The organism is Micromonospora sp. NPDC049900, assembly GCF_044461025.1.
In the GTDB taxonomy this organism is placed as follows: domain Bacteria; phylum Actinomycetota; class Actinomycetes; order Mycobacteriales; family Micromonosporaceae; genus Micromonospora.
Window position 1 is genome coordinate 291,808 of the sequence record NZ_JBITKM010000001.1, and the last position, 55,874, is coordinate 347,681.

A 55,874-nucleotide genomic window follows, 5' to 3' on the forward strand; every position below is an offset into this window, starting at 1 on the left:
CAGCCGCCGGAGGCGGTGCGGTTGTCGACCCGCCAGCCGGCCGGGGTGCCGGTGCCGTCGAAGCTCTGGGTCAGCAGCGGGGTCCCGAACCGTCCGGTGTAGCCGGCGGCGGTGCATCCGGCCTCGACCGGGACGGTCACGTCGGCCGTGGTGTCCGTGGTGCCGACCGGCACCTCTCGGGTCACGGTCCGGTAGCCCGGGTACCGGGCGGTCACGGTGAGCCGGTACCCGGTGCCGCCCGGCGCGGTGAACGAGTAGCGACCGGTGACCGGGTCGGTGAAGACCGGCCCACCGGGCCGTCCGGCCACCTCAACCTTCGCGTACAGCGGCCAGCCGTGTCCGGAACCGTCGGTGACCTTTCCGCTGATCGTGACCGTCGGGTTCGCCGTCAGCGCGAAGTTGCGGGTGACGGCCTCGCCCTCGGCCACCGTGACGGTCGCGGACCGATCGGCGTAGCCGTACGCGCTGACCGTCAGCCGGGTCTCGCCGGCCGGCACGTTGAGCGCGTACCGGCCGTCGGTGCCGGTGGTGGCGCTGCGGGTGCCGTCGGTCACCGTGGCTCCGGCCACCGGGTCGTCGTCGGCCGCGTCGGTGACCATGCCGCTGACCCGGCCCACCGGGCCGCGCGGGGCGTCCCGCACCGCCGCGTACGCGTCCAGGCGTCCCTCGCCGAAGACGTTGTTGTCGGCCGGGGTGCCGCCGCAGGTGGTGGCGTCGACGTCCCGGGCGGTGCGGTCGAGCAGTCCCTCGGTGCCGGCCACGTCCCCGCGCAGGCTCGGTGCCGCCGCCCAGACCAGGGCGACCGTGCCGGCCACGTGCGGGGCGGCCATCGAGGTACCGCTGAACGAGGCGTACCCGCCGTTGCGGACGCTGGACCGCACGTTGCTGCCGGGGGCGGCGATGTTCGGCTTGATCCGGTCGGTGCCGAACCCCCGGCCGGAGAAGTCGGCGATGGCGTTGTTCACGTCGTACGCGCCGACCGCGTACGAGTCGGCGTAGTCGCCGGGCGAGCCCGCGCTGCCGCAGGCCGGTCCGTCGTTGCCGGAGGAGAAGACCGGGAACATGCCGGCGGCCCGCCAGGCCGCCACGGTCTGCTGGTACCACGGGTCGCCCCCGTCGCCGCCCCAGGAGTTGTTGACGATGTCGGGGCGCAGGTCCGGTCGGGGGTTCTGCCCGGCGGCGTCGGTCGGCGCGAGCACCCACTGGCCGGCGGCGAGCAACGAGGCGTCCGCGCAACTGTTCGAGCCGCAGCCCTTGGCGGCGATCCACCGGGCGCCCGGTGCCACGCCGATCTGGTTGCCGGCGCCGTCGTCGCCGACCATGGTGCCCATGGTGTGTGTGCCGTGGTCGTTGTTGTCGCACGGCGCGGTGCCGGAGCAGACGCCGGTCGGGTCGAACCAGTTGTACGCGTGGTCGAAACCGTCGCCGAGGTTGCCCCGGTAGGAGCCGACCAGCGCGGGGTGGTCGTACCGCACGCCACTGTCGATGTTGGCGACCACGATGCCCTCACCACGGTCGCCGAACTCGTCCCACACCCGGGGCGCGCCGATGTTGGTCAGGCCCCACTCGACGGCCGTGGTGCGGGCCCGGGTGTCGGTGGCGGTCGGCCGGACCAGCGGGTAGCTGCGGCTGGGGGAGATCCGGGCCACCTCGGGCCGCCGGGCGAGTTCGTCCAGCAGCGCCTTGTCGCCCTCGACCCGGATCGCGTTGGCGATCCAGTACGCGGTGTGCGGCACCTTGCGCTCGTCGAGCATCGTCCGCAGGTCCCGCTGGGTACGGCCGGCGGTGTCGGTCAGCAGCCGGTGCACCTCGTCCGCCCGGCGGTCGGCGTCGCGCAGCCGGGCGGTGTCGGCCAGCGGGGCGGTCTCGCGCAGGTACACCAGGAACGTCGCGGTCGACGCGGTGCCGAACCGGTCGAGCAGCCCCTGGTCGACGGCGGCCCGGTGTGCCGTCGGCTGCGAGGCCGGCGCGGCCACGGCGGGCTGGGCGGTGACCGCGAGTACGGCGGCGGCCAGCAGCGTCACCGCCCGCCACCGTGGTGACCGTGCGGATGGTCGTGTGAACAAGGTTCCTCCCCCACGTCGTCGGACCCGATCCGTTCGGGGCCGGAGACCCGCGCGCCGGAATGCGACGTCGCGGAGCGGACGAGGCGATGTGGGTGGCTGATGGTGAGCGCCCGCCCGCTGAGAGTCATGCTCTTGCCCCGACAGTCAGTGATCAATGGACGGCGTCGGTCAGTACTCGGTCAGTGACGGGGCGGGATCCTGACCGTTAGTCTTCAGGCGGGGGCTCCATCGGTGACTGTCGTTGGCGACTGGTGGAAAGTCGCAGGTCAGCACGGTGCTCTCGGGGGAGGCAACGTGTCCGTTGAGGAGATACCGATCCTGGTCTGCGTCAGCTCCGACGCGTCCGTACGGCACCGGGTGGTGCAGCGGTTGGACGGCGTCGGGCCGGTGGTGATCTGTAGTGACCTCGCGCAGTTGCGCGCGATGTTCCCGGCTCCGCTGGCCGAGCCCGCCGGGTCGACCGACGAGCCGACCGGCCGACCGACGAGCTGGGGCGATCTCGTGGTGGACCGGGCCGGGCACCTGGTCACCTGGCGGGGTGCGCCGGTGGGCCTGACGCGTACCGAACGGGAGCTGCTGGCCCGGCTGATGAGCCCGCCGCTCGCGCTCTGGAGCTACGAGCGGCTGTTCGCCTCCGTCTGGGGCGGCGCGTACCTCGGCGACACCGCGATCCTGCACTCGGCGGTGAAACGGCTGCGGCGCAAGCTGCGGGCGCTGCCCGACGGCCCGCAGGTGCAGACGGTCCGTGGGGTGGGCTACCGGTTGAGCCCTCCGCCGGAGGCCGCCGACGGGCGTCCCGGCGAGGCGGTACACCGCGCGTGACACCATGACCCGGTGAGCGGCGCTGTCCAGACGGGGTTTCCCCCGCCCGCAGGTCCCCGGCCCCCGGCCCCCGAACCCCGGTGGCCGCGCTGGCTGATCGTGGCGACCGTGGCATGGGCGGTGCTGCTCGCCGGTCTGACCTGGCGCTCCGCCCGAAACGATCCGCCGACCGTCCGCGAGCAGCGCACCCTCGCGGAGGCCGGCCCGGTGGTGGACGCCGCCGTCGGCGAGCTGGTGGCGGCGAGCTGGGGTGCGGTGCCCGCGCTGGTCGCCCCCGAGGTGGACCGGGGCTGCCGGATCACCCCCTTCGCCGAGGGCGCCGAGCTGGTCCGCGCCGTCGACCTGGCGGTGCCGGTGGGTGAGGAACGGGCCGCGCTCGAGGAGATCTCCGACCGGCTGCCCACGGTGTGGCGGGCCGGGGTCCGGGTCACCTCCGAGGGGCCCCGGCTGCGCGCCGACGCGGGCGAGTTCGTCACCGTGCTGGGGCGACCCGTCGCCGACGGCCGGATCCGGTTGACCGCCGACACCGGGTGCCGGATGGTCGGCGACGGCTACTCCGCGCCGGGCGCGGACGCCACCGGCGCCGAGGTCGGTGCCCTGACCGAGGCGCTGCGGACGCTCGGCAGCACGGCGACCGGGCCCGACGAGGTGGTGGCCGCGCCGTGTCCGGGCGGCGGGTCGGCGCGTACCGTCCGGTCCGCTGTCGGTGCGCTGCCCGCGTCGCCGCAGGCCACGCTCGCACCGCTGGCGGGCGGCACGCCGGTGGTCGACACCGATGAGGTGTACGCCTTCCGGCGCGACGGCGTCGCGGTCCTCGCCGACCTGGGCGCGGACGAGGTGGTGCTCGCCGCCACCACCGGCTGCGCCGGCTGACCCCTACACCGGCTGACCGTTCCCGTCGTCCCGCCTGCGGCTGCGGCCCAGCGCGTCCGCACGGCCCCAGCGGCCGGGGATGTCCAGCAACTCGACGCGCCCGATGCCCTGCGGCACGTGTGGGTCGATGATCAGGTGCTCGCCCTGCGGTTCGAGCCCGAGCATCACCCGCAGCAGCATCAGCGGTGTCCCCGCCGACCACGCCTGTGGGCTGCACGCGGTCGGATACTGCACCGGATACTCGGTGAGGTCACGCTCGTACCCGGCGAACGCCTCCGGCAGCCGACCGTCGAAGTAGCGCGCCGCCGCCAGGATCGACTCGCAGATCTGCCCGGCCTGCTCGCGGAAGCCGTACTTCCACAGGCCCCAGGCGATGATCGAGTTGTCGAACGGCCAGACCGTGCCGACGTGGTAGCCGATCGGGTTGTACCGCCCCTGGTCGTCGGCGAGGGTACGGACGCCCCAGCCGGAGAAGAGGCGCGGCCCGACCAGGTGGTCGGCGATCCGCCGGGCCCTCGACTCCTCGACGATGCCGCTCCAGAGCAGGTGCCCGATGTTGGAGCTGAGCGCGTCCACCGGCGTGCCGTCGGCGTCCAGGGCCAGCGCGTAGTACTCCTTCTCGGGCAGCCAGAAGTCCCGGTTGAACCGTTCCTTCAGCTCGGCGGCCTCCCGTTCCAGCCGGTCGGCGTACTCCGGGTCGTTCCAGAACAGCCGTGCCATCCGGGCGCCGCGCAGCTTGGCGTCGTACGCGTAGCCCTGCTGTTCGCAGGTGGCCCGGGGGAAGCTCGGCAACCGACCGTCGGAGTAGGAGATCGCGTCCCACGAGTCCTTCCAGCACTGGTTCTCCAGGCCGGTCTTCGGGTTGCGGGTCTGGTACCAGAGGTAGCCGGTGCCGAGCAGGTCGCCGTACGTGTCGATCCAGGCCAGCGCGGCCCGCACGGCCAGTTCCAGACGCTTGACCAACGCCACGTCGCCGGTCCACCGCTCGTACTCGTCGAGCAGGATCACGAACAGCGGAGTCGAGTCGGCGGCGCCGTAGTAGGGCGAGTGCGGCTGTTCCTCGAAACCGGCGCTCTCGCCGTAGCGCAGCTCGTGCAGGATCTTGCCGGGATCCTCGTCGCGGAAGTCGTCCAGCCGGTGGCCCTGGAGACCGGCCAGCATTGTCAGCGTCGGCGGGATCAGCTCCGGTTGGAACGGCAGGACCTGGAGCGAGGTGATGATGCTGTCCCGGCCGAACAGGGTCATGAACCAGGGCAGTCCGGTGGCCAGCAGCCGGACGCCGAGCGCGATCGACTCGTACCGGAGCGCGGCCAGGTCGTCGAGACTGCGCCGGTACGCCTCGGTCAGCGGTTGGTAGTCGCAGCTCAGCTTCGGTGCCTTGGCGATGAACTCGGCGTGCTCGGCCTGGATGAGGGCGGTCGTCCGGCTGCCGGAGAAGGGAAGCTGGTTGCGGACGTCCTCGCCACGAGCGCCGTAGATCGTGGTCGCGACCGTCAGCCGGGTGGTCCACTCGCCGTGTGGCCCGATCTCGATCGGGAAGGTCATCCCGGTCGGGTCGACCTCGGCCGGTGCGCTGCTGCTGATCACGGTCTCCCGGTGGAACGCCTCCCGGCGGTAGTCCAGACGCAGCGCGTTCTCACCGGGGCTGGCGGTGTGCTGCCCGCGTTTGCGCTGGGTGTCCTTGATCTCGAAGAGGTCCGCGAAGTCGGCGCCCATCTCCATCCGGACGGTGAACCTCATCGGCTGCCCGGAATGGTTGAGCACGGTCAGCTCCTCCTCGAAGCTGCCGCTGATGGCCCGGCTGCGGATCACCGAGACCTTGGCGTCCAGGAAGTGGGTGGGCTCGCCCGGCACCAGGAAGTACCGGGTCTGGTGCGACTCCGAGTCGTCCATCGACAGCGCGTGCAGCCGCTCGCCGTCGAGCAGCAGCAGCCAGGTGGAGAGGAAGCGGGTGTCGAAGGAGAACAGGCCGGTGGGGAAGTCGATCGCCGGCTCGATGTCGCCGCGTCTGTCGCTGACCAGGAAGGTGTTGCCGTCCAGGATGCTGACGAGTTCCTTCACCGGGTCCGCCTGACGTGCTCGCGGGCCACCTCGCGCGGGTCCCGGGTGCCCGGTGGCGGTGGGAAGAAGCGCCGGAAGGCGAGGAACAGGACCACGTCCCCGGTGTACGTGCTCTCGTTGCGGAACACCGCGGAGATGCTCTGCGCCTGGCCGGTGACCAGTCGGTCGAACAGGTGCACGCCGCAGTACCAGACGGCGTCGGCGGAATCCGGGCCCTGACTCACCTCGGCCGCGCCCGGCCGCATCCGGACCAGCCAGTGTTCGGTGCGCCCGTCCAGGCTGAGGTCGATCCGGAGCGTGCCCGCCACGGGGGACCGGAGTACCTCCGGGGCGCGGGCGGGCAAAGCCGCGAAGAACTGCTCGGTCGCCTCGGTCACACCCGAATCGTAGGCATTAGTCCGAGTTGTCGGGCTGGTTCCGGCGCGCTGCCCTCAGTACACGAGCGCCTGTGCGCCCTCGGCCATCGTCTCCTCCACGAAGACGGCGGCACCGGCGATCCGTACCCCGGGGATCACGTCGTCCGTGCCGATGTCCCGGCGGGCGGCGCACTGGGTGCAGGCGGTCACCGTGCCGGTGGCCAGGATCACGTGCAACAGCTCGGCCAGCGGCGCGGAGTGCGGCAGCTCGAAGTTCTGCGCGCGACCGGGCAACGCGAACCAGGTCGACTCACCGGTGAGCCAGAGCGAGACGTGCACGCCGGCCGCCGCAGCGGTGGCGGCGACGGTGAACGCCTGGGCGCAACGCTCCGGCGCGTCGGCGCCGGCGGTGGCCTTGACGACGAGAGAGCGGGCCATGCCGTCCAGCATAAGATGACCCGGATGGTCACCGAGATCGGGTTCGTCAGCCTGCTGGTCGCCGGCCTTGGCGCACTCGCCGGTGGTCTGGTGTACGTGGCGGTCCTCATAGCGAGAGGGAAACAGTGAGCGCGAGCGCGTCGGACGACAATCCGCTGGCACCGCCGCCGTGGCTGAACGCGCCGCCGGTCGAGCCGTACCCCTTCGAGGAGAGTCACGACCTGCGGGTCGGACCGAAGCTGCACCCGAGCCTGGACGGGCTGCTGCCGTACGTCGGCGTCTGGCGGGGACGCGGCCGGGGCGGTTTCCCCACCATCGAGGACTTCGACTTCGCCCAGGAGATCCGGATCAGTCACGACGGCCGGCCCTTCCTGCACTACGAGTCGCGGGCGTGGATCCTCGACGAGCAGAGCCAGCCGGTGCGTCCGGCCGGTCGGGAGGTCGGCTGGTGGCGTCCGGTGCTCGACGGTGACCGGGTCACCGACGAGTTGGAGGCGTTGCTGACCGTCCCCACCGGTGTGATGGAGCTGCACGTCGGGCGGCGCAAGGGCACGCAGATCGAGTTCGTCACCGACGCGGTGGTGCGCAGCGCCACCGCCAAGGAGGTGACGGCCGGGCACCGGCTCTTCGGCATCGTCGAGGGGGCGCTGCTGTACGCGCAGGACATGGCCGCGGTCGGTCAGCCGCTCTCGCCGCACCTGTCGGCACGCCTGATCCGGGTGGCCGGCTGAGCCGTCCGGCCCCGTCGGCCGGGTCGGCCCGGTGCGGGTCGGCCGTCAGGGCAGCGGGAAACCGAGCAGTTCCTGCACCGCCCCGGTACGCGTACCGGGCGGCAGCGGAATCCCGTCCAGACTGCGCACCGCCACCGCGCCGCGTACCGACGAGGTGAGCCAGACGCCGTCGGCGGTCCGCAGCCCGGCCGGGGTGACCATCCGCTCGTCGGCCGTGCAGCCCAGCTCGGCGGCGTGCGCCAGCAGCCACGCGACGGTGGTGCCGGGCAGGATGCCGGTGTGCCGGGCGGGCACGGTGCACAGGGTGTCCCCGTCCAGCCAGACCACGTTGGCGGTCGGCCCCTCCAGCACGTACCCGTCGGAGGAGACCCAGAGCACGTCGTCCACGCCCGTCCGGGCGGCCCAGCGGCGGGCGGCGGTGCTCGCCCGGTACGAGGTCGACTTGAGGCCGGCGGGGAGCCAGTGGAGTTCCGGCCGGGCCTGTGCGGGTACGCCGAGCGGAAGCGTGGCCACCCGAACCCCGTCCCGGCGGGCCTGCCGAGCCGCCGCCGGCACCTCGGCGAGGGTCGCGTACACGGTGGGTCCTCCGCCGCCCTCGGGGCCGCGGGTGCAGACCAGCCGGAGCGCGCCCTCGACCTCGGTCGGCCAGTCGGCGGCGACGTCGTCGAGCAGCGCGATCAGGTCGGCGTCGGGAGGCAGGGGGAGCTCGACGGCGGCTGCGCCGGCCCGCATCCGCGCCAGGTGCTCCTGCCGTAGCCACGGCCGACCGCCGCGCAGGTGCATGGTCTCGAACAGTCCGTCGCCGTGCAGGACGCCGAGGTCGTCGCCGCGCAGCAGCGGCTCGCCGGGCGGTCGCAGGCCCTGGCCCAGTACGCCGATCCGCGACGCCACCATGCGGCCGAGCCTAGTGCCGACGCCCGTGACCGGAGGTACGCGCATCTCCGAACTATGATCGGAGGGTGTCCGAATCCTCCCTGGCGGAACTGCTCCGCGCCCGTGGGCTGCGGCTGACGGCGCAGCGGCAGCTGATCCTGCAAGCGGTGCTGGACCTGGGGCACGCCACCCCGGAGCAGGTGCACACGGCGGTCCGCGAGGTCGCCGCCGGTGTCAACATCACCACCATCTATCGCACGCTGGAGCTGCTGGAGCGGCTCGGCCTGGTCACCCACACCCATCTGTCGCACGGGTCGCCGACCTACCACGCCGCCGGTGAGGACCAGCACGTCCACCTGGTCTGCCGGGAGTGCGGCGCGATCGACGAGATGGAACCCGAGCTGCTGCGCCCGCTGGCCGACCAGTTGGCGGCCGAGCGTGGCTTCCGGGTCGACATCGGCCACGTCTCCTTCTTCGGCGTGTGTGAACGGTGCGGAGACGGAGACGGGGACCAGAAATGATCGACATCGCGGGCGCAGTGGCCGTGGAGAGCATCGACGAGGCCAGCCGGGACCAGCCGGAACCGGCGCACGTGGCGGCCGGCGTACGGTCGGTGGCCGCGCACTACGGCGACCCGATGCGTGAGCAGCGGCTGCTGGACACCGAGGTCGGCCTGGTGGACCGCTCGCACCGGGGCGTCGTCGCGGTGCCGGGCGCGGAGCGGATCTCCTGGCTGCACACGCTCACCACCCAACACCTGGCCGACCTGGGGCCCTGGCAGGGCACCGAGTTGCTGGTGCTCTCGCCGCACGGGCACGTCGAGCAGCACGCCATGGTGACCGAGGACGGCGACACCACCTGGCTGGACACCGAGCCCGGCGCCACCGGGAGCCTGCTGGGCTACCTGGAGAAGATGCGCTTCTTCAGCCGGGTCGAGCCCCGCGACGCCACCGCCGAGTACGCGCTGCTGTCCCTGGTCGGACCGAAGGCACCCGACGCGCTGGCCCTGCTGGACGTGCCGCCGCTCGCCGAGCCCGAGGTGCTCGGCGTACCGGGGGCCAAGTTCCGCTCCGGTGAGCTGCCCGCCCGCCCGACCGCCCGGTACGACGTCAAGCCGCTGCCCGGTGGCGGATGGGCTCGCCGGGTGCCGCTCGGGGTGGACCTGCTGGTGCCCCGGGCCGCCATGGACCAGGTGGTGCACCGGCTGCGCGACGGCGGTGTGCGGCCCGCCGGGCTGTGGGCGTACGAGGCGGTGCGGGTCGCCGCCCATCGGGCCCGGGTCGGCGTCGACACCGATCACCGCACGATCCCGGCCGAGGTGGACCTGATCGCCCCCGCCGTGCACCTCGACAAGGGCTGCTACCGGGGGCAGGAGACGGTCGCCCGGGTGCACAACATGGGCCGTCCGCCGCGTCGGCTGGTCCTGCTGCACCTGGACGGGGTGATGACCGACCAGCTTCCGGCCGCCGGTACCCCGATCACGCTCGACGACCGGACGGTCGGCTTCGTCGGCACCGCCGTGCACCACCACGAGCAGGGCCAGATCGCGCTGGCCGTGGTGAAGCGCTCGGTCGCCGACGACGCCACGCTGCGGGTCGGCGAGAGCACCGCCGCCATCGACGTGATGTAAGGAAGGGCACCTTGTTAACGCCTGCTGCATAGCAGGGGTCCCCTGCTCACACCGGCTCCCCGCTCGCGCTGAGGGCACCTGCTCACGCCGACGCTCCCCGCTCGCGCTGACGGCACCTGCCTGCGCCGAAGGCCGGGCTCGGGGTTCTAGGATCGCCGGCATGACGACAGCGACGTTGATCACGGTTGCCCCCACCGGCGCGGAGTCGGCCAAGACGGAGGTGCCGGCGCTGCCGGTGACCCTGGACGAGCTGCTGCTCACCGCCAAGGAGTGCGAGGCGCTGGGTGCCTCCGTGATCCACGTCCACATCCGTGACGGCCAGGCGCGCCCGACGCTGGACCAGGGACGACTGCGGGAGACGGTGGCGGCGCTGCGGGAGAGCACCGACCTGATCGTGCAGCTCTCCACCGGCGGGGCGGTCACCGACCCGGAGACCGACCGGCTGGCCGTGCTGGAGGCGGGACCGGACATGGCCTCGTGCACCATGGGCACGGTCAACTTCGGCGACGACGTCTTCCTCAACCGGTGGGAGTTCATCGTCGACCTGCACACCCGGATGCAGGAGCGGGGCGTCGTGCCCGAGTACGAGATCTTCGACCTCGGCCACCTGACCGCGTTGCAGCGGCTGCTCGGTCGGTACGGGCTGCCGCACGGCGGGCACGTGCACGTCGACTTCGTGATGGGGGTGCCGGGCGGGATGCCGGGCACCACGGCGACCCTGGTGGCGGCTCAGCAGATGCTGCGGGATCTGCCGGAGGGGACGACGTTCTCGGCGACCGGTGTCGGCCGCACCAGCATCCCGGTGCTGCTCGCCTCGCTTTCGGCCGGTGGTCACCTGCGGGTCGGCATGGAGGACACGATCACGTACGCCAAGGGGCGGCCGGTGGAGTCCAACATGCAGCTCGTCGCCCGCGCGGTCGGCTTCGCCCAGCTTGCGCAGCGTCCGCCGATGACCACGGCCGAGGCGCGCGAGATGCTCGGAATGTAAGGGGAGAACTCCCCACCGTTGCTGTACACCCGGAGGTGGCGTCCCTGCTCACCCCGGTGCCGGCCCACCCCACCTCGTCGGTACCGTCCACGTTGTGGGAGAGACGTACGAGGGCGGCGTGGCCCTCGCCGAGGTGGTCCGGTCCGGGTTCGTGGAGGGCGTACACCGGGGATCGGTGGTGGTGCTCGACGCCGACGGCGCGGTGGTCGCCGCGGCGGGTGACGTGACCGCGCCGGTCTTCCCGCGTTCGGCGAACAAGCCGATGCAGACGGTCGGGATGATCGACTCCGGGCTGCCGCTGACCGGCTCGGCCGACCTGGCCCTGGTGTCGGCCAGCCACGCGGGGGAGGAGTTCCACCTGGCCCGGGTCGCCGCGCTGCTCGCCACCGCGGGCCTGGGCGAGGACGCGCTGCACTGCCCGCCGGAGTTGCCGGTCGGCGAGCAGGCCCGCGAGGCGGTGCTGCGTGCCGGCGGCGGTCCCACCCGGATCCAGATGAACTGTTCCGGCAAGCACGCCGGGATGCTGCTGACCTGCCGTGCCGCCGGTTGGCCGCTGGAGGGGTACTGGCGGCCGGAGCACCCGCTCCAGCGGCGGCTACGGGACGCGGTCGAGGAGTCGACCGGTGAGCCGGCCGTGGCGGTCGGTGTGGACGGCTGTGGCGCGCCGGTGCTGTCGGCCTCGTTGACCGGGCTGGCCGGGGCGTACCTGCGGCTGGTGACGGCGGAGGAGGGCACGGCGGCGCGTACGGTGGCCGACGCCATGCGCGGGCATCCGGAGATCGTCGGTGGCACGGAGGCCGACGACACCCGGCTGATGCGTGGCGTACCGGGGCTGCTGGCGAAGGTGGGCGCGGAGGGCGTGATCGCCGCCGCGCTGCCCGGTGTCGGCGCGGTGGCCCTGAAGATCGACGACGGCGCCGGTCGTCCCCGGATGCCGGTGCTGGTCTCCGCGCTGCGTCGACTCCGTGTCGACGCGCCGGTGCTGGCGGAGTTCGCCGAGGTGCCGCTCTTCGGCGGCGGCCTGCCGGTCGGCGCCGTCCGTCCGCTCTGGTGACACGTCGGCGGCCGTCGTCGTTCGCCGCCGGCTGAGTGGTGAGGAAGGGACCCCTGCTCTACCGCAGGCGTTAGCAGGGGGCCCTTCCTTTCATCCCTACACCGCGGGCAGGAAGTCGAGCAGGGCGGCGTTCACCGGCGCCGGGCGCTCCAGGGGGAGCAGGTGAGCGGCGTACGGCACGTCGGGCAGGCGTACCGCCTGCGGGGCCTCGGCCGCGATGCGGTCGGCCAGGTGCCGGATGTCGGGTACGTCCGCCGCGCCGGCCATGACCAGCACGGGCATGGTCAGCTCGTCGAGCCGCCCGGTGGCCGGCGGATCCAGTTCGGCGATGTCGACCGCGCTGAGCGCCAGTTCGGCGGCGAGGGCGCGTTCGTCCATCGCGGTGGCGAAGGCCACCAGGTGCGGGTCGACGTCCGCCGGGTCCCGTTCCGGGCCGACCACCCAGAACCGCACCTCACCGGCGGCGGTGGCGGCGAAGTCCTCCGGGTCCACCTCGCCGACGAGGCTCTCCCAGAGGTCGTTCGTCTGCTCGGACCACTCGTGGCCGGAGACGGCGGTGCCGAGCAGGCCGAGTGCGCTGACCCGCGTCGGGTAAGCCAGGGCGGTGTCGATCGCCACCGCGCCGCCGAACGAGCAGCCGACCAGGGCGGCCCGGGGCAGGTTGAGTGCGTCGAGCAGCCCGGCCACGTCGTCATGGTGGGCGAAGGCGGTGTCCGGCAACTCGGACTCGCCGTAACCCCGCAGGTCGACGGCGATCACCCGGTGCCGGACGGCGAGCGCGTCGAGCTGCGCGTGCCACATCCGGCGGTCCGCGATGCCGGCGTGCAGCAGGACGACCGGCGATCCGGAGCCCGTCTCGTCGTACGCCAGCCGTGCGCCATTCACTTCGATCTTGGTCACGGCGAGACGGTACGACCGCCCGCGCGCGGGCGCAAACCCGCACCCTGAGACCTTGCTAACTGGGGCTAGCGTTTTGCTTGCAGTAGCTAGCAGGGCCGGTTAGCGTGGAGTCATGGCCACTTCCAAGGACCTTCCCGACGTCGGCGGGTTCATTCGTGACCTGCGGCGGAACGCGAAGATCTCACTGCGGCAGCTCGCCGAGCAGGCCGGGGTGAGCAACCCCTACCTGAGCCAGATCGAGCGGGGCCTGCGCCGCCCCAGCGCCGAGGTGCTCCAGCAGCTCGCCAGCGCGTTGCGGGTCTCCACCCCGGCGATGTACCTGCGCGCCGGGCTCCTCGACGACAAGGAGGGTCAGGGCGTACTGGCGGCCATCGCGGTCGACCCCGACCTGACCATGGCCCAGAAGCAGTCCCTGACCCAGATCTACGAGACGTTCCGTCGGGAGAACGCCCGGCTCGCCGACGCCACCGCCGCGGCGGACGCCGCCCGGGAGAGCAGCGCCGACACCGAGGCGGCCGGCGGGACGAACGCCGCGAACGACGTACCCGACCTCACCTCGCCCGACGTGGCGAACCTGGCCGCCACCGGTCCCACCACCGCCGAGGGATCGCCGACCGAGGCCGTCCTCGAATCGGTCGCCGTGACGGAGGCCGGTCCGGCCCCCGCGCCGACCCGCACCCCAGCCAAGAAGGCCGCCCGCACGGTGGTCCGCAAGGCCGCTGCCGCGGCCCAGGAGGAGAAGTCATGACCCAGCCGAAGACCGACCGGATCCCCGCCCCGCTCTATGCCGCCGCCGGTGCCGGCGACCTCGCCCTGAAGCAGTTGCGGCGACTGCCGACCGTGGTCGGCGAGCTGCGTGACCGGGTCACCGCCGACGGTGGCCGAGTCGTGAGCGACCTCGGTGGCAAGGCCGTCGTCGCCGGGTTCGAGCTGCGGCAGAAGGCCAACGACGCGCTGCGCAACGCCAACCAGACCGCCGAGTCGCTGCGGCAGAAGGCCACGCCGGCCGACCTCAACCGGCTGCGCGAGGCGGCCGACTTGAACCGGCTGCGCGAGGTCGCCGACCCGGCGAAGCTGCGCGAGGCCGCCGACGTGCAGAAGCTGCGCGAGGCCGCCGACCTGGACCGGCTGCGCGAGCTGGCCACCCGCAACGCCGCCGTGGTCGTCGCCGGTGCGCACGCCGCCCAGGAGCGGGCGCTGGCCGCGTACGGCGCGTTGGTCGCGCACGGTGAGCGGGTCGTCGGGGCGGGCGTGATGGAGGCCGCCGAGACGGTCAACGCCGACATCGAGGCCACCGACGCCACGGTGGAGCCCGCCGCGATCACGCCGGACGCCGAGCCGGTGTCGCCGCGCAAGCCGGCCGAGGTGCCCAGCCCGGCCGAGGTCGCCGAGATCGTGGAGGCCAAGCCGGCTGCCGGGAAGGCCGTGGCCAAGAAGACCACCCCGGCCAAGGCGGGCACCCGGCAGACGGCCGCCGCCAAGAAGACCACGCCGTCGGCGAAGCTGCCCCGCGCCACGAAGCGGACCCGCCCCGCGGGCGAGTGACCACGGCAGACACATCGACCACGGCGACCCCGGTCATCGTCCTGTCGGACGGGACCGGGGTCGCCAGCATAAGCTTGCCGTCATGGCCAACGCCGCGCCGATCTTCGTCTTCGACGTCCGCTACGTGATCGAACTGATCCTGTTCGTGTTCGCGCTGGTCGTGCAGGGGGTCGCACTCGTGCACGCCGTCACCCAGCGCTCCGACGCCTTCCCCGCCATCGGCACCCTGCCGAAGGGTGGGTGGATCGCGATCCTGGCGGTCACCACCCTGCTGACCCTGCTGACCCGCAGCACGCTGAGCATCTTCGGGCTGATCGGTGTCGCCGCCGCCCTCATCTACCTGCTCGACGTGCGCGTCGGCCTGCGTGAACTGGGCGACGGTAGAGGATCCTGGTGAGGGCCTTCCGCTGGCCACCTCCACCGGACGGCGGACCTCGCACCTGCGGGCCGGGGCCGGGCGCACCGCGCACCGGCCGCCCGCCGCTGCCCGACCCGGACACCGAGCTGGTCGACACCCCGCACGGCGTACGCCTGGAGCGGCTGGTCACCGGCGTCGGTGACCCGGTCACCGTGTTCGCGCACGGGTTCGGCAACGGCATCGCCACCACCCGCCCGTTCGGCAGTGGAGTCACCGGGCGCAAGGTCTTCTTCCAGTTCCGTGGCCACGGCCGCTCGGACGCGCCGGACGGTCCGTGGAGTTACCTCGACCTCGCCCGGGACCTGCGCGCCGTCGCCGATCTCAGCGGTGCCACCCGCGCCTTCGGGGTCAGCCTCGGCGCGGGCGCACTGTGTCGCCTGCTCGTGGAGAGCCCGGACCGCTTCGACCGGCTGGTCTTCTTCCTGCCCGCCGCACTGGACCGGCCCCGGGGACCGCTGGCCCACGCCCGGCTGACCGAGCTGCTCGCGGCGGTGGCGGACGGGGACGCCTCGGCGGTGGCCGAGGTGGTCTCGGTCGAGATGCCGCCGGCCGTACGCAACACTCCGGCCGGCTGGGCGTACCTGCGGCAGCGGCTCGATCACCTGCTCCGCGACGGACTCGCCGACGGACTGGCCGACCTGCCGGGGCAGGTGCCGCTGCCGGACGCCCGGGCGTTGGCGGCGGTGACCGCACCGGCCCTGGTGATCGCCGCCGAGGGCGACGACCTGCACCCGGTGGAGGTGGCCGAGGAGCTGGCCGCCGTGCTGCCGGGCGCCATCCTGCACCGGTACGAACGCCCCGGCGTGCTGTGGACGGAACGCGCCGATCTCCGCGCACGGATCTCCGAGTTCCTGAACGGGTAGCCTGCGCTGTCATGGGCGTCACACACCATGGCCGCACCCACCGCCTCGACCTGGCCGACCCGACCCTGCGCGAGTGGCAGTGCACCGTCCTGCACAGCGACCCCGAGCAGGGCATCGTGGTGGACCGTTCGGCCTTCTACCCGGGCGGTGGCGGCCAGCCGCCGGACCACGGCGTTCTGCTGTGGCAGGGGGTGCAGACCCGGATCGTGGGCACCCGCAAGGGCGACGATCTCTGGCTGATCCCCGCCGAGGGTGACCCGTTCCCGCCGGTCGGCGGCACGGTCACCGGCGCGGTGGAGGACGAGCGGCGCAGTCGGTTGATGCGTACCCACTCGGGGTTGCACGTGCTCTGCGGGGTGGTCTTCCGCGACTTCGGTGCGTTGGTCACCGGCGGCAACATGGAACCCGGCGAGGCCCGGATGGACTTCAACCTGCCCGAGGTGCCGCCGGACTTCAAGGCCCGCATCGAGGAGCTGGTCAACGCCGAGGTGGCGGCCGACCGTTCGGTGGCGACCCGGGTGCTGCCGCGTGCCGAGGCGTTGGCGTTGCCGGACATCATCCGCACCCAGTCGAACCTGATCCCGCCGGACGAGGCCGAGGTGCGCATCGTCGACATCGTCGGGTTGGACGTGCAGGCCGACGGGGGCACCCACGTCGCCTCGACGGCGCAGATCGGCCAGGTCCGAGTGGTGAAGGTCGAGAGCAAGGGCCGGGCCAACCGCCGGGTACGCATCCGCCTGTCCGACTAGCGCCTGCCGCCCGGCCTCGGCATCCTTTACCCGATCGACATGACAGATTACAAGATCATCTCATCTTCGGTGGCGATTTCTGCTGTACGGTCTGTGGGTGAGAACCGAGCGTCACTGGTGGAACGGCGACCGCACCGTGCGAGGCCGTCGCGACGTGTACATCCGCACCGACGGCGAGTCGTGGGAGGTCGAGGCCCGGGCCGGCGGCGGCGCCGGCGGGTCGAAGATCATCCCGTGTCCTGGTCTGCGGTCGGCGGAGATCCTGGCCGGAGCATGGATGGACGGCCAGCGCAAGTGGCAGGACGTCGCCACCTGAGCGGATCGTGCTCCCACACGTCGGCGGGCGGCAGGGGGTAGACTGACCTTGCGGCCCTGTCCTGGCGGGCCGGCTCGATGTTCCCAGGCCACGCGCCGCGACCGGTAAGCGGTCAGCGCCGGGCGGGATCTCTCTTCGACGTTCGGAGCATTCATGGCGGCACGCCGCCCACAGCAGCAGAACACCTCCTCGACCACTTCCACCTTCGCCGACCTCGGCGTGCCCGAGGCGCTCACCAGCGTCCTCGCCGCGGCCGGGGTGGACCGGCCGTTCCCGATCCAGGCGGCGACGCTGCCCGACGCGATCGCCGGACGCGACGTGCTCGGCCGTGGCCGCACCGGTTCGGGCAAGACGTACGCCTTCGTGCTTGCGGTGCTGACCCGCCTGGCGGCCACCCCCGCGCCCCGACGGGCCGGGCGTCCCCGGGCGCTGATCCTCGCGCCCACCCGTGAGCTGGCCTCCCAGATCGACGCCGTGATGGCACCGCTGGCGCAGGCACTGTCGCTGCGCACGATGACCGTTTTCGGCGGTGTCGCCGCCAACCCGCAGATCAAGGGCCTTCGTGCCGGGGTCGACGTGGTGGTGGCCTGTCCGGGCCGCCTCGCCGACCACGTCGACGCGGGCCACGCGCACCTGGACGCGGTCGAGATCACCGTGCTCGACGAGGCCGACCACATGGCCGACCTGGGCTTCCTGCCCACCGTACGGCGGTTGATGGACCAGACCCCGCGCGGCGGTCAGCGTCTGCTCTTCTCCGCCACCCTGGACGCCGGTGTCGACGTGCTCGTCCGCCGGTTCCTCACCGACCCGGTCACGCACAGTGTCGACTCGGCGCGGTCCCCGGTCACCGCGATGACGCACCACGTGTTGCACGTGCTCGCCGACGAGCGGTTCGCCGTGCTGGTCGACCTGGTCGCCACGCCGGGTCGCAGCGTGGTGTTCACCCGCACCAAGCGGGGGGCCAAGACGCTCACCCGTCGCCTGGTCGCCGCCGGGGTGAAGTCCGTGGAACTGCACGGCAACCTGGCCCAGGGGGCGCGGGCCCGCAACCTCCAGGCGTTCTCCGACGGCGAGGTGCAGACACTCGTCGCCACCGACATCGCCGCCCGGGGCATCCACATCGACGACGTGGCCCTGGTGGTGCACGCCGACCCGCCCGCCGAGCACAAGGCGTACCTGCACCGGTCGGGTCGTACCGCCCGGGCGGGGGCGGCCGGCACGGTCGTCACTCTGATGACCGACCAGCAGGCGTCCGAGGTGCGGGAACTGACCCGCAAGGCGGGCATCCGGGCGACCACCACCCGGCTGCGTCCAGGTGACGCGTTGCTGCGCGAGATCGCCCCGGGGGAGCGGACGCTGGTCGCCCAGCCGGTGGAGTCCGCCGAGCCGGTACGCGAGCCACGGTCGAACCGGGGCGGCCGTCGCGGTGGCACGTCGGCACCGGCCAAGAGCGGTGCGGCCCGATCCCAGACGGCACAGCCCGGCACCGGCCGGTCCCACGGCGGCCAGGCGGGTGCCGGGCGGTCACGTGGGGCGCAGAGCAGCCCGGGCCGCTCCCCGGAGACCCAGACCGGTGCGGGCCGGGCCCAGGGGACGCAGGCCGGTTCCGGTCGCTCCCAGGGCGGACGGTCGCAGTCGGCCCGAGCCGGTGCGGTCCCTGCCGGCGGGGCGCGCTCCGGAGCGGCGGCCTTCTCCGCCCGTGCCCGGCCCGGCGGACGCCGCCGGCAGGGCTGACGGCAGCACGGTGTCGACGGCGGCGGGACTGACGGCGGTGGGCTGACGCCGCCCCCGTGCGGTCCGGCTCGTCGTCGAGAGCCGGCGGGATGTCGTCGCCAAAGCTGACGTCGGTTGTCAGGTATTGCTGGCAACGTGACCGTCATGACGACATCGTTGACGGGGAAGGTGGCGCTGGTCGCCGGGGCCACCCGGGGCGCCGGCCGGCAGATCGCGGTGCAACTCGGCGCGGCCGGTGCCACCGTGTACGCCACCGGCCGCAGCAGCCGGGCGGCACGTTCCGAGCTGAACCGGCCGGAGACCATCGAGGAGACCGCCGAGCTGGTGACCGCCGCCGGAGGCGCCGGGATCGCGGTCCGGACCGACCATCTGGTGCCGGACGAGGTGCGGGCCCTGGTCGAGCGGATCGACGCCGAGCAGGGCCGCCTCGACGTGCTGGTGAACGACGTGTGGGGTGCCGACCCGCTGATCACCTGGGAGAAGCCGGTCTGGGAGCAGCCCCTCGACGCCGGTTTCCGGACGCTGCGGCTGGCGGTCGAGACCCACGTGATCACCAGCCACTTCGCGCTGCCGCTGCTGATCCGCCGTCCGGGTGGACTGGTCGTGGAGATCGGCGACGGCACGAAGGCGTACAATGACGAGAACTATCGGTTGTCGGTCTTCTACGACCTGGCCAAGACCTCGGTCAACCGGCTCGCCTTCATCTGGGCGCACGAGCTGAAGGAGCACGGCGGCACGGCCGTCGCGCTCAGCCCGGGATGGCTGCGGTCCGAGGCGATGCTGGAGCACTTCGGCGTCACCGAGGAGACCTGGCGCGACGGCGTCGCGACCGACCCGCACTTCCTCATCTCCGAGACGCCGGCCTTCGTCGGCCGGGCGGTCGCCGCACTCGCCACCGACTCCGACCGGCACCGCTGGAACGGCCGGTCCGTCTCCGCCGGGGAACTGTCCCGGGTGTACGGCTTCACCGACGTCGACGGCAGCCAGCCGGACGCCTTCCGCTACATCAGCGAGGTGGTCGACGCCGGTCGCCCCGCCGACGTCACCGGCTACCGCTGACCCCTCGCCCGCCGACCGGCGGTGCACCCGGTCGGCGGCTACGGTCGGCTGTCCCCGGCGGTTCCGGGGCGGGAGTCCTCGCCGGTCGGCGGCGCAGGATCGGTGGCGTAGAGCGCGACCGTCCGGGCCGCCGCCTCGGCCAGCCGGGCGCGCAGCTCGGGCGGGTCGCAGACCTCCACCTCCGGCCCGAGCCCGAGCAGTTGGGCGTACGCCACGTCGACGGACTCGACGGGCAGCCGGATCGTCGACCAGCCCTGGTCGTCGGGTCCGTCGGCGGCGGCGACCGCCTCGTCGTACCCGAACGGGGCGTCGACCAGGTGCCGGAGCACGCGCAGGCCGACCGGGCTCAGCCGGAGCGTCACCTCGGCCCGCAGCATGCTCCGCAGGAACGACGCGGCCTGCCGCTGCCAGTGCGCCGCCAGGTCGAAGTCCGGTTCCCGGTCGAAGGTCTCCCCGTGTGGCTCGACGGCGGTGACCCGGTCCACCCGGTAGGTGCGGACGTCCTCGCCGACCCGGGCGACGAGATACCAGGTCCCGCTCTTGAGCACGAGACCGTACGGGCGGACCCGGCGGGTCACCTCGTGCTCCCCGCGCCGGTAGCGCAGCGTCACCACCCGGTCCCGCCAGACCGCGCCCGCCAGCTCGGTCAGCCACTCCGGCGGGGCGGTCCGGTGGTGGTACCAGCCCGGCACGTCCAGGTGGAACCGCTGCCCGGTGCGGGCCGGGGCGTCGCGCAGACTCGGCGGCAGCGCGGCCAGCACCTTGAGTTCGGCGGCGGCCACCGCGTCGGCGAGTCCCATCTCCCCGGCCGGGCCGGGCAGCCCGGCCAGGAAGAGGGCCTCCGCCTCGTCCCGGGTCATCCCGGTCAACCGGGTCCGGTAGCCGCCGAGCAGCCGGTAACCGCCCGTCGGCCCCCGGTCGGCGTAGACCGGCACCCCGGCGGCGGAGAGCGCCACCACGTCCCGGTAGACGGTGCGTTCGGAGACCTCCAACTCGCGGGCCAGCTCCGCCGCCGTCATCACCTGCCGGGACTGCAACAACAGCAGCAACGAGATCAGTCGGGCGGCGCGCACCGGTCACCGCCCGCCGGGAGTGAGCAGGCCCCGGTCGTACGCGGTGGCCACCGCCGCCGCCCGGTCGTTGACGCCGAGCTTGGCGTAGACGTGCAGCAGGTGCGTCTTGACGGTGGCCTCGCTGATGAACAGGCGGGCCGCGGCCTCGCGGTTCGACGAACCTCGGGCGACCAGCGTGAGCACTTCGAGTTCCCGCTGACTCAACGGCTCCTCGGCGGGCGTCCGCGGCGTCCGCAGCCGCCCCATCAACCGTCCGGCGACGCTGGGGGAGAGCACCGACTCGCCCCGGGCGGCGGCGCGTACCGCCCGGACCAACTCCTCGCGGGGCGCGTCCTTGAGCAGGTAGCCGGTGGCACCCGCCTCGATCGCCGGCAACACGTCCGCGTCGGTGTCGTAGGTGGTCAGCACCAGCACCTTCGCCGGGCTGCCGGAGGCGGCCAGCCGCCCGATCGCGGTCACCCCGTCCATGCCCGGCATCCGCAGGTCCATCAGCACCACGTCCGGTCGCAACGCCTCGGCCAGCGCCAGCGCCTCGGCACCGTCGGCCGCCTCGCCGAGCACCTCGAACCCGGGGTCGCCGGTGAACATGCCGCGCAGCCCGTCCCGGACCACCGGATGGTCGTCGACGATGAGCAGGCGTACCGGGGCGGTCATGCGGCGGCTCCGGGCAGGGCGGGTACGGACGCCGAGACGGCGGTGCCGGTACCCGGTTCGGACTCGACGGCCAGCCGACCACCGACCCGGGTCACCCGCTGGCGCATCGCGGTCAGACCGTAGCCGCCGTCCCGGTCCGGTGCGACGCCACCGTCGACGTCGAACCCCGACCCGTCGTCGCGGACGTCCAACGTCACCACATCCGACATGTACGACAGAGTCAGTCCGACCCGGGACGCGGCGGCGTGCCGGGCCACGTTGGCCAGGGCCTCCTGGGCGGCCCGCAGCAGCGTCACCTCGATCTCCGGGTGCAGCGGTCGGGGCGTGCCGGTGGTGCTGACGCTGGCCGCCACCCCGTGCCGGGACGACCAGCGCCCGCCCAGTTCGGCGAGCGCGTCGGGCAGCCGAGCGGTCTCCAGCGGCTCCGGGCGCACGGCCCGGACCGAGCGGCGGGCCTCGGTGAGGCTCTCCCGCGCCAGGTCCAGCGCGTTGTCCACGTGCCGCCGCCAGTCGGCCGAACGGTCCCGGGACTGCTCGGCCGCCTCCAACTGGGTGATGATGCCGGTCAGCCCCTGGGCCAGGGTGTCGTGGATCTCCCGGGCCATCCGCTGGCGCTCGTCGCGCACACCGGCCTCCCGGGCCTGCGTGATGAGCTGTGCGTGCAACCCCTCGTTCTCCCGTACGGTCTCGGCGAGCCGTTCGTTGGCCGAGGTCAGCTCCGCCACCAGCCGCTTGCGCTTCTCACCCTCCCGGTCGGCGACGAAGGCGAACCAGCTCACGCCCCCGGCGACCACCAGGTTGAACAGCACCATCACCAGCCAGACCAGCCAGTGTGCGGAGACCGACGGCAGCCCGCCGCTCTGCGAGGTGCCGAGCAACACGGCGGTGACGACCACTCCGGCCATCGGCCACCGGCCCGGCAGGAAGAACGCGTAGACGAAGCCGATCCAGGCGAAGAAGCCGTACCACGGGCTGGCGATCACCAGCGTGGCGGCGAACCCCAGCAGCCCCACGTAGAAGAACGCCATCGGACCCCGCCGGTCGTGCCAGTCCGGATGCAGGGTGACGAACCAGGCGACCCAGCAGGCGGCGGCTGCGACGACGGGCAGGATGACCGTCAGCGGGAGACTGCGCGGGGTCGGCGCGAGAGCGGCCAACAGAGTGCCCACGGCCAGCCCGCCGAAGGGCAGCACCCGGTAGAGCCGCTCCTGCCAGATCTGTGGCCGGTCGCCGGTCTCGCCGCTGCTGGTCATCCGGCCCCCGTTCACTGCCAGCGGAACAGTCTCGCCGCGACGGTGCCGGCCGTCAGGGCGATCGCCGCCATTATCCCCAGGTGCAGCGGGTCCGGTGCGGTGCCGGTCCAGGCGTCCAACAGCGCCTGCACCCCGGGCGGGAGATACGCACCGAGGTCGGCCAGCACGTCGGGCAGCAGGAACCGGGGCAGGTAGACCCCGCCGAAGAACATCACCACCATGAACAGCGGTACCGACATCGCCTGCGCCGACCGGCCGGAGCCGGCCACCGCCGCGATCACCAGACCCAGCGCCAGCAACGCCGCCGTACCCAGGACCAGGGCGGCGGCGAACCCCCAGGGACGCTGCGGCAACGGCGAGCCGAACGCGAACCGGGCGACCAGGGCGAGCAGCACCGCGCTGGTCAGGATCCCGGCGAGCGCCAGGACGAGCTGGGCGACCAGCAGCGCCGCCGGGCTCGCCGGAGTGGTCGCCAACCGCCGCAGGATGCCGCGCTCGCGGTAGGTGGCCAGCACCGACGGGAGTACGTTCACCCCGACCATCGCCACCGAGGCGACCAGCAGCGACGGGGTGAAGTACGTGAGGAAGGACCGCCCACCGAAGTTCGGGTCCGGTACGCGGAACGACGGGACCAGCCCGAGCACCAGCAGGATCCCGGTGGGCAGCAGGATGGTGAGCAGCAGCGTCGGGAGGTCCCGCAGATAGAGCTTGGTCTCGGTCTTGAGGATCTGTCCGAAGGCGTGCATCGTCGTCCCTTCAGTCGGTGAGCCGGTGCCCAGTCAGCTCGACGAACGCGTCGTCGAGGCTCGCCTGCTCCACCCGCAGGTCGGCGGCGGTGATCCGGTGCCGGGCGAGTATCGAGGTGACCGCGTGCAGCAGCTCGCCGGTGCCGGTGACCACCACCTGCGTCCCGGTCCGCGTCACTGCGCTGACCTGCGGCAGGTCGGTGAGTAGTCGGTCGTCGAGCGGTGCCGAGGGCCGGAACCGCACCCGTCGTTCCGGTGCCACCGCCGCGACCAGCCCGGCGGGCGTGTCCAGCGCCGCCACCCGCCCCCGGTCGATCACCGCCACCCGGTCGCAGAGCCGTTCGGCCTCCGCCATGAAGTGGGTGACCAGCACGATCGTCACGCCCCGGTCGCGTACCCGCTCGATCAGGTCCCAGGTGTCCCGCCGGGCCTGCGGGTCCAGACCGGTCGTCAGCTCGTCCAGGATGGCGATCCGGGGCCTGCCGACCAGCGCCAACGCGATGGAGAGCCGCTGCTTCTGCCCGCCGGAGAGCTTCGCGTACGGCGTGTGCCGCTTCTCGCCGAGGCCGAGTTCGTCGATCAGCCGCGCCGGGTCGTCCGGCTCGCGGTAGAACGACGCGTACAGCTCCAGCGCCTCCGCGACCCGCAGCCGGTCCGGCAGTTGGCTCTCCTGGAGCTGCACCCCGACTTGCTGGCGCAGCCGGGCACCGTCCCGGCGGGGGTCGAGCCCGAGGACCGACACCCCGCCCCCGTCAGGGACACGCAGCCCGGCGACGCACTCCACCGTGGTGCTCTTGCCGGCACCGTTCGGCCCGAGTACGCCGAAGATCTCCCCGTCCGCCACGGTGAACGACACGTCCGCCACCGCCACCGTCTCGCCGTACCGCTTGTGCAGACTGGTCACCTCGATGACCGACATGCCGCCTCCCCGCCGCCGTGTTCGCGTACCCCTCAAGCGTCGCGGCGGCGGCCCGGCAGCGGATCGACCAACGGGCGACGCCCGGCGGCGGCCCCGGTTGATCCCGGCGATCCGTCAACCGGTGGATGTGGCGGCGGTGACTAGGCTCTGCGGCGTGAACGCATCCGCGATCCCCGGTGCCGCCGTGGGCAGCGCCCGCCGGTTCGTCGGCGGTGCCGCGCTGCTGCTGCGCGGGCTCGCCCTGTACGTCCGCAGCCCCGGCCTGATGCTGCTCGGCATCGTGCCCGCGCTGATCTCCGGGACGATCTTCCTCGCCGCGTACGCCGCCCTGGTGTACTTCGTCGGCGACCTGGCCCGCTTCGTGACCCCGTTCGCCGACGACTGGGCGACGACCGCCCGCAACGCGGTCCGGGTGATCGCCGGCCTGGCGATCCTCGGCCTCGGCGGCCTGCTCACGGTGCTCACCTTCACGGCGGTCACGCTGGTCATCGGTGACCCGTTCTACGAGAAGATCTCCGAGCGGGTGGAGCAGCGGTACGGCGGCACCCCGGACGCGGTCGACGTGCCGTTCTGGCCGTCGCTGCGGCGCAGCATCGCCGACTCGCTCCGCCTGGTGGCGCTGGCCGTCCTGGTGGGCGTCCCGCTGTTCGCGGCCGGGTTCATCCCGCTGCTCGGCCAGACCGTCGTCCCGGTGATCGGCGCGGCGGTCGGCGGCTGGCTGCTCGCCGTCGAGCTGGTGGGGGCACCCTTCCACCGCCGGGGCAAGGGCCTGCGGGACCGGCGGGCCGTGTTGAAGGCGGACCGACCCACCGCGCTCGGCTTCGGTGTGGCCGTCTTCGTCTGCTTCCTGATCCCGCTCGGTGCCGTCCTCCTGATGCCGGCGGCGGTGGCCGGTGCCGCCCTGCTGGCCCGCCGCACGCTCGGCCAACCCATCACCGAGGCGTGAGCATGGACGTCACGCTGGTCGAGGGGGACATCACCGCCGAGCGGGTCCACGCGACCGGCTGACGCCTTGTAGGGCGGGGCAGACGTGCCGCCCCGCCCCTTCTCAACGCCGTGCGGACGCTGCGGACCCGCTCAGCGGGCGATCAGTGCGAAGACGCCCCAGCCCAGGTATTCACGCTGGTAGCGCGTATAGCGGACAGGCTCGGTGGTGAGCTCCGCCCGTACCGTGTCGGCCAGTTCGTCGTCGGGGTTCGCGTCGAGCCAGCGGCGCAGGTTCAACCACTGTGCCGCCTGGTAGCGGTCCCAACTGTCCTGATCGGCCAGCAGCATCTCCACGACGTCGTACCCGAGGTCGCCGAACTGCTCGACCAACTCCGGCAGCAGCCGGAAGTCGTCCACGCTCTGCGCGAGACATGCTTCGGCGGTCTGCTGGTCCGGCACCTCCCGACGCCAGTACGGCTCGCCGACGAGCATCAGACCGCCGGGGCGGAGACTGCCGCTCAGGAGTTCGACGGTGCCGGACACGCCACCACCGATCCAGGTGGCGCCGACGCAGGCGACGAGATCGACCGGCTCGTCCGCCACGTAACCGGAGGCGTCGTCGTGCACGAAGGTGACCCGGTCGGCGACGCCGAGTTCCGCCGCGCGGGCGCGGGCCTGCTCGGTGAAGACCGTGCTGATGTCCACCCCGGTCCCGGTGACCTGATGGTCCCGGGCCCAGGTGCACAGCATCTCGCCCGAGCCGCTGGCCAGGTCGAGCACACGGGTGTCGGGGGCCAGACGCAGCGCCTGGCCCAGGGCGGCGAGCTTGCCGGGGGTGAACGGGTTGTGAATGCGGTGGTTACTCTCGCGAATGGTGAAGATGCGTGGCAGATCCACGGGAGATGCTCCTTTGCGGTGATGCGGTCATGGCGTGCGCGAAAGGCGGTCGACCGGAGCCGGTCGCCGCTGCTCGGACCGTCATCAATGCACCTCGCTCAGCACGTCCTCTTGAGTCCGGCCAGCGTAGGCACGCTGTCCCCGACACTTCCACCGATTTGCGCTGAGCTGCTCGCCTTCTCGACGACGAAGCGCCCGCCACGATCGGGCGGGCGCTTCGTCGTAGGTCTGGGTCAGGCTCGCTCGCCGAGCTGGGCGATGAACGTCCGCCACGCCGTCGGTCCGAAGGCCAGGGTGCGGCCGGTGGGGTCCTTGCAAATCTCCCCACCCCACCCGTCAGCCCTGCCAGCCGGCAGCCTCCAGGGCCGCGCGGAGCTGGGTTGCCACCTCGGCCGGGCGGTGTCGGACGTCGAAGGCGGTGAAGCGGAGGATACGGTCGCCCTCGATCCAGATCTTGTTCTGTCGGCGCAGGTCAGCGGCCCAGTGCCGGACGTCCATGTGGTGCCCGCCGTCGATCTCCACATGCAGCCGCCAGCGCGGCCAGTAGGCGTCCAGGTAACGCACCCGCCCGTCGGTGTCCCGACGCCGATGTTGTCCCTGCGGCGGCGGCAGCCCATGGCGACGGCACAGCCGGGTCAGGTCGATCTCGGAGAGCGCCTCCGCGCCGCCCGCGATGTCGTGCAGCGTCTCCCGGATCAGCGCGCCCCGGCGGGCCTGGGGCATCCGGTCCAGCACTGCCCCGATCTCCGCCGGGGTCGTCCGCCGCTGTTGGCAGCCGGCCGCGAGGATCTGTTGCGCCTCGTCGTCGGTACGCATCCACTGCGCCGCGTCGACCAGGGACCGTGCCATCGACGTACGGTCGGGGCGGCCCCGCTGGCGGTCGGTGTCGGGGAGGTGGCGGGCCCGGCGTACCCGGACCGCAGGCAGGCCGAGTGGTAGCCGGCGCAGCAGGTCGGCGCGCTGGCGATCGTGCGGGATCAGCACGTCGACGGTGTCGTAGCGATAGGTGCCGCGCAGCCCGCCCGCCGTCGCCGCCGCCAGCCCGGCGAGGAGCGCGCCCTCCCCGGCCGCGAGCACCGCCACCCACTGTGCTTGTGCCCGGGAGTACGCCCCGTCGGGCGGCTCGGCCCGCAGGATGCCCCGACACACCCGGCTCCATCGCCCGGAGGCCAACAGGTGGCGTACCCGTGACGGGCTCAGCGCGGCGGTGGCCTGCGCCGAGGTGATGATCGCCGCTTGCTCGAACAGCAACCACTGCAACGGATCGGCGTCATCTCGGGGTATCCGCACGAATCGATTGAATCGGGAGGTGGGTAGATTTGTTGTCGCTGGAACGACAGTAAATCTACCCACCTTCGTGTCGCCGCCGCCTTCCCGTGACTGGCAAGCCGAGGTACGGCAAGCTGCGCCGCTCGCACCGATCGCGCCCCTGGCCGACGGCTGCGGCGTCGTCAAGATCACGGCTGGCGTCGTCGTCGGGAACGCGTCCGGTGCCGCTCGCGCGGAGCGCGGCTGGTGACGTCCTCAAGGGTGGCGGTCGGCAGCGCTGTCACGGATGGCACCGCGGAGGCGGCGGAACGTAGCCCCGTCAGCCCGTCAGCCCGTCAGCCCGTCAGCCTGCCGGGACGGCGGCGACGGCCTCGACCTCGACGAGCTGGTCGGCGTAGCCGAGCACGGCCACGCCGAGCAGCGTGCTCGGTGCGTCGTGGTCGCCGAAGGCGTCGCGTACCACGTCCCACGTCGCGATCAGGTCGGCCTGCTCGGACGAGGCCACGTAGACGGTGCTCTTGACCACGTCGGTGAGCGTGGCACCGGCGGCGCGCAGCGCGGTCTCCAGGTTGGCCATGACCTGTCGGGCCTGGGCCGCATAGTCACCGGGGGCGACCGTGTTCCCGTCGGCGTCCAGCGGGCAGGCACCTGCGGTGTAGATCAGGCGGGTGGAGGGTTCCACGGTGGCCAGATAGGCGTACGGGGCGGCGGTGGTGAGGGCAGGCACGGGCAGCAATCGGATGGAGCTGGACATGCGCGGCAGGCTAACCAGTCCGGCGAGCCGGTCACCACCTGGTTTCGGTGTTAGGAAGGGACCCCTGCTCTACACGAGGCGTTAGTAAGGTGCCCTTCCTTACACCCGCACCCGCACCCCTCAGGCGGACTCGCGGACGATCAGCTCGGTGGGGAGGATCAGCGCCGGTTCGACGTCCTCCCCGGCGGCCAGACGCAGCAGCAGGCGGGTGCCCTGCCGACCCAGCTCGACTATCGGCTGGCGCACGGTGGTCAGCGGCGGATCGGTGTAGGCGGCGGTCTCGATGTCGTCGAAACCGATCACCGCCACGTCGTCCGGCACCCGTCGTCCGGTCTCGCGGAGCGTACGCATGGCGGCGTGCGCCATCAGGTCCGAGGCGGCGAAGACGGCGTCCAGGTCGGGGTGGGCGTCGAGCAGTTCCCGCATGGCCGCCGCCCCGGATTCGCGGGTGAAGTCGCCGACGGCCACCATCTCCGGCAGCCCGGCGGCGGTCACCGTCTCCCGGTAGCCGGTCAACCGCTCGATCCCGGCCACCATGTCCTGCGGACCGGCGATCGTGGCGATGCGGCGACGGCCCCCGTCGATCAGGTGCCGGACCGCGCGGGTCACGCCGGCCACCTGGTCAACGTCGACGTACGGGATGTCGGCGCCGTCGAGGGGACGGCCGCTGCACACCACCGGGATGCCGAGCGCGGCCAGCTTGGCGGGGAGCGGGTCGGCGCCGTGCAGCGAGGCGAACAGCACCCCGTCGACGTGTCGGCCGGTGGTGTACCGCTCGACCCGCTCGTGACCGGCCGGTGAGCCGGCCAGCATCAGCACGAGCTGCTTGTCGGCGGCCTCCAACTCCTGCGCGGCACCCCGGATGATGCCCGGGAACACCTGGTCGTCGGAGAAGACCCGGGTGGCCTCCTCCGGCATGACCAGGGCGATCGAGTCGGTGCGTTGGGTGACGAGGGTACGGGCGGCCAGGTTCGGCACGTACCCCAGCTCGGCCACCGCCTGGCGGACCGCCTCCCGGATCGGCTCGGCGACCGTGGTCGAGCCGTTGACCACCCGGGAGACGGTGGCCCGGGACACTCCGGCCCGTCGCGCCACCGCTTCCAGAGTGGGCCGCTGCGCCCCCGTCATAGGAGAAACCACCATCTCGTCACAGCCCGTTCCGGGAGATCACCTCCTGGTACCACCGGGCACTCGACTTCGGTGTACGCCGCTGGGTGAGGTAGTCGACGTGCACGATGCCGAATCGCTTCCGGTACCCCTCGGCCCACTCGAAGTTGTCCAGCAATGACCATACGAGATAGCCCCGCAGGTCGACGCCCCGGGCGATGGCCTCGTGCGCGGCACGCAGGTGGCCGTCGAGGTAGGCGATCCGGTCCGAGTCCTGGAGCGGGCTGGACGGGTCGGCGGTCTTGTCCGGAAAAGCCGCACCGTTCTCGGTGATCAGCAACGGCACGCCGGGGTAGTCGGTGGCGATCCGCTCCAGCAGCCGGGTCAGCCCGGCCGGCTCGATCATCCACCCCATGTCGGTCAGCGGACCGACCGCCGGCAGGAACTCCACCGCGCCCTCGGTACCCGGGTACGCGCCACCGCCCCCGCCGCCGTCCGGACGGCCCGCGACGTACGTGGGCGAGTAGTAGTTGATGCCCAGCAGGTCGATCGGTGCCGCGATGATCTTCTCGTCGCCGTCCCGGACGAAGGTCGGCTCGACCAGCCGCGCCACGTGCTCGCGGACGTCGTCCGGGTATCCGCCGACCAGCAGTGGATCGAGGAAGATCCGGTTGTGCAGGCCGTCGACCAGGCGTGCGGCGGCGGCATCGGCCGCGCTGTCCGCGTCGGCGGGCTGCACGTCGGCGGGGTTGAGCGTGATGCCGACCCGGGCCGCACCGCGGCTGCGCAGGGCCTGGGTGGCCAGGCCGTGCGCGAGCAGCAGATGGTGTACGGCCGAGAAGGCCGCCCCCGCGTCCTGCACGCCGGGCGCGTGCACTCCGTTGCCGTACCCGAGGTACGCGGAGCACCACGGCTCGTTGAGCGTCGTCCAGGTGTCGATCCGGTCGCCGAGCCGGGTGTGCACGGCACTGGCGTAGGTGGCGAAGTGCTCGGCGGTGTCCCGGTCGGTCCAGCCGCCCCGGTCCTGCAACGTCTGCGGCAGGTCCCAGTGGTAGAGGGTGACGATCGGGTCGATGCCCCGCCCCAGCAGCGCGTCCGTCAACCGGTCGTAGAAGTCCAGGCCGCGCGGGTTTACCGGCCCGCTGCCGTCGGGCTGGATGCGGGGCCAGGACACCGAGAAGCGGTACGCCTGGAGGCCCAGCTCCGCCATCATCGCCACGTCGTCGGCGTACCGGTGGTAGTGGTCGCAGGCGACGTCGCCGGTGTGCCCGGCGTGGACCTTGCCCGGCGTACGGCTGAAGGTGTCCCAGATCGAGTCACCGCGCCCGTCGTCGCGGGCCGCCCCCTCGATCTGGTACGCCGCCGTGGCCGCACCCCACAGGAAGTTCTCCGGGAAACTCAACTCGCTCATGCCGGCACTCCGCTTCGCTGCGTGCCGCCACGAGGCACGGCCCTGTGTCGATGGTTCGCTCGCTGACGCTCGCTCATGCCGGCACTCCGCTTCGCTGCGTGTCTGCCTGAGCCACCCGGGTGTTGATGGCTCGCTCGCTGACGCTCGCTCACGCCTTCACCGCACCTTCCATGATCCCGCCGATGATCTGGCGGCCGAACAGGACGAACACCAGCAGCAACGGCAGCGTGGCGATGGCCGTACCGGTGAACACCTGGGACATGTCCTGGTAGTAGCCGTCGGACAGGGCACGCAGCGACAACTGCACGGTGGGATTCTCCGGATCGTTGAGCACCGCGTACGGCCAGAGGAAATCGTTCCACGTGGTCATGAAGGTGAGCAGGCCGAGCACGGCGGCGGCCGGCCGCAGTGCCGGTACCACCACGTTCCAGTAGATCCGGGCGGTGCCGCATCCGTCCACCCGGGCCGCCTCGATCAGCTCGGTGCTGACCGCCTGACCGGCGTACTGCCGCATCATGAACACGCCGAAGCCGGTGACCAGGGCGGGCAGGATCACGGCGGGCAGCCGGTCGTTCAGGTTCAGCTTCGTCATCAGGATGTACAGCGGGATGACGCCGAGCTGGGTGGGCACCATCATGGTGGCGATGATCACCATCAGCATCGCGTTGCGGCCCCGGAACCGCAGCTTGGCGAAGGCGAACCCGGCCAGGCTGCAGAAGAACACCACCGAGACGGTGACCGTGGTCGCCACGATCGCGGAGTTGATCAGACCGGTCAGGAAGTAGGCGTCGGTGTTGTCGAACAACCGGGCGATGTTGGCGCCCAGGTTGCCGCCGGGCGTCATCGGTGGCGGCAACTGCCCCATCGCGTCGCTGCTGCGGCTGGCCACCACGAACATCCAGTAGATCGGGAAGAGCGACATCACGGTGGCGGCGATCAACGCGCAGTACGTGAGCGGGCTGGCCCGCCAGAGCCGGCTCATCGCGCCACCTCGCTGCGCTCGGCGTCGCGACGAAGCCCCAACGCGCTGAACCGATGGACTCGCTCGCTGCGCTCGCTCATCGCGCCACCTCGCTCTGCTCGGCGTCGCGACGAAGCCCCAACGCGCTGAACCGAAGGACTCGCTCGCTACGCTCGCTCATCGAGGGCCTCCCTTCCGCCCGCCGACGTTCGGGCGGGCACCGGCCCCGAGCCGGCGGATGATCAGTACGTTGATCGCCGCGACGATGGCGATCAGGGCGAAGAGGAGCCACGCCACCGCCGAGCCGTAGCCGAAGTTGTAGTAGGGCGCGAAGGCGTTCTCGAACATGTACATGGTCAGCGTCTGCGACTCGCGCATCGGGCCGCCCCGGATCGCGTTGGTGCCGGAGTGGAACAGCCGGGGCTCGGTGAAGAGTTGGAGCCCGCCGATGGTGGAGATGATGACGCAGAAGATGATCGTGGGCTTGAGCAGCGGCACGGTGACGGCCCAGAACTGCCGGGCCCGGTTCGCGCCGTCGATCGCCGCCGCCTCGTACAGGTCGCGGGGGATGGCCTGCATGGCGGCCAGGAAGATCAGTGCGTTGTAGCCGGTCCAGCGCCAGTCGACCATGGCGGAGATGGCCACCCAGGAGGCGAACCGGTCGGACTTCCACCCGATCGGATCGAGGCCCACCAGGTCGAGCATCCAGTTGACCATGCCGAACTCGCGACCGAACAGCACCCCGAAGACGATCGCCACGGCGGCCGTGGAGGTGACGTTGGGGACCAGCACCGCCATCCGCCAGCCGGTCCGGAAACGCAGGTGCCGGTTGAGCAGGTTGGCCAGCCAGAGCGCCAGAAGCAACTGCGGCACGGTGCTGATCACGAAGATGCCGAGCGTGTTCACCACCGAGTGCCAGAAGTCGCCGTCGACCAGCAACTGGGTGTAGTTGTCCGCGCCGATGAAGGTGGGATCGCTGCCGAGCAGGTCCCAGTCGTGCAGCGAGACCCACAAGGTGTACGCCAGCGGCCACGCCCCGAAGATCGCGAAGATCACGAAGAACGGGGCGATGTAGAGGTAGGGCGAGTACTTCGCGTCGATCCGGCTCAGTCGGCCGGACCGGGGCGGGCGGGTGTTCCGCGGTGCCGGGGTGGCCGGCGGGTGCGCGTCGAGCTGCAACGCCATGACCCGTGACTCCTTTCCACGCCCCCGCCCCGCGCCGATCCGCCGGCCTCCGTCGCGTCGGGGTGGACGCGTCGGGTGCGGTGGATCGGCGACGGGGTGGGGACCGTCGGGCCGGCTACTTGGCGGCGGCCTTCTTGGCGTTGGCGATCGCGTCCTGCCACCCCTGCTCGGGGTTGCGCTGTCCCAGCTCGACGGTGCGGACGGCGTTCTCGACCTCGGTGCGTACGGCCTGGTTCTTCGGGCCCATGTAGACCGGCTTGAGGGTCTTGGCGCCCTCACCGAAGATCCGGCCGACCGGCGCGCCGGAGAAGTACGCGTTCGTGGCCTCGGTGATGGCCGGGTCCTCCAGCGCCTGCGGCGACGACGGCAGCGGACCCTTGAGCTTGAAGGCACCGATGTGGCCCTCGGCGCTGGTCAGGAACTTGACCAGCTTGATCGCCTCGTCCTGGTTCTTGCTCTGGCGCGGCACGGCCAGGTGCGAGCCGCCCCAGTTGCCGCCGTCACCGGGCACCCGGGCGATGTCCCACTTGCCGTTGGCCTCCGGACCGGCGTTGCCCTCGATCACCCCGGTCATCCAGGCGGGGCAGGCGATGGTGGCGAACTTGGACTGCTTGAAGGCGGAGACCCACTCGTCGGACCAGGAGCCGTACTTGCCGGAGAGGCCGGCGTTGATGATGGCCATGGTGGTGTCCCAGGCCTGCTTCACCGCCGGGTTGCTGTCCACCACCAGGTTGTCGCTGGTGTCGTAGTAGTGGTAGCCCTGCGCGTTGCCGGCGGTCTGGAGCACGATCGTGTTGAACGTGTTGGTCGCCGCGTCCAGGAACGCGGCGCCGGTGTTCGCCGCCTTGAACTTCTCACCGGTGGCGATGTACTCCTGCCAGGTCGGCCAGAGCTTGGAGACCTCTTCGCGATCGGTGGGCAGCCCGGCCTTGTCGAACAGGTCGGTGCGGTAGCACATGGCCATGCCGCCGACGTCGGTGCCGAGGCCGATCAGCTTCTGGCCGTCGGCGGTGAGCCCCTGGTTCCACTTCCACTCCAGGAAGTTGCCCTTGAGATCGGCGGCGCCGTGGTCCAGCAGGTTGACGAAGTTGTCCGGGTTGGCCTTGTACTCGACCATCAGACCCTCTTCGATGGCGACCACGTCACCGGCGCCCTTGCCCGCCGCGAGCCACTGGGTCAGCTTCGGCGAGTACTCGTCGAGGTTGCCGCCGGTGCCCCGCTCGACGATCTTCACGCCGGGGTTGGCGTCCATGTACTGCTTGTACAGCTCCTCGTAGCCGAACTGTCCGAAGACGTCGACGGTGAGGGTTATCGTGCCGTCCTCGGCGTCGTCGCCGCCACCGCAGCCGCTGGTGACGAGCAACGCGCCGACGGTGGCCAGGGCGACCGCAGCGAGGCGGTGGCGCGGGAAGGTGCCCATGTCTGGTGACCCCTCTCAGGTCGGGGGTGGTGGTGGATAAGGCCCAGAGAGCGCTCTCACGAAGCTTGCGGTCCGCCGTCGATCGATGTCAAGAGAGCGCTCTCTCGACGAGGTCACAGAATGGCCACGGGCGGCCCTCCCGATCGGGAGGGCCGCCCGTGGCGTGCCGTACGGTGGGACTCAGGCGGCGCGGACCCCGTCCAGCAGGGCGCGGTCACCAGCCACGGTCAGGGTGTCGAAGCTGACCCGCCCCCAGAGCGCCAGCAGCAGGTCGCTCGCGGTGCCGTTGACGTGCACCCGGGCGTGGTGCTCGTCGTGGTCGAGGATGGTGCCGGTGTCGAGCAGGGCCACCCCCTCGCCACGCAGCCGCAGAAACCACTCCTGTGCGGCGTCGCTCGCGCTCAACCGGACCACACCGCGCCACTGCCCGGTCGCCGCCCGCCGGCCCGCCGGCAGCCAGGTGTCCAGCACCTCGCTCACCCCGTCGGCCGCGAGCTTGGCCTCGATCGGTTCACCGGCGGCGATGGCGAGCTGGGCGTCCCAGCGGTGCACCGCGGTCTCGTGGGCCATCCGACGCGGCCAGAAACCCGCCCTCTTCGGCTGGGGCGCCCAGTTCCACGCCGGAGCCTCCGGGTCGAGGGCGTCGAGGAGGGTCATCAGCTCGTCGTACGCCTGCTGCCACTGCGCCGCGGGGGTCACACCCGGCACCGGCTCGACCGGCTGTGCCCGGCGCTCCGGGGCCGCCGTCCCGCCCGAGCCCACGATCCCGTGCGCCCACCGGTAGACGCCGGCGAGATGCAGGGCCAGGTCGGCGACCGTCCAGCCGGGGCAGGAGAGCACGGGTGTCTCGGGCGGGGCTTCGGCCACCGCGGCGGCGAACGCCGGACCCTCCGTCCGAAGCGCGCCGATCCAGAAGTCCTTGCTGCCCTGCAATCTGCTCATCGCCATCCTCCCGGGGGTGACCCGGCCACCAATGGGTGCCGCGGCTACCCACCAGCCTAGGGTGAAAGGCGTGTTCGACGCCTACGCCCAGCCGACAGTCGCCACTGAACCCGCCAGCACCGGCGATCTGGCGCAATACACGACATTACGCTTGGGCGGCCCGGCTCGCCGGATCGTCACCGCCACCACCGCCGACGAGATCGTCGCCCGGGTACGCGCGGCACAGGACGAGATCCTCCTGCTCGCGGGCGGTAGCAACGTGGTGGTCGGCGACGCCGGCTTCCCCGGCACCGTGGTCCTCGTCCGCTCCCGGGGCCTGCGCGTGCTCGCCGAGGACGAGGCGAACGTCACCGTACGGGTCGAGGCCGGCGAGCCGTGGGACGACCTGGTCGCCGCGACCGTGGCCAACGGCTGGTCCGGGTTGGAGTGCCTGTCCGGCATCCCCGGATCGACCGGAGCGACCCCGATCCAGAACGTCGGGGCGTACGGGCAGGAGGTCGCCGACACCATCGTCGGCGTGCAGGTGTACGACCGTGTCACCGGGGAGGTGTCGACGGTCCCCACGGTGGACTGTGGCTTCGCCTACCGGGCCAGCGTCTTCAAGTACAGCCAGCGGCTGGTGGTGCTCTCGGTCGACTTCCGGCTGGCCCGCTCGCCGCTGTCCGGCCCGGTGCGCTACGCGGAACTGGCCCGTACGCTCGGTGTCTCCGTCGGTGACCGGGTGCCGGCGAGCCAGGCGCGGGACACCGTGCTGCGGCTGCGCGCCGGCAAGGGCATGGTGCTGGACCCGGCCGACCCGGACACCCGCTCGGTCGGCTCGTTCTTCACCAACCCGGTGCTGGACACCGCCGGCTACGAGCTGCTGCGGCAACGGGCCGCCGACATCGGGGAGCCACCGGCCTGGCCGGGTGTCGGGGACCGGGTCAAGGTCAGCGCCGCCTGGCTGATCGACAAGGCGGGCTTCGGCAAGGGGCACCCCGGTCCCGAGGGTGTCGCCATCTCCAGCAAGCACACCCTGGCGCTGACCAACCAGTCCGGCACCGCCAGCACCGAAGCCCTGATCACGCTGGCCCGCGAGATCCGTGACACCGTCGAGGCGAGGTTCGCGGTGACCCTGCACCCCGAGCCGGTCCTCGTCAACTGCACCATCTGACGCCGCGCCGGCACCCACACCCGCCGCGCCGCGGTCGTGGGCGGGCTGGCTGAGATGTAAGGAAGGGACCCTTCCTATACACGAGGCGTTAGTAGGGGACCCCTCCTTACACGCGTCCCCGCGGGGCGACCGCGAGCCAGGGGATCGTCAGTTGGCCCTGACGCCACTCGCGGGGACGGCGCAGCACGGGCCAGCCCTGCGTGCGCACCGTGGACACCGCACGCAGCCAACGTTGGCGCGGGCCGAACGGGGCGTAGCCGGCGGCGGCCCGCCAGGCGTCGTCGAGGGCCCGGATCAGGGCGTGGATCGGCTCGCCCGGCACGTTGCGGTGGATCAACGCCTTGGGCAGCCGTTCGGCCAGCTCGGCCGGGCTCTCCAGAGTGGTCAGCCGGGCGGCCAGGGTCAGCGTACGTGGGCCGGTGACGTCGAGCAGGATCCAGCCGCCGAGTCGACCCGGCTCGTCACAGGTGCCCTCCACCAGCAGCCCGCCCGGAGCCAGCCCGGCGAGCACGGTGGTCCAGGCGGCGGCCACCTCGCTCTCGTCGTACTGCCGCAGGACGTTGAACGCGCGGACCACGGTGGGCCGGAGCCCGGCCAGCTCGAAGCCGCCCCGGGCGAAGGTGAGACCGGGTGGGTCGGCGGCCGGCTGGGCGGCGTCGACGCGTACCGGATCGATCTCCAGCCCGACCACCCGCACGTCGGCGCGGACCCGCGCGGCCAGCCGGGCGCGCAGCTCCACCGCCGTCACCGGTGTGGCGCCGTAGCCGAGGTCGACCACCAGCGGGTCCGGCGCGGCCCGCAGCGTGTCGGCGCAGTTCTCCACCATCCAGTTGTCCACCCGGCGCAGCCGGTTGGGATTGGTGGTGCCCCGGGTCACCACACCGAGCGGCCGGGACCTCAGTCTCGCCATCGCACGGACCCGGTGACACGGCTCATCCGGCCATTCTCGCCGCTGCCGTCGTCCCCGGACAGCGGCACCCTGGTGATGAGGTCGGTCACGCCGGGCCGCCTGGACGGCGTATTTCCGGCCGCCGATCGGGAAGATGACATCCGGCGTGGAGGTTGACGCAGGAGCGCCGGTGGCGCGCGTCGGCATCAACCGTGGCAAAGGGAGCGGACGTGGCGGAAATGCACACCGGTGTCGGACGTCAGCGAGGTGCCCTCCCGTGGCCCCGTCCCCGACGGATCGCGACGCTCTCGGTGCACACCTCACCCCTGCACCAGCCGGGCACCGGCGACGCGGGTGGCATGAACGTCTACATCCTGGAGGTCGCCCGGCGGCTCGCCGAGGCGGACGTGGCGGTGGAGATCTTCACCCGTGCCACCTCCGGCGACCTGCCCCCGGTGGTGGAAGTCGCCCCGGGCGTGCAGGTCCGGCACGTGATGGCCGGTCCGCTGGAAGGACTGACCAAGGAGGAACTGCCCGGCCAACTCTGCGCCTTCACCGCCGGAGTGCTGCGTGCCGAGGCGGCCCGCCCACCGGGCCACTACGACCTGATCCACTCCCATTACTGGCTCTCCGGCCAGGTCGGCTGGCTGGCCAAGGAGCGCTGGGGCGTACCGCTGGTGCACACCGCGCACACCCTGGCCAAGGTGAAGAACGCGCGGCTCGCCGTCGGGGACCGGCCGGAACCCAAGGCCCGGGTGATCGGCGAGGAGCAGGTGGTCGCCGAGGCCGACCGGCTGGTGGCGAACACCCAGGTCGAGGCGCGGGACCTGATCGACCGGTACGACGCCGACCCGGCCCGGGTCGCGGTCGTCGAACCCGGCGTGGACCTGGACCGGTTCCGCCCGGTCACCGGCGACCGGGAGGCCGCCACCGTCGCCGCCCGTACCCGGCTCGGCCTGCCCGTCCGGGGGCATCTGGTCGCCTTCGTCGGTCGGATCCAGCCACTGAAGGCCCCGGACGTGCTGATCCGGGCGATCGCGGCGTTGCGTGACCGGGACCCGGCCCTGGCGCAGGAGGTGGCGGTGGTGATCTGCGGCGGTCCCAGCGGCAGCGGCCTGGACCGGCCCACCGCGCTGATCGAGCTGGCTGCCACGCTCGGCGTCACCGACCGGGTGCACTTCCTGCCGCCGCGCACCGGCACCGACCTGCCCCTGCTCTACCAGGCGGCCGACCTGGTCGCGGTGCCGTCGTACAACGAGAGCTTCGGACTGGTCGCGCTGGAGGCCCAGGCCTGCGGTACGCCCGTGGTGGCCGCCGCCGTGGGCGGCCTGGTGACCGCGGTACGCGATCAGGTCAGCGGCGTACTGGTCGGTGGGCACGATCCCGTCGACTGGGCGCGTACGCTCGGCCGCCTGCTGCCGGACCGGGCCCTGCGGGCGGAGCTGTCCGTGGCGGCGGCCCGACACGCTCGCGACTTCTCCTGGCACCGCACCGCCGAGAGCCTGCTGACGGTCTACGGCGAGGCGATCGCCGCCCACCGGGCCCGTCTCACCGCCGAACTCACCGCATCCCGCTCCTGGTAGCGCTGCGCGTGAGGTTGGATGTAAGGAAGGGCACCTTACTAACGCCTCGTGTATAGCAGGGGTCCCTTCCTTGCATCCGTAGAGTTGATCCGATGAGTGACCTTGGGGCCCTGATCGAGTCGGTCTGCGCCGAGCGGGAGTTGGACTGGGAGTCCACCGGCCCGGGGTCGTACGCGGTGACCCTGCCCGGCACGCACAAACTCAAGACGATCTGCAACCTGATCGTCGGCGAGCACGCGCTGCGGATCGAGGCGTTCGTGATGCGCCAGCCGGACGAGCGCCGCGAGGAACTGTGGGCCTGGCTGTTGCAACGCAACGCCCGGATGTACGCGGTGTCCTTCTCCGTCGACGCGGTCGGGGACGTCTACCTGACCGGCCGGGTCAACCCCGCCGGTGTCGACGCCGACGAACTCGACCGGCTGCTCGGCGCGGTCCTCACCTATGCCGACGAGTCCTTCGACACGATGCTGGAGATCGGCTTCGGCGGTTCCATCCGGCGGGAGTGGGAGTGGCGGGTCAAGCGGGGCGAATCCACCGCGAACCTCGCCGCCTTCGCCCACCTCTTCGAGCCGTCGCCGCAGGCCGAGCGGTCTCCGCAGGGTGAGACATCTCCGTAAGTCGAGCGGACTCCGCACGGTGAGCCGTCTCCGCACGGTCAGCCGTCGGCGTCGCAGGGCGGGACGTTGCCGCAGCGAGGCGAGCCGTTCGGCACGAACGGGGATTCGGATCGCTCCTGACGGGTAAGCCGCCGCACCGCGCGGTGCGGCGTTGGGACCCGCCGCGCCGAGACCGAGTGTCGAGGAGCGTGAGCGTCCATGGCTCAGCGAAGCAGCTCGGGTCGCGGCGGGACCGCGACCAGCACCACACGACGGAACAGCAGCACCGCCCGGATGTCGGAGTCGGAGATCTCGCAGATGCGGGCGGAGGACATCCGGGGCCAGTTGCGGCGGTACGGCGTCTCGGGCATCTCCGCGTTGCGTAAGCCGGAGCTGGTGAAGGCGCTGGCCAAGACCATGCGCTCCGGTGGCGCCGCCCGCCGCAGCAGTGGCCCGGCCGGTCGGGCCAAGGCCACGAAGGCGTCCGGGACGCGGCAGACCACGTCGGCCCGTACCGCGCCGGGCCGGGCGAAGGCGGCACCCGCCAAGCGCGCCACGTCGGCCCGTAAGGCGACGACCGCTGCGGCCCGCAAGACGACCACCGCCCGCAAGAGCACGACCGCCCGCACGAGCACCACCACGGCGCGCAAGAGCACCGCTGCGGCTCGGAGCACCAGCCCGGCCCGGAGCACCACCGCAGCCCGCAAGACGACTCCGGCCCGGAAGGCCACGACGGCCCGGAAGGCCACGACGGCCCGGAAGGCCACGACGGCGCGGAAGGCCACGACCGCCCGCAAGGCGACCACCGCCCGCAAGGCCACGGCGGGCCCGGCCCGCAAGGCCACGGCGGCCCGCACGACGGCGGCCGGTAAGACGACTCCGGCCCGCAAGGCCACCACGGCCGGCAAGGCCACGGCGGCCCGTAGGAGCACGGCGGCCCGCAAGACGACCGGTACGGCCCGCAAGAGCACCACGGGTACGGCCACGCCGGGCCGGGCCGGGGCGGCGAAGGCCACGTCGTCCCGGGGCGGTGCGGTGCGTACCGGCCGGTCGACCGCTCGGTCGATCCGATCGTCGCAGGTCATCGCCTCGCTCCAGGATCGGCCGGAACGTCCCGGCCGCAGCCTGGTCACCAGCAACCACGACGTGATCCAGCGGTGGGCCCGGGCGCGTGGCGCGAAGCCGGCGACGATCAGCGGTACGGAGCGGGACGGTCGGGCCGGGGTGCTGACGTTCAACATCCCGGGGTACCGGGAGAGCAGCCGGATCCGGGAGATCACCTGGGAGGAGTGGTTCCGTACCTTCGATCTGCGGCGACTGAACCTGATCTTCCAGGAGCAGTTGCGGGACGGTCGGCCGAGCAACTTCTTCCGTACCGAGTCACCCGATCGGGAGGACGGCTGAGGTTTGCGGGAATCGCGGTCGGGTACCCGCTGTTGGCGCCAGGTAGGGGTGAACGCGCTGGTCCTGGGACCGGAACGGCGCGTTGTGACGGGCGAGACAGCCGTTCGAGTTGAATCGCCCCTGCTGGCCGAACTAACTTTATTGCACCGCGCCACGCTCGGAACCGTTCGGGGGAGCGGCGGACCGATCAGGTCCGTGCACCGAGTGGGGTGTCGGGGGACGGGTGGATCAACACCGTTGGGGGACGGTGCCCCACCTGTTTGGACCGGCGGCGCGAGCGGGCGTCGCTTACGGGGGTGAGTGCCGCCCGCCGCCGCCGGTCGTACGACGCGAGTGCCCGGTACGCCCCGCGTACCGGGCACCACGCGTCTCGCGGGGCGTCTCAGGACGCGGCGGCGACCGGTTCCACCGGAGCCTGCCGCAGCGCGGCCACCCGGCGTTCCCGAGGCGGCCCGGCGAGCAGGTGGCCACCGGCCGCCACCAGTCCCAGCGCGCCGACGATCAGCCAGTGTGCGTCGCCCCACTGCTGAAGGCTGAACCCGCCGAGCGTCGGTGCCACGAACGACGCCGCCGGGAAGGCCAGATAGAACACGGACTGGTAGCGGGCCCGCAGGGCCGGTGGTGCCAGGTCGGCGTTGATCTGCGCGTTCGGCGGCGCGGCCAGCATGGAGCCGACCGTCCAGACCACGCACGCGCCCAGGTAGAAGACGAGGTCGTCAGCGACGGCCAGCGCACCGAAGCCGATCGCCAGCAGTGCCGTGGAGAGGGCCAGGACGCTGCCCTTGCGGTGCCGGTCGATGAGCCGGGGCACGAAGAGTTGCCCGAGCACGATCAGCACCCCGCCGAGGGCCACCACCGTGCCGTACGCCGACGGGCCGAGCCCGTCCGCGCGCATCGCCAACGGCATGATCGTCGACGCCTGCATGGTCAGGACCGCCAGCACGAAGGTCAGCCCGACGAAGACCAGGAAGTGTCGGTCGGTGAGCGCGGTGTGTAGCCCGGGGCGACGCGTACGCCGGACGGAGGTCGGCGGTTCCGGTGTCGTACCCGCTGCCGGTGCCGACCGGGCGGGCAGCGTCTCCGGGACCTTCCAGGCGATCAGCAGCGCGGTGGCCAGCGTGGCGGCGGCGTCCACCAGGAAGAGCGCGACGTAGCTCGCCTCGGCCAGCAGCCCGGCGAGCAGCGAGGCCACCGCCATGCCCAGGTTGAAGGCCCAGAACTGGAGGTTGAAGGCGCGCGAGCGGCGGTGTTCCGGGACCACGTCGACGATCGCCGCGACGAACGCCGGGCTGGGCATCGAGTGCGTCACGCCGACCAGCAGGGCGAGCGCCGCGATCACCGCGAGGTGCTGGCTCAGCGCGAGCGCGACCATCAGCCCGGCGGTGACCAGGTGCGCGAACACCAGGGTCGACCGTCGCCCCCAGCGGTCGGCCAGCACCCCGCCGAGCAGCACCCCGGCGGCCCCACCGGCGCCGTACGCCCCGACGACCACCCCGGCCAGCGACTCGCTCGCGCCCCGGGCGGCGGTCAGGTAGAGCGACAGGAACAGCATCGCGAACGCGCCGGCCCGGTTGATCAGCAGCCCGGCCCAGAGGTACCAGAAGGTGGCGGGCAGTCCACCCGCGGTGTCGGCGAGCCAGCGGCGCGACCCGGTGGCCGTACCGCCGTCGTGCTGGTCTGCGGCCCGCACCCCGACCTCCTCGATCTGTTCGGACACCTAACAGATCTTGCCTGAGCCGCCCGGAGGGGTGGGGCCAGGGGCGGGCTCAGCTCTTGCCGGTGGCCACCGGCTCGGCCGCCTGGGGCGCCGCCGGTTGCGGGGCGGTCGACTGCACGGTCACCACGGGGGCGGCCCCGGCGGTACGCAGCGCCAGCGCGCGCCGTTCCCGGGCCGGTCCGGAGACCAGGTGACCCACCGCCATCACCGCGCCGATGACGGCACAGCCCAGCCAGAGGGTGGCGTTGCCGGCCTGCTCCCGGACCAGGCCGCCGAGGATCGGTGCCGCCGCCCCGGCGAGCTGCCAGGAGAGCGAGAAGACGCCCTGGTAGCGACCGCGCAGCTCGCCGGGGGAGAGTTCGGCGATGAGGGTGGCGTTGGACGGCGAGTTGAGCATCTCGCCCAACGTCCAGATCAGCACGGTGAGCCCGTAGAACCAGGCCACGTCGGCGAAGGCGGTCAGGCCGAAGCCGACGCCCATCACCACCGCCGCCAGGGCGAGCACGTGCGAGCGGTTACGACCCCGGATCAGCCGGGGTACGAAGAGTTGGCCGGCGACGATGAGGACCCCGTTGAGCGCGATCACCGAGCCGTACGTGGCCGGGGTCAGGCCGGAGTCGGCCATCGCGATCGGCAGCATCGAGATGTGCTGGAGGAAGACCAGCGCGCCGAGCAGGTTGAGTGCCACGAAGCCCAGGTACACCCGGTCGGTGAGGATGGTGCGCAGTGCGCCGGTGGGCTTGCCGTCGCGGGGCACGCTCACGGTGACCGTGCGGGTCTCCCGTACCCGGTTGAAGATGATCAGTGCGGTGACCAGCGTGGTAGACGCGTTGACCACGAACAGCAGCAGGTAACCGGCCTGGGCGGCGAAGCCGGCCAGCACCGCCGCGCAGGCGAAGCCGAGGTTGATCGCCCAGTAGTTGAGCGAGAAGGCGCGCAGCCGGTCCCGTTCCGGCACCACGTCGATCATCATCGCGCCGAACGCCGGCCGGGCGGCCTCGGCGAAGAGGCCGAGCAGCAGCGCGCCCGCCGCGATGGTCCACAGGTCCCGGGCGAAGCCGAGGGCGAGCATCATGGTCGCCGCGCCGAGATGGGCGGTGAGCAGGGTGGGTCGCCGTCCCCAACGGTCGGTGAGCGTACCCCCGGCGGTGGTGCCGAACGCGCCGCCGACGCCCCACGCGCCGATCACCAGGCCCGCCTGCGAGGCCGAGAAGCCGCGTTCCTGGGTCAGATAGATGGCGAGGAAGACGAGGACGAACGAGCCGAGGCGATTGATCAGCGTCCCGGTCCAGAGATACCAGAACGTCTTCGGTAGCCCGCCTGTGGTGTCCCGGAACCAGCCCCGTATCGCGCGCACCTGGGCGCACCCCCGTTTCGGTAATGACCAATAATCGAGATGATCCATTACAACTTAGATGTCGGCCGGAAGACCGGTCACCCCGTTTTCCACGTGGTGGTCGTCACCCCCCTTCCCGCGCGTCCGATCGCGGGTTGCGGCAGGATGATCCGCATGACAGCTAGCGAGGGACCCACCGTCGGGACGCTGGTCCTGCTGCGGCACGGCGAAAGCGACTGGAACGCCAAGAACCTCTTCACCGGCTGGGTCGACGTGGACCTGACCGAGAAGGGGGAGAACGAGGCGCGCCGCGGCGGCGAGCTGCTGCGCGAGCACGACCTGCTTCCCGACGTGGTGCACACGAGCGTGATGCGCCGCGCGATCCGCACCGCCGAGCTGGCCCTGAACGCCGCCGACCGGCACTGGATCGCGGTGCGGCGGTCGTGGCGGCTCAACGAGCGGCACTACGGCGCCCTACAGGGCAAGGACAAGAAGCAGACCCTGAACGAGTACGGCGAGGAGCAGTTCATGCTCTGGCGCCGGTCGTACGACACCCCGCCGCCCCCGATCGCGGACGACGACGAGTGGTCGCAGGTGGGTGACCCCCGGTACGCGTTGCTGCCGACCGAGCTGATGCCGCGTACCGAGTGCCTCAAGGACGTCGTCGAGCGGATGCTGCCGTACTGGTACGACTCGATCGTGCCGGACATCCTGGCCGGCCGGACCGTGCTGGTGGCGGCGCACGGCAACTCGCTGCGGGCGCTGGTGAAGCACCTGGACCAGATCAGCGACGAGGCGATCGCCAAGCTCAACATCCCGACCGGGATCCCGCTGCGCTACGACCTGGACCCGCAGTTGCGTCCGCAGACGCTGGGCGGCACCTACCTCGACCCGGAGGCCGCCAAGGCCGCCGCCGCCGCGGTGGCCAACCAGGGCCGCTGATCGCACCCGGCCCGTCGGGCTCGGGCTCGGACGTTAGGAAGGGTCCCCTGCTATACGCGAGGCGTTAGCAGGGGACCCTTCCTTCGGTCTCAGGCCGGGGTCACCGGCTCGCCGGTGATCAGGTAGACCACGTGCTCGCCACTGTTCACCGCGTGGTCGGCGAACCGCTCGTAGAAGCGCCCGAGCAGGGTCGCGTCGATGGCCGTCTCCACGCCGTACGGCCAGTCCTCGCCGAGCAGCACCCCGAACAGCCCCTTGTGCAGCTCGTCCATCGCGTCGTCGTCGCCGTCCAGTTCGGCGGCGACGGTGGCGTCCGGACGCGCCAGCACCGAGGCGATCTTCTCGGCCATCCGGTCGGCGATGCCGGCCATGTCGGTGAAGACCGGTCGCAGCTCGGCCGGGACGGCCGGCGACGGGTGCCGGCGCAGCGCGGTCTTGGCGACGTGGTCGGCCAGGTCACCCATCCGCTCCAGGTCGGCGGCGACGTGCAGCGCGGTGATCATGGCGCGCAGGTCGGAGGCGACCGGTGCCTGGCGGGCCAGCAGGTCGCAGACCCGCTCCTCCACCTGCCGGTAGAGCGCGTCGATCCCGGCGTCGCCCGCGATCACCGATTCGGCCGACTGCCGGTCGGCGGTGAGCAGGGCCCGGGTCGCCTGGCGCAGCGCCGCCCGTACCCCCTCGGCCATCTCCACCAGCATCTGGCTGACCGTGTCGAGATCGGCCCGGAACTCGTCGCGCATGCTCACGTCCTGTCGGTCGGTGCCGGCAGCGGGCCGGCGGGGTTCGTGCAGGTACGCCGCCCAAGCTAGGAGCACCGGGAGGACCTCAGGTGAACGCCGATGAACTGAGCCGGACGCGCAGGTGAACTTTCCCGGAAGTGAGAGTGCTTCGTCCCGTTCCGTACGGTAGCCGGGTTAACAATGACCCTACGATCGCCGGGTGACGTGGGCGGTGACGGTGGGAGCGGCCTCGGCCCTGGTGGTGGGCGTGGTCGCCGGACTGTCGCTGTCCCGGTTCGTCCCGGCGGCGCGCCGGTCGGCGGGCTCCGCCGGACGTGGGTGGGCCGGTCTCCGGCTCGGTAGGGGGAGGCACACGATCGCCGACGAGGTGCAGGTCGGGCTCGGCCGCCGCGCGATCGACTCGCTGCGTGCCGGAGTGGTGGTGCTCGACCCCGAGGACGTACCCGTACTCGTCAACCCGGCGGCCCGTGCGCTGGGCCTGCTGCGTACCGGCGGGCGACCGGGTTCGATCATCGCCCATCCGCTGGTCCGTACGCTGGCCGGGCAGGTACGCCGCACCGGCGTGCGCCGCGAGATCGAGCTGGACCTGCCCCGGGGCCGCGACAACGTCGGGGACAACCCGCTCGGCGTGCACCTGCGCGCGATGGGCCTGGGCGGCGGCTACATCGCCGTGGAGGCGGCCGACGTGACCGAGTCGCACCGGCTGGCCCGGGTGCGGCGCGACTTCGTGGCCAACGTCAGCCACGAGCTGAAGACCCCGATCGGCGCGCTGCAACTGCTCGCCGAGGCGCTGCTGGACGCCACCGAACCACCCGACGGGGACCGGCCGGACCTCTCCGAGGACATGGTGGCGGCCCGGCGGTTCGCCGAGCGGATCCAGCACGAGTCGACCCGGTTGGGGCGGCTGGTGCAGGAGTTGCTGGAGCTGACCCGGCTCCAGGGCGCCGAGCCGCAGCCCGCGCCGGAGCCGGTCGCGCTCGACTGGGTCATCTCCGAGGTGGTGGACCGGACCCGGACCACGGCCGCCGCCCGCCGGATCCAGGTGACGGCCGACTCCGGCCGGGGGCTGACCGTGTACGGCAGCGACAGCCAACTGGCCACGGCGGTGGCGAACCTGGTGGAGAACGCCGTGAACTACTCGGGCGAGGACACCACGGTACGGATCACCACGCGGGCCACCGACGACCACGTGGAGATCGCCGTGACCGACCAGGGCATCGGGATCGCGCCCACCGACGTGGACCGGATCTTCGAGCGGTTCTACCGGGCCGACCAGGCGCGGTCCCGCTCCACCGGCGGCACCGGCCTGGGGCTGGCCATCGTCAAACACATCGCGAGCAACCATGGCGGCCGGGTGGACGTGACGAGCACTCTTGGTGGTGGGTCGACGTTCACCCTCCGGCTGCCGGCCCGACCACCGGACGACCTGCTGGCGACACTGCCGGCTGCTGGGATCGAGGCCGGTTCGGCCGACCTCCGGCAGGTCTGACCGCACATGGATCAGGCCGGGCGTCGCCCGGTCCGACCCGGAAGGAAGGAAACACCGTTGAGCCGCGTACTGGTGGTCGAGGACGAGGAGTCCTTCTCCGACGCCCTGTCGTACATGCTCCGCAAGGAGGGGTTCGAGGTCTCCGTGGCCGCCACGGGCACGTCGGCGCTGACCGAGTTCGACCGGGCCGGGGCCGACATCGTCCTGCTCGACCTGATGCTGCCGGAGATGTCCGGGACCGAGGTCTGCCGGCAGCTCCGGCAGCGGTCGCACGTGCCGATCATCATGGTCACCGCGCGGGACAGCGAGATCGACAAGGTGGTCGGCCTGGAGATCGGCGCCGACGACTACGTCACCAAGCCGTACTCGCCCCGGGAACTGGTCGCCCGGATCCGGGCGGTGCTGCGCCGGCAGACCCCCGAGACGACCGAGTCGGGCCTGCCGACGCTGGCCGCCGGCCCGGTCCGGATGGACATCGAACGGCACGTGGTCACCGTCGACGGCGGTGCGGTGCAGTTGCCGCTCAAGGAGTTCGAGCTGCTCGAACTGCTGCTGCGCAACGCCGGCCGGGTGCTCACCCGGGGACAGTTGATCGACCGCGTCTGGGGCGCCGACTACGTGGGCGACACCAAGACGCTGGACGTACACGTCAAGCGCCTGCGTTCCAAGATCGAGCCGGAGCCGTCCACCCCGCGCCACATCGTCACGGTGCGCGGCCTGGGCTACAAGTTCGAGCCGTGATCCGCCGCCCGGCGACCGGCTGTCAGGCCGGGTCGGCCGGGTGCGGTGCGACCAGGCCCTGCCGGATCCGCGCCGCGCACAGCTCGGCCAGCCGGGCGTACGCGGCGGCGCCGACCAGGGCGGTCAACTCCGGGCCGTAGGAGAGGTACATCGGCTCGGTGCCGACGTGAGCGTCGGTGGAGGACGTGCACCACCAGTCGAGGTCGTGTCCGCCCGCGCCCCAGCCCCGCCGGTCGAACTCGGCCAGCGTGGAGACCAGCACCTTGGTGTTGTCCGGCCGCTTCACCCACTCCTGGTCCCGGCGGACCGGCAACTGCCAGCAGACGTCCGGCTTGTACTCCAGTGGGTGCACCCCGTCGCGCAGCGCCTGGGCGTGCAGTGCGCACCCGCCCCCGCCGGGGAAGTCGGCGTCGTTGAGGAAGACGCACGGCGCGTCCGGCCCCTGGGTGGCGGTACGCCGCGCCGGGTTCTTGCCGTCCACGGTGTCGTTCTCGGTCCAGTTCTTGGTGCCGCGCCGGTAGTGCTGCCAGGTCTGCGGGGTGAGTCGCTTCACCGCGCCGCGTACCCGCTTCTCGTCGTCGGAGTCGGTGAAGAACGCGCCGTGCGAGCAGCAGCCGTCGGCGGAGCGGCCGGCGATGATGCCGTGACAGCCCTGCCCGAAGACGCAGGTCCACCGGGACAGCAGCCAGGTGAGGTCGGCCCGGATCAGGTGCCGCTCGTCGGCCGGGTCGGTGAACTCGATCCACTCCCGAGGGAAGTCCAGCGGCACCTCACGGCTGCGCGGGTCCGCCGGGTCGTCCACCAGCACGCGGAGTTCGATCTGCCCTGTCACTCGGCCCAGCGTACGCGTGGTGTACGGGGATGGCCGGTGAGTGACGCGATCCGATCTCCCCTAGTGTTTCCCCATGCGACTGGGTGTCCTCGATGTCGGTTCGAACACGGTGCATCTGCTGGTGGTGGACGCCCATCGTGGGGCGCACCCGTGGCCGGCGCACTCGGAGAAGGTGGTGCTGCGGCTCGCCGAGCAGATCGGCCCGGACGGCGCGCTGCGAGACACCGGCGCGGACGCCCTGGTGGAGGCGGTCGGCGCGGCGCGTGTCTCGGCCGAGGCCCTGGGCGTGGACGAGCTGCTCGCCTTCGCCACCTCGGCGGTACGCGAGGCCACCAACGCCGCCGAGGTGTTGGCCCGGGTCCGGGACGCCACCGGCGTACGCCTGGAGGTCCTGCCCGGCGCGGACGAGGCGCGGATGACGTTCCTCGCGGTGCGGCGGTGGTTCGGCTGGTCCGCGGGGCGGCTGCTGGTGCTGGACATCGGCGGTGGCTCCCTGGAGATCGCGGCCGGCATCGACGAGGACCCCGACCTGGCGGTCTCGCTGCCGCTGGGTGCGGGTCGGCTGACCCGGGACCGGCTGGGCGTGGATCCGTGCAGTGACCGCCCGCCCGCGCCGGAAACCGTGGACGAGCTGCGCGAGTACGTCGACGGCCTGCTGGAGCCGGTGGTCGAGCGGATGACCGAGGTGGGTTGGGACCGTTCGGTGGCCACCTCCAAGACGTTCCGCACCCTGGCCCGGCTCGCCGGTGCCGCGCCCAGCGGTGCCGGGCTCTGGGCCAAGCGCCGGTTGACCCGGTCCGGGCTGCGGCAGGTGCTCGGCTTCATCCGGCACATCCCACCGGCCCAGCTCGTCGAGCTGGAGGGGGTGAGCGCCGGCCGGTCGCACCAGCTCCTGGCCGGTGCCGTGGTGGCCGAGGCGGTCATGCGTCGGCTCGGCGTCGACTCGGTGGACGTCTGCCCGTGGGCGCTGCGGGAGGGTGTGATCCTGGACCGGCTGGATCGGATCGCACCGGTGTGAGGCCGGTGGGTGACCCGGTGTGAGACCGGGTGTCCGTAGAATCCGATTCGCGGATTATCATCGGATTGGTGCAATGGCCGGCGGCTACCCTCGGTGGTGTGACTTCCCGCGTCCCGGTGCTCCTCTCCAGTTCCTCGGTCTTCCCTGAGCGGACCGCGGCGGCGTTCCAGCTCGCCGCGGAGCTCGGCTACGACGGGATCGAGGTGATGGTCTGGACCGACGCCGTCAGCCAGGACGCCGGCGCGCTGCGCGGGCTGGCCGACCACTACGGCGTGCCGGTGCTCAGCGTGCACGCCCCCTGCCTGCTGGTGACCCAGCGGGTGTGGAGCACCGACCCGTGGGAACGGCTGCGGCGGGCGGCCGTGCTGGCCGAGACGCTCCAGGCGCCGACCGTGGTGGTGCACCCGCCGTTCACCTGGCAGCGGGACTACGCCCGCACCTTCGGCGAGGGGCTGGACACGGTGGCCGACGAGTTCGGCGGGCTGCGTTTCGCGGTGGAGAACATGTACCCGGTGCGGATGGCCGGTCGGCAGTTCGTGCCGTACGCGCCGGGCTGGGACCCGACCGAGACGGGCTACCGCTCGTACACGCTCGACCTGTCGCACTGCGCCGCCTCGCACGTCGACGCGCTGGAGATGGCCGACCGGATGGGGTCCGGGCTGGCGCACGTGCACCTCGGTGACGGCACCGGCGAGGGGCGCGACGAGCACCTGGTGCCCGGGCGCGGCACACAGCCCTGCGCCGACCTGCTGCGCTCGCTGGCCGGGCGCGGCTTCACCGGCTCGGTGGCGGTCGAGGTCACCACCCGGGGCGCGAAGAGTCGTCAGGTGCGCGAGGCGGACCTGCGGGAGGCGTTGGCCTTCGCCCGCCAGCACCTGAACACGCCGTCCCCGGTCGAGGCGGCCTGACCCCGGCCGAGTCCGACGCGGCGACCCGACCTCGGCCGCTTCGCCGCCGGGTCGGTCAGGAGACCGAGGTCAACGGGTCGCTCTGGGCCGGCACGGCGGCCCGCTTGCGGGCGCGGTGGGCGGCCACGTGCGAGCGGGTGGCGCAGCGTTCCGAGCAGAACCGGCGGCAGCAGTTCGACGAGGTGTCCAGGTAGACGTTGCCGCAGCGGTCGTCGGCGCAGACCCCGAACCGGGCGCTGCCGTACTCGCACAGCCAGACCGACAGGCCCCAGACCGCGCCGGCCAGGTACTCCGAGCTGACCGAGGCGCCCCGGCCGGTCGCGTGCATGTGCCAGTCGCTGGAGTCGTGCCCCGAGATGCGCGGCTGCACCGGGTGGACCTCCAGCAGCGAGTTCAGCTCGGCGACCGCCTCGCCGTCCCGCCCGGTGGTGCCGTACTCGAAGACGTCCCGGAGCCGCTTCTGTGCGCGCCGGAAGGTGGCCAGATCCCGCTCCGCGACCTCGTCGCGCATCCACTCGTGGTCGTCGCAGAAGAGGGCCCGCAGGTCGTCGAGGTCGTCCAGGCGGGCGTTGACGAGGTCAACTCCGGTCCGGGCGTACGCGTCGAAGTTCACACTCCAACGGTAGACGACTCATCCCGGACGTGGCGCGTCGATGTAGTGCGGAAGGAATCTGGCGTAACCATCAGTGATCAGGCTGGCGCTCTCCCGCAACCCCGCCCCGGCCGATTCGCCGTCCACCACCCACGCGCCCAGGACCAGGTGACTCCCGTTGAATTCGGGCAGCGCGCGGAACTCCTGATAGCAGAACCCCTCGCTGCCGTAGTCACCCGGATTCGTGATCTCCTCACTTTCCGTGACGATCCGTACGGCGGCGCCCTCCCGGCCGAGCAGCGGCTTGGCGACGTACTCGGTCATCCCGCGCGGCGAGTCCAGATATGCCGGCAGCAGCAGTTCGTGCCCCGGGTACAGCTCCCAGAGCACGGCCAGCAGCGCCTTGTTGGACAGCAGCAGCTTCCAGGCCGGTTCGATCCAGGTGGTCGGCGTACCCGGGTCCAGCGCCAGCGGCCCGTACGGCTCGGCCAGCATCCACTCCCACGGGTAGAGCTTGAAGCAGGTGGTGACCGGCCGGTCGGCGGCGTCGACGAAGCGGTGCCCGTCCCAGCCGATCTCCTGGATCGGCAGCAGCTCCACCTCCAGCCCGGCCTGACGGGCGGTCTCGGCCAGGTAGCCGGCGGTCATGTGGTCCTCGCCGCTCTCCTCCTCGTTCGACCAGACCACGTGCACCCGGCGCTCGTGCAGACCCGCGCCGATCTTCGCCCAGGCGCCCACCAGCCGCTCGTGCAGGCTGTTCCACTGATCCAGCTCCGGGCGGGTGTGCTCCAGCCAGTACCACTGGATGATGCTCGCCTCGACCAGCGCGGTCGGGGTGTCCGCGTTGTACTCCAGCAGCTTCGGCGGCCAACTGCCGTCGTACCAGAGGTCGAACCGGCCGTAGAGGGTCGGCGGCGTCTCGCGCAGCGACCGGGCCACCGCCTCGGTCGCCCACTGCGGGATGCCGAACTCGGCGTACCGGTTGCGGGCGACCACGTGCTCGGCGGCGGCGACCGACATCCGGTGCAGCTCCTCGGTGGCCTCCTCCAGCCGCAGCACCTCGTCCAGCTCGAAGGCGTACGCGGCGGTCTCGTCCCAGTACGACATCACCCCGCCGTCGGGCAGCTCGGTGTCGACGTACACCAGCCCCTGCGCGCGGATGGTCGCGTCCCAGTCGGGTCGCGGCGTGACCTGCTCCCGACGCACCGTCAGCCGCCGCAGGAGGCGAGATGGGTGCCGAAGCCACCCCGGTCGGGCACGGACGCGCCGACCGGCTCCGGGGCGCCTCGGGTGGCGGCGGTGTCGACCGACGGTGTCGGGATCCGCATCGCCAGGGCGACTGTCTCACCGCCCCCGGCCGGGCCCATGGCGCAGTCGTCATCGTCGTCGTCGGAGGACATGTTGCAGCCGGAGAGGGCGAGCGCGAGGGCGGTGAGCGCGCCGAGCTGCACGGAGGCCGACCGGAGTCGGCGACGGGGGCGGTTTTCCACGTTCATCGTTGTAACCGATGCACGCCAGGCGTGTCGCCCGGGGTCCGGGCACACCTCGGGCGGGGCGCGCTGGCCGGGGGCTCGGGCGTTACGCTCGGCTCATGCTCCGTTCCGTCATCCTCGCCGCCTCCCGGTCAACCCGGGTCGAGCGGCTCGTCGCGACGGCCCCGTTCTCCCGGGACGTCGTGCGCCGGTTCGTCGCCGGCGCCGGGACCGACGACGCGTTGCGCGTGACCCGCGCACTCGTCGGCGACGGTCTCGCGGTCACCCTCGACCACCTCGGTGAGGACACCGTCACCCCCGAGCAGGCCAACGCCACCCGGGACGAGTACCTCACCCTGCTGCGGAGTCTCGCCGCGGCGGGCCTGACGCCGGCCGCCGAGGTGAGCGTCAAGCTCTCCGCGCTCGGCCAGGCCTTCGACGAGCACCTCGCGTCCGACAACGCCCGCGCGATCTGCGCCGCCGCCGCCGAGGCCGGCACCACGGTCACGCTGGACATGGAGGACCACACCACCACCGACTCGACGCTGGACGTCCTGACCGACCTGCGCAAGGACTTCCCGTCGACCGGGGCGGTGCTCCAGGCGTACCTGCGGCGGACCGAGTCGGACTGCCGTGAGCTGGCCTCGGCCGGATCGCGGGTCCGGCTGTGCAAGGGCGCCTACAAGGAGCCGGAGTCGGTGGCGTACCAGTCACCCCGCGAGGTGGACAAGTCGTACATCCGCTGCATGAACATCCTGATGTCCGGCGAGGGCTATCCGATGCTGGCCACCCACGACCCGCGCCTGATCGCCATCGGCGAGGACCGGGCGCGCTGGTTCGACCGGGGGGCGGACGGCTTCGAGTTCCAGATGCTCTACGGCATCCGGCCGGAGGAGCAGGCCCGCCTGGTCGGCGAGGGCTACACGGTCCGCACCTACGTCCCCTACGGCGACGACTGGTACGGCTACCTGATGCGCCGGCTCGCCGAGCGCCCTGCCAACCTGGCCTTCTTCGCCCGCGCCGTGGCCTCCCGGAAGTAGCCCGGCCAGCCGTCGTCCACCGGCCCCGGAACCGTCGACCCGACGGGTCCGGGGCCGTTGTCTTGACGATTGAAGCTAATGTCATTAGCCTTCTGGCTATGACTGTTAGCTTTGTCGAGCGCGACGGCGGACGCGTCGCCTACGAGGTGCACGGGCAGGGGCCGCTCGTCGTCCTGTCGCACGGCATGGGGGAGAACCGCCACTCCTACCGCCACCTGGTCCCGCTGCTGGTGTCGGCGGGCTACCGGGTGGCGTCGGTCGACGTCCGGGGACACGGTGACTCCAGCGTCGGCTGGTCGTCGTACGCTCCGGCCGAGGTCGGCGCCGACCTGCTGGCCGTGGTCCGGGACCTCGGCGCTGGCCCGGCGACCCTGGTCGGCAACTCATCCAGTGGCGCGGCGGTCGTCTTCGCCGCCACCGAGGCGCCGGAGCTGGTCGAGGGCATCGTGCTGGTCGGCGCTTTCGTCGCGCAGCGCAGGCTCAACCCGTTCATGCGGCTGGGCATCGGTGCGGTGCTGCGTAGCGCCCGCCTGTTCGGGCTGTTCCACCGCACCCTCTTCCCGGTCCACCGGCCCGCCGACGACGCGGCGTACCGCAGGGCGATGGTGGCCGCGCTACGCCGACCCGGTCGGATGGCGGCGGTCCGCGGCCTGATCGTCCCGGTCGAGCCGTACTGGACCGCCGTCGCGCCCCGGGTGCGGCAGCCGGTGCTCGTGCTGATGGGCACGAAGGACCCGGACTTCGCCGACCCGGCCGCCGAGGCGCGTGCCGCCCGACGACTCTTCCCGGTCGCCGAGGCGCGCATGATCAGCGAGGCCGGACACTACCCGCACGCCGACCGGCCCGAGGCGATGGCCGGTGAGCTGACCGAGTTCCTCGCGGTGATCGACCGTGCCTAGGGCCGGGCTCAACTCCCAGGTGGTGGTCCGCGAGGCGGCCCGACTGGCCGACGAGGTCGGCCACCACAAGCTCACCCTCGCCGCGCTCGCCGCTCGGCTCGGCGTCGCCCTGCCCAGCCTCTACAAGCACGTCAGGGGCGCCGAGGCACTCGCGCAACAGCTCTCCGCGCTGGCCACCGCCGAGATCGCCGACGAGATGACCACGGCTGCCGCCGGTCGCAGTGGCGAGGACGCGTTGCGTGCCGTCGCCGCCGCCTACCGGTCGTACGCCCGCCGCCACCCCGGCCGCTACCCGGCGACGCAACGGGTGCCCGACCCGGACGACCCCGCACACGTGGTGGCGGGTCGGCGCGCGGTCGAGGTGGTCTACGCCATCCTGCGCGGGTACGGGATCGAGGGCGACGCGGCGGTGGACGGGGTCCGGATGTTCCGCGCCGCCGTGCACGGCTTCGTGTCGCTGGAGGCGGGCGGTGACTTCGGCCTGCCGCGCGAGGTCGACCGCTCGTTCGACCAGATGGTGACCGCCCTCGGTGTCGCCTACCGGAGCTGGCCCGGGTCTGAGGGCTGACCGCCCCGCACACCCGGCGCGACGCGGCACTTCCGCGCGCGCAGACGGACCCGTACTCTGCGCCGGTGACCGACGGGGGATCCACGGCCGGCGACCATCCGACGCCGGCCGACACGACGCGGGCTGGAACGGCGCCGGCCGACCCGAAACCGGCTGACGCGACGCCGCGTCGGCGGTGGCGACTGTGGACGGCGCTGGTCGCGGTCGTGCTGGTGCTGGCCTGTGGGGTGCCGGTGGTGCTGCTGGCCGGCGGGCTGCCGGACACCGACCTCGCCCAGCCCGCCACCGCCGCCTCGCCGACCGAGAACCCCACCACGATCGCCGCCCGGCAGGTGGCCGAGCGGATCAGCGTGCAGTTGGACCGGCAGTCGGCCGCGCTGCTCGGCCGCGACCGGGCCGCCTTCCTGTCGGTTGCCGCACCCGCCGCGCAGAAGGACCTGCGCCGCCGGTACGGCGCACTCACCGCGCTGCGGGTCACCCGCTGGGAGGCGCGTCCGAGCGGACTGCCCACCTCGGCCGGGCGGGCGGGCGAATGGCGGTTGCCGGTCGAGTTCCGGTACTGCTTCGTGCTGCCGGACTGCACACCCAGCCCGGTGGTGATGGAGACCCGGTGGCGCGACGGCGCGGAGCCCCGCCTGCTCGCGGTCTCCCGGTCGAGGCCCTCGCACCACGTCAGCGGCCGGTCCAACGGGCAGCCCGGCAGCCTGCCCTGGGAGGTCAGCGAGCTGGTCGTGGCGGTGGGCGAGCGGACGGTCGTGGCCACCACACCGGCGTACCGCAAGCGGCTGCCGGGTCTGCTGCGCCGGGCCGAGGCGGCGGCGACGGTGGCCGACGCGTACGTGGTGACGGGCGGCCCGCCCGACCGGTACCGGATCTTCTACGCCGGGCCGAAGGAGTGGAAACGCTGGTACGGCGGCGAGCAGCCGGAGTGGGGCGCCGGGTACGCGATCAACGTCGGCGG

58 protein-coding genes (2 of these 58 only partly in view) are annotated in these 55,874 nt (G+C 72.3%); 30 read left to right on the plus strand and 28 right to left on the minus strand.

Features of this window, described 5'->3' with window-relative positions:
• Positions 1-2,066: the beginning of a S8 family serine peptidase gene (locus ACIBMZ_RS01330; protein ID WP_396689982.1), read on the minus strand. Its footprint begins 2,305 nt before the window's first position; the window shows 2,066 of its 4,371 coding nt (coding positions 1-2,066); the start codon lies at positions 2,064-2,066; its stop codon lies off the left edge, out of view.
• 294 nt (positions 2,067-2,360) lie between these two features.
• Between ACIBMZ_RS01330 and ACIBMZ_RS01335 the strand changes: the two genes are divergently transcribed.
• Together ACIBMZ_RS01335 and ACIBMZ_RS01340 are read left to right on the plus strand one after the other, a co-directional pair.
• Complete coding sequence (locus ACIBMZ_RS01335) at positions 2,361-2,888, plus strand: winged helix-turn-helix domain-containing protein (RefSeq protein ID WP_396689984.1); 528 nt, start codon at positions 2,361-2,363, stop codon at positions 2,886-2,888.
• Between the two features lie 108 nt (positions 2,889-2,996).
• Entirely contained in the window at positions 2,997-3,761 is a 765-nt protein-coding gene (locus ACIBMZ_RS01340) for a hypothetical protein (protein ID WP_396689986.1), read from the plus strand.
• 3 nt (positions 3,762-3,764) lie between these two features.
• On the opposite strand, the gene ACIBMZ_RS01345 is transcribed toward ACIBMZ_RS01340, so the two are convergent.
• Genes ACIBMZ_RS01345 through ACIBMZ_RS01355 form a run of 3 tightly spaced genes read right to left on the minus strand, consistent with a single transcriptional unit; the run spans position 3,765 to position 6,628 of the window.
• Positions 3,765-5,822 (minus strand): glycogen debranching N-terminal domain-containing protein, encoded by a 2,058-nt coding sequence (locus ACIBMZ_RS01345; protein ID WP_396689988.1) that lies wholly within the window; start codon positions 5,820-5,822, stop codon positions 3,765-3,767.
• A complete protein-coding gene (locus ACIBMZ_RS01350; RefSeq protein WP_396689990.1) occupies positions 5,819-6,199 on the minus strand; it encodes a hypothetical protein in 381 nt (126 codons plus the stop codon). Before ACIBMZ_RS01350 ends, ACIBMZ_RS01345 begins: the two co-directional genes overlap by 4 nt.
• Before the next feature lie 54 nt (positions 6,200-6,253).
• Complete coding sequence (locus ACIBMZ_RS01355) at positions 6,254-6,628, minus strand: DsrE family protein (protein WP_396689992.1); 375 nt, start codon at positions 6,626-6,628, stop codon at positions 6,254-6,256.
• A gap of 12 nt (positions 6,629-6,640) precedes the next feature.
• Here ACIBMZ_RS01355 and mtfM point away from each other — a divergent pair, with 12 nt between their 5' ends.
• Both mtfM and ACIBMZ_RS01365 read left to right on the plus strand, forming a co-directional pair.
• Positions 6,641-6,745: a small membrane protein MtfM gene (mtfM, locus tag ACIBMZ_RS01360; protein ID WP_267899546.1), complete on the plus strand. Its 105-nt coding sequence runs from the start codon at positions 6,641-6,643 to the stop codon at positions 6,743-6,745.
• Entirely contained in the window at positions 6,742-7,347 is a 606-nt protein-coding gene (locus ACIBMZ_RS01365) for an FABP family protein (protein ID WP_396689993.1), read from the plus strand. The genes mtfM and ACIBMZ_RS01365 overlap by 4 nt, the downstream gene beginning before the upstream one ends.
• A 45-nt stretch (positions 7,348-7,392) precedes the next feature.
• Here ACIBMZ_RS01365 and ACIBMZ_RS01370 read toward each other — a convergent pair whose 3' ends face one another.
• Positions 7,393-8,241, minus strand: a complete 849-nt coding sequence (locus ACIBMZ_RS01370; RefSeq protein WP_396689995.1) for an aminotransferase class IV — start codon at positions 8,239-8,241, stop codon at positions 7,393-7,395.
• 65 nt (positions 8,242-8,306) lie between these two features.
• Here ACIBMZ_RS01370 and ACIBMZ_RS01375 point away from each other — a divergent pair, with 65 nt between their 5' ends.
• From ACIBMZ_RS01375 to ACIBMZ_RS01390, 4 genes are all read left to right on the plus strand, one after another.
• Positions 8,307-8,741, plus strand: coding sequence for a Fur family transcriptional regulator (locus ACIBMZ_RS01375; protein ID WP_396689997.1), 435 nt, complete (start codon positions 8,307-8,309; stop codon positions 8,739-8,741).
• Positions 8,738-9,850 (plus strand): YgfZ/GcvT domain-containing protein, encoded by a 1,113-nt coding sequence (locus tag ACIBMZ_RS01380; RefSeq protein ID WP_396689999.1) that lies wholly within the window; start codon positions 8,738-8,740, stop codon positions 9,848-9,850. The genes ACIBMZ_RS01375 and ACIBMZ_RS01380 overlap by 4 nt, the downstream gene beginning before the upstream one ends.
• A 160-nt stretch (positions 9,851-10,010) precedes the next feature.
• Entirely contained in the window at positions 10,011-10,838 is an 828-nt protein-coding gene (locus ACIBMZ_RS01385; protein WP_396690000.1) for a 3-keto-5-aminohexanoate cleavage protein, read from the plus strand.
• A 94-nt stretch (positions 10,839-10,932) separates the two neighbouring features.
• Complete coding sequence (locus tag ACIBMZ_RS01390; protein ID WP_396690002.1) at positions 10,933-11,892, plus strand: asparaginase; 960 nt, start codon at positions 10,933-10,935, stop codon at positions 11,890-11,892.
• 96 nt (positions 11,893-11,988) lie between these two features.
• On the opposite strand, the gene ACIBMZ_RS01395 is transcribed toward ACIBMZ_RS01390, so the two are convergent.
• Positions 11,989-12,792: an alpha/beta fold hydrolase gene (locus ACIBMZ_RS01395; protein ID WP_396690004.1), complete on the minus strand. Its 804-nt coding sequence runs from the start codon at positions 12,790-12,792 to the stop codon at positions 11,989-11,991.
• Between the two features lie 112 nt (positions 12,793-12,904).
• Between ACIBMZ_RS01395 and ACIBMZ_RS01400 the strand changes: the two genes are divergently transcribed.
• The 8 genes from ACIBMZ_RS01400 to ACIBMZ_RS01435 all read left to right on the plus strand — a co-directional run bounded on the left by ACIBMZ_RS01400 (position 12,905) and on the right by ACIBMZ_RS01435 (position 19,476).
• Complete coding sequence (locus ACIBMZ_RS01400; RefSeq protein ID WP_396690006.1) at positions 12,905-13,540, plus strand: helix-turn-helix domain-containing protein; 636 nt, start codon at positions 12,905-12,907, stop codon at positions 13,538-13,540.
• Complete coding sequence (locus ACIBMZ_RS01405; RefSeq protein WP_396690007.1) at positions 13,537-14,337, plus strand: hypothetical protein; 801 nt, start codon at positions 13,537-13,539, stop codon at positions 14,335-14,337. Before ACIBMZ_RS01400 ends, ACIBMZ_RS01405 begins: the two co-directional genes overlap by 4 nt.
• A gap of 82 nt (positions 14,338-14,419) precedes the next feature.
• Positions 14,420-14,734, plus strand: coding sequence for a DUF2516 family protein (locus tag ACIBMZ_RS01410; RefSeq protein WP_350693103.1), 315 nt, complete (start codon positions 14,420-14,422; stop codon positions 14,732-14,734).
• A complete protein-coding gene (locus tag ACIBMZ_RS01415; protein WP_396690009.1) occupies positions 14,731-15,618 on the plus strand; it encodes an alpha/beta fold hydrolase in 888 nt (295 codons plus the stop codon). The genes ACIBMZ_RS01410 and ACIBMZ_RS01415 overlap by 4 nt, the downstream gene beginning before the upstream one ends.
• A gap of 11 nt (positions 15,619-15,629) precedes the next feature.
• Positions 15,630-16,367, plus strand: coding sequence for an alanyl-tRNA editing protein (locus ACIBMZ_RS01420; RefSeq protein WP_396690011.1), 738 nt, complete (start codon positions 15,630-15,632; stop codon positions 16,365-16,367).
• A gap of 97 nt (positions 16,368-16,464) precedes the next feature.
• Entirely contained in the window at positions 16,465-16,683 is a 219-nt protein-coding gene (locus ACIBMZ_RS01425) for a hypothetical protein (RefSeq protein ID WP_396690013.1), read from the plus strand.
• A gap of 153 nt (positions 16,684-16,836) precedes the next feature.
• On the plus strand, positions 16,837-18,417 hold the full coding sequence (locus tag ACIBMZ_RS01430) for a DEAD/DEAH box helicase (protein WP_396690015.1): 1,581 nt from the start codon (positions 16,837-16,839) through the stop codon (positions 18,415-18,417).
• A 144-nt stretch (positions 18,418-18,561) separates the two neighbouring features.
• On the plus strand, positions 18,562-19,476 hold the full coding sequence (locus ACIBMZ_RS01435) for an SDR family oxidoreductase (RefSeq protein ID WP_396690017.1): 915 nt from the start codon (positions 18,562-18,564) through the stop codon (positions 19,474-19,476).
• A 38-nt stretch (positions 19,477-19,514) separates the two neighbouring features.
• Here the strand turns inward: ACIBMZ_RS01435 and ACIBMZ_RS01440 are convergent, their stop codons facing one another.
• Genes ACIBMZ_RS01440 through ACIBMZ_RS01460 form a run of 5 tightly spaced genes read right to left on the minus strand, consistent with a single transcriptional unit; the run spans position 19,515 to position 24,121 of the window.
• Complete coding sequence (locus ACIBMZ_RS01440; protein ID WP_396690019.1) at positions 19,515-20,549, minus strand: helix-turn-helix transcriptional regulator; 1,035 nt, start codon at positions 20,547-20,549, stop codon at positions 19,515-19,517.
• 3 nt (positions 20,550-20,552) lie between these two features.
• Positions 20,553-21,203, minus strand: coding sequence for a response regulator (locus ACIBMZ_RS01445; RefSeq protein WP_396690021.1), 651 nt, complete (start codon positions 21,201-21,203; stop codon positions 20,553-20,555).
• The gene (locus ACIBMZ_RS01450) at positions 21,200-22,456 is read right to left on the minus strand and encodes a sensor histidine kinase (protein WP_396690023.1); all 1,257 of its coding nucleotides are present in this window, start codon (positions 22,454-22,456) and stop codon (positions 21,200-21,202) included. Before ACIBMZ_RS01450 ends, ACIBMZ_RS01445 begins: the two co-directional genes overlap by 4 nt.
• 11 nt (positions 22,457-22,467) lie before the next feature.
• Complete coding sequence (locus ACIBMZ_RS01455; RefSeq protein ID WP_396690025.1) at positions 22,468-23,202, minus strand: ABC transporter permease; 735 nt, start codon at positions 23,200-23,202, stop codon at positions 22,468-22,470.
• Between the two features lie 10 nt (positions 23,203-23,212).
• Positions 23,213-24,121: an ABC transporter ATP-binding protein gene (locus tag ACIBMZ_RS01460; RefSeq protein WP_396690028.1), complete on the minus strand. Its 909-nt coding sequence runs from the start codon at positions 24,119-24,121 to the stop codon at positions 23,213-23,215.
• Between the two features lie 154 nt (positions 24,122-24,275).
• Here ACIBMZ_RS01460 and ACIBMZ_RS01465 point away from each other — a divergent pair, with 154 nt between their 5' ends.
• Positions 24,276-25,067, plus strand: a complete 792-nt coding sequence (locus ACIBMZ_RS01465) for an EI24 domain-containing protein (protein ID WP_396690030.1) — start codon at positions 24,276-24,278, stop codon at positions 25,065-25,067.
• 131 nt (positions 25,068-25,198) lie between these two features.
• Here ACIBMZ_RS01465 and ACIBMZ_RS01470 read toward each other — a convergent pair whose 3' ends face one another.
• The 9 genes from ACIBMZ_RS01470 to ACIBMZ_RS01510 all read right to left on the minus strand — a co-directional run bounded on the left by ACIBMZ_RS01470 (position 25,199) and on the right by ACIBMZ_RS01510 (position 34,994).
• The gene (locus ACIBMZ_RS01470) at positions 25,199-25,945 is read right to left on the minus strand and encodes an SAM-dependent methyltransferase (protein WP_396690032.1); all 747 of its coding nucleotides are present in this window, start codon (positions 25,943-25,945) and stop codon (positions 25,199-25,201) included.
• Positions 25,946-26,281: 336 nt separating this feature from the next.
• Positions 26,282-27,235, minus strand: coding sequence for an endonuclease domain-containing protein (locus ACIBMZ_RS01475; protein ID WP_396690034.1), 954 nt, complete (start codon positions 27,233-27,235; stop codon positions 26,282-26,284).
• A 322-nt stretch (positions 27,236-27,557) separates the two neighbouring features.
• Positions 27,558-27,968, minus strand: coding sequence for a RidA family protein (locus ACIBMZ_RS01480; RefSeq protein ID WP_396690036.1), 411 nt, complete (start codon positions 27,966-27,968; stop codon positions 27,558-27,560).
• Positions 27,969-28,088: 120 nt separating this feature from the next.
• Positions 28,089-29,096, minus strand: coding sequence for a LacI family DNA-binding transcriptional regulator (locus ACIBMZ_RS01485; RefSeq protein WP_396690038.1), 1,008 nt, complete (start codon positions 29,094-29,096; stop codon positions 28,089-28,091).
• A 19-nt stretch (positions 29,097-29,115) separates the two neighbouring features.
• A complete protein-coding gene (locus ACIBMZ_RS01490; RefSeq protein ID WP_396690040.1) occupies positions 29,116-30,486 on the minus strand; it encodes a GH1 family beta-glucosidase in 1,371 nt (456 codons plus the stop codon).
• 148 nt (positions 30,487-30,634) lie between these two features.
• Positions 30,635-31,468, minus strand: coding sequence for a carbohydrate ABC transporter permease (locus ACIBMZ_RS01495; RefSeq protein WP_131051540.1), 834 nt, complete (start codon positions 31,466-31,468; stop codon positions 30,635-30,637).
• A 156-nt stretch (positions 31,469-31,624) separates the two neighbouring features.
• Positions 31,625-32,632 carry a carbohydrate ABC transporter permease gene (locus ACIBMZ_RS01500; RefSeq protein ID WP_396690043.1) on the minus strand — a complete coding sequence of 336 codons (1,008 nt, stop codon included), beginning with the start codon at positions 32,630-32,632 and terminating at the stop codon, positions 31,625-31,627.
• Between the two features lie 115 nt (positions 32,633-32,747).
• The gene (locus ACIBMZ_RS01505; protein ID WP_396690045.1) at positions 32,748-34,052 is read right to left on the minus strand and encodes an ABC transporter substrate-binding protein; all 1,305 of its coding nucleotides are present in this window, start codon (positions 34,050-34,052) and stop codon (positions 32,748-32,750) included.
• Between the two features lie 180 nt (positions 34,053-34,232).
• Positions 34,233-34,994, minus strand: a complete 762-nt coding sequence (locus ACIBMZ_RS01510) for a maleylpyruvate isomerase family mycothiol-dependent enzyme (protein WP_396690047.1) — start codon at positions 34,992-34,994, stop codon at positions 34,233-34,235.
• A gap of 70 nt (positions 34,995-35,064) precedes the next feature.
• Here ACIBMZ_RS01510 and ACIBMZ_RS01515 point away from each other — a divergent pair, with 70 nt between their 5' ends.
• Positions 35,065-36,147, plus strand: a complete 1,083-nt coding sequence (locus tag ACIBMZ_RS01515; protein ID WP_396690049.1) for a UDP-N-acetylmuramate dehydrogenase — start codon at positions 35,065-35,067, stop codon at positions 36,145-36,147.
• Between the two features lie 106 nt (positions 36,148-36,253).
• On the opposite strand, the gene ACIBMZ_RS01520 is transcribed toward ACIBMZ_RS01515, so the two are convergent.
• Positions 36,254-37,057, minus strand: a complete 804-nt coding sequence (locus ACIBMZ_RS01520; RefSeq protein ID WP_396690051.1) for a class I SAM-dependent methyltransferase — start codon at positions 37,055-37,057, stop codon at positions 36,254-36,256.
• A gap of 209 nt (positions 37,058-37,266) precedes the next feature.
• Between ACIBMZ_RS01520 and mshA the strand changes: the two genes are divergently transcribed.
• From mshA to ACIBMZ_RS01535, 3 genes are all read left to right on the plus strand, one after another.
• The gene (mshA, locus tag ACIBMZ_RS01525) at positions 37,267-38,619 is read left to right on the plus strand and encodes a D-inositol-3-phosphate glycosyltransferase (RefSeq protein WP_396690053.1); all 1,353 of its coding nucleotides are present in this window, start codon (positions 37,267-37,269) and stop codon (positions 38,617-38,619) included.
• Between the two features lie 92 nt (positions 38,620-38,711).
• Complete coding sequence (locus ACIBMZ_RS01530) at positions 38,712-39,236, plus strand: YbjN domain-containing protein (RefSeq protein WP_396690055.1); 525 nt, start codon at positions 38,712-38,714, stop codon at positions 39,234-39,236.
• A gap of 297 nt (positions 39,237-39,533) precedes the next feature.
• Positions 39,534-40,619, plus strand: a complete 1,086-nt coding sequence (locus ACIBMZ_RS01535) for a hypothetical protein (RefSeq protein WP_396690954.1) — start codon at positions 39,534-39,536, stop codon at positions 40,617-40,619.
• A 382-nt stretch (positions 40,620-41,001) separates the two neighbouring features.
• On the opposite strand, the gene ACIBMZ_RS01540 is transcribed toward ACIBMZ_RS01535, so the two are convergent.
• On the minus strand, positions 41,002-42,336 hold the full coding sequence (locus ACIBMZ_RS01540) for an MFS transporter (RefSeq protein WP_396690057.1): 1,335 nt from the start codon (positions 42,334-42,336) through the stop codon (positions 41,002-41,004).
• A gap of 49 nt (positions 42,337-42,385) precedes the next feature.
• Positions 42,386-43,693, minus strand: a complete 1,308-nt coding sequence (locus tag ACIBMZ_RS01545) for an MDR family MFS transporter (protein ID WP_396690059.1) — start codon at positions 43,691-43,693, stop codon at positions 42,386-42,388.
• Between the two features lie 153 nt (positions 43,694-43,846).
• On the opposite strand from ACIBMZ_RS01545, the gene ACIBMZ_RS01550 reads away from it, so the two are divergent.
• Entirely contained in the window at positions 43,847-44,614 is a 768-nt protein-coding gene (locus tag ACIBMZ_RS01550; RefSeq protein ID WP_350693055.1) for a phosphoglyceromutase, read from the plus strand.
• A gap of 89 nt (positions 44,615-44,703) precedes the next feature.
• Here ACIBMZ_RS01550 and phoU read toward each other — a convergent pair whose 3' ends face one another.
• Positions 44,704-45,354, minus strand: coding sequence for a phosphate signaling complex protein PhoU (gene phoU / locus ACIBMZ_RS01555; RefSeq protein WP_396690956.1), 651 nt, complete (start codon positions 45,352-45,354; stop codon positions 44,704-44,706).
• Between the two features lie 199 nt (positions 45,355-45,553).
• Here phoU and ACIBMZ_RS01560 point away from each other — a divergent pair, with 199 nt between their 5' ends.
• Complete coding sequence (locus ACIBMZ_RS01560; RefSeq protein WP_396690061.1) at positions 45,554-46,843, plus strand: ATP-binding protein; 1,290 nt, start codon at positions 45,554-45,556, stop codon at positions 46,841-46,843.
• A gap of 57 nt (positions 46,844-46,900) precedes the next feature.
• Positions 46,901-47,584 carry a response regulator gene (locus ACIBMZ_RS01565; RefSeq protein ID WP_396690063.1) on the plus strand — a complete coding sequence of 228 codons (684 nt, stop codon included), beginning with the start codon at positions 46,901-46,903 and terminating at the stop codon, positions 47,582-47,584.
• A gap of 22 nt (positions 47,585-47,606) precedes the next feature.
• Here ACIBMZ_RS01565 and ACIBMZ_RS01570 read toward each other — a convergent pair whose 3' ends face one another.
• Positions 47,607-48,416: a hypothetical protein gene (locus tag ACIBMZ_RS01570; protein ID WP_396690065.1), complete on the minus strand. Its 810-nt coding sequence runs from the start codon at positions 48,414-48,416 to the stop codon at positions 47,607-47,609.
• Positions 48,417-48,489: 73 nt separating this feature from the next.
• Here ACIBMZ_RS01570 and ACIBMZ_RS01575 point away from each other — a divergent pair, with 73 nt between their 5' ends.
• Positions 48,490-49,434: a Ppx/GppA phosphatase family protein gene (locus ACIBMZ_RS01575; protein ID WP_396690066.1), complete on the plus strand. Its 945-nt coding sequence runs from the start codon at positions 48,490-48,492 to the stop codon at positions 49,432-49,434.
• Positions 49,435-49,532: 98 nt separating this feature from the next.
• Complete coding sequence (locus ACIBMZ_RS01580; RefSeq protein ID WP_396690068.1) at positions 49,533-50,342, plus strand: sugar phosphate isomerase/epimerase family protein; 810 nt, start codon at positions 49,533-49,535, stop codon at positions 50,340-50,342.
• A gap of 55 nt (positions 50,343-50,397) precedes the next feature.
• Here the strand turns inward: ACIBMZ_RS01580 and ACIBMZ_RS01585 are convergent, their stop codons facing one another.
• The 3 genes from ACIBMZ_RS01585 to ACIBMZ_RS01595 are packed head-to-tail and all read right to left on the minus strand — an operon-like array spanning position 50,398 to position 52,424.
• The gene (locus tag ACIBMZ_RS01585; RefSeq protein WP_396690070.1) at positions 50,398-50,955 is read right to left on the minus strand and encodes a CGNR zinc finger domain-containing protein; all 558 of its coding nucleotides are present in this window, start codon (positions 50,953-50,955) and stop codon (positions 50,398-50,400) included.
• A gap of 18 nt (positions 50,956-50,973) precedes the next feature.
• The gene (locus ACIBMZ_RS01590; RefSeq protein ID WP_396690072.1) at positions 50,974-52,140 is read right to left on the minus strand and encodes a glutathionylspermidine synthase family protein; all 1,167 of its coding nucleotides are present in this window, start codon (positions 52,138-52,140) and stop codon (positions 50,974-50,976) included.
• A 2-nt stretch (positions 52,141-52,142) separates the two neighbouring features.
• Entirely contained in the window at positions 52,143-52,424 is a 282-nt protein-coding gene (locus ACIBMZ_RS01595; RefSeq protein WP_396690073.1) for a hypothetical protein, read from the minus strand.
• A 101-nt stretch (positions 52,425-52,525) separates the two neighbouring features.
• On the opposite strand from ACIBMZ_RS01595, the gene ACIBMZ_RS01600 reads away from it, so the two are divergent.
• The 4 genes from ACIBMZ_RS01600 to ACIBMZ_RS01615 form a co-directional block, all read left to right on the plus strand.
• Complete coding sequence (locus tag ACIBMZ_RS01600) at positions 52,526-53,446, plus strand: proline dehydrogenase family protein (protein ID WP_396690075.1); 921 nt, start codon at positions 52,526-52,528, stop codon at positions 53,444-53,446.
• A 98-nt stretch (positions 53,447-53,544) separates the two neighbouring features.
• Positions 53,545-54,345: an alpha/beta fold hydrolase gene (locus tag ACIBMZ_RS01605; protein ID WP_396690076.1), complete on the plus strand. Its 801-nt coding sequence runs from the start codon at positions 53,545-53,547 to the stop codon at positions 54,343-54,345.
• Positions 54,338-54,913: a TetR/AcrR family transcriptional regulator gene (locus ACIBMZ_RS01610; RefSeq protein ID WP_396690078.1), complete on the plus strand. Its 576-nt coding sequence runs from the start codon at positions 54,338-54,340 to the stop codon at positions 54,911-54,913. The genes ACIBMZ_RS01605 and ACIBMZ_RS01610 overlap by 8 nt, the downstream gene beginning before the upstream one ends.
• 65 nt (positions 54,914-54,978) lie before the next feature.
• Positions 54,979-55,874, plus strand: the 5' portion of a protein-coding gene (locus ACIBMZ_RS01615) for a hypothetical protein (RefSeq protein ID WP_396690080.1). 484 nt of this gene lie beyond the right edge of the window; the window shows 896 of its 1,380 coding nt (coding positions 1-896); its start codon is at positions 54,979-54,981; its stop codon lies off the right edge, out of view.

Coding starts and splice junctions, on each gene's coding strand:
- ACIBMZ_RS01355 (WP_396689992.1), bottom strand. CDS start 6,628: ATGCTGGACGGCATGGCCCGCTCTCTCGTCGTCAAGGCCACCGCCGGC.
- mtfM (WP_267899546.1), top strand. CDS start 6,641: ATGGTCACCGAGATCGGGTTCGTCAGCCTGCTGGTCGCCGGCCTTGGC.
- ACIBMZ_RS01370 (WP_396689995.1), bottom strand. CDS start 8,241: ATGGTGGCGTCGCGGATCGGCGTACTGGGCCAGGGCCTGCGACCGCCC.
- ACIBMZ_RS01380 (WP_396689999.1), top strand. CDS start 8,738: ATGATCGACATCGCGGGCGCAGTGGCCGTGGAGAGCATCGACGAGGCC.
- ACIBMZ_RS01385 (WP_396690000.1), top strand. CDS start 10,011: ATGACGACAGCGACGTTGATCACGGTTGCCCCCACCGGCGCGGAGTCG.
- ACIBMZ_RS01400 (WP_396690006.1), top strand. CDS start 12,905: ATGGCCACTTCCAAGGACCTTCCCGACGTCGGCGGGTTCATTCGTGAC.
- ACIBMZ_RS01405 (WP_396690007.1), top strand. CDS start 13,537: ATGACCCAGCCGAAGACCGACCGGATCCCCGCCCCGCTCTATGCCGCC.
- ACIBMZ_RS01410 (WP_350693103.1), top strand. CDS start 14,420: ATGGCCAACGCCGCGCCGATCTTCGTCTTCGACGTCCGCTACGTGATC.
- ACIBMZ_RS01420 (WP_396690011.1), top strand. CDS start 15,630: ATGGGCGTCACACACCATGGCCGCACCCACCGCCTCGACCTGGCCGAC.
- ACIBMZ_RS01430 (WP_396690015.1), top strand. CDS start 16,837: ATGGCGGCACGCCGCCCACAGCAGCAGAACACCTCCTCGACCACTTCC.
- ACIBMZ_RS01435 (WP_396690017.1), top strand. CDS start 18,562: ATGACGACATCGTTGACGGGGAAGGTGGCGCTGGTCGCCGGGGCCACC.
- ACIBMZ_RS01445 (WP_396690021.1), bottom strand. CDS start 21,203: ATGACCGCCCCGGTACGCCTGCTCATCGTCGACGACCATCCGGTGGTC.
- ACIBMZ_RS01450 (WP_396690023.1), bottom strand. CDS start 22,456: ATGACCAGCAGCGGCGAGACCGGCGACCGGCCACAGATCTGGCAGGAG.
- ACIBMZ_RS01455 (WP_396690025.1), bottom strand. CDS start 23,202: ATGCACGCCTTCGGACAGATCCTCAAGACCGAGACCAAGCTCTATCTG.
- ACIBMZ_RS01460 (WP_396690028.1), bottom strand. CDS start 24,121: ATGTCGGTCATCGAGGTGACCAGTCTGCACAAGCGGTACGGCGAGACG.
- ACIBMZ_RS01480 (WP_396690036.1), bottom strand. CDS start 27,968: ATGTCCAGCTCCATCCGATTGCTGCCCGTGCCTGCCCTCACCACCGCC.
- ACIBMZ_RS01485 (WP_396690038.1), bottom strand. CDS start 29,096: ATGACGGGGGCGCAGCGGCCCACTCTGGAAGCGGTGGCGCGACGGGCC.
- ACIBMZ_RS01490 (WP_396690040.1), bottom strand. CDS start 30,486: ATGAGCGAGTTGAGTTTCCCGGAGAACTTCCTGTGGGGTGCGGCCACG.
- ACIBMZ_RS01495 (WP_131051540.1), bottom strand. CDS start 31,468: ATGAGCCGGCTCTGGCGGGCCAGCCCGCTCACGTACTGCGCGTTGATC.
- ACIBMZ_RS01500 (WP_396690043.1), bottom strand. CDS start 32,632: ATGGCGTTGCAGCTCGACGCGCACCCGCCGGCCACCCCGGCACCGCGG.
- ACIBMZ_RS01505 (WP_396690045.1), bottom strand. CDS start 34,052: ATGGGCACCTTCCCGCGCCACCGCCTCGCTGCGGTCGCCCTGGCCACC.
- ACIBMZ_RS01510 (WP_396690047.1), bottom strand. CDS start 34,994: ATGAGCAGATTGCAGGGCAGCAAGGACTTCTGGATCGGCGCGCTTCGG.
- ACIBMZ_RS01520 (WP_396690051.1), bottom strand. CDS start 37,057: ATGGCGAGACTGAGGTCCCGGCCGCTCGGTGTGGTGACCCGGGGCACC.
- ACIBMZ_RS01530 (WP_396690055.1), top strand. CDS start 38,712: ATGAGTGACCTTGGGGCCCTGATCGAGTCGGTCTGCGCCGAGCGGGAG.
- ACIBMZ_RS01535 (WP_396690954.1), top strand. CDS start 39,534: ATGCGGGCGGAGGACATCCGGGGCCAGTTGCGGCGGTACGGCGTCTCG.
- ACIBMZ_RS01550 (WP_350693055.1), top strand. CDS start 43,847: ATGACAGCTAGCGAGGGACCCACCGTCGGGACGCTGGTCCTGCTGCGG.
- phoU (WP_396690956.1), bottom strand. CDS start 45,354: ATGCGCGACGAGTTCCGGGCCGATCTCGACACGGTCAGCCAGATGCTG.
- ACIBMZ_RS01575 (WP_396690066.1), top strand. CDS start 48,490: ATGCGACTGGGTGTCCTCGATGTCGGTTCGAACACGGTGCATCTGCTG.
- ACIBMZ_RS01600 (WP_396690075.1), top strand. CDS start 52,526: ATGCTCCGTTCCGTCATCCTCGCCGCCTCCCGGTCAACCCGGGTCGAG.
- ACIBMZ_RS01605 (WP_396690076.1), top strand. CDS start 53,545: ATGACTGTTAGCTTTGTCGAGCGCGACGGCGGACGCGTCGCCTACGAG.